At 61.7% G+C, this 56636-nt stretch carries 50 protein-coding genes and 2 pseudogenes; 18 read left to right on the top strand and 34 right to left on the bottom strand.

What is annotated here, in order from left to right:
• Positions 1–148 precede the first annotated feature (148 nt).
• Positions 149–1555: a purine-cytosine permease family protein gene (locus tag R1A29_RS15935; protein WP_438298858.1), complete on the top strand. Its 1407-nt coding sequence runs from the start codon at positions 149–151 to the stop codon at positions 1553–1555.
• Between the two features lie 254 nt (positions 1556–1809).
• Positions 1810–2910 carry a polyamine ABC transporter substrate-binding protein gene (locus tag R1A29_RS15930; RefSeq protein ID WP_432216914.1) on the top strand — a complete coding sequence of 367 codons (1101 nt, stop codon included), beginning with the start codon at positions 1810–1812 and terminating at the stop codon, positions 2908–2910.
• 36 nt (positions 2911–2946) lie between these two features.
• Here R1A29_RS15930 and R1A29_RS15925 read toward each other — a convergent pair whose 3' ends face one another.
• Positions 2947–3924 (bottom strand): TerC family protein, encoded by a 978-nt coding sequence (locus R1A29_RS15925; protein WP_438298857.1) that lies wholly within the window; start codon positions 3922–3924, stop codon positions 2947–2949.
• Between the two features lie 189 nt (positions 3925–4113).
• Between R1A29_RS15925 and R1A29_RS15920 the strand changes: the two genes are divergently transcribed.
• On the top strand, positions 4114–5067 hold the full coding sequence (locus R1A29_RS15920; RefSeq protein WP_438298856.1) for a Dyp-type peroxidase: 954 nt from the start codon (positions 4114–4116) through the stop codon (positions 5065–5067).
• A gap of 37 nt (positions 5068–5104) precedes the next feature.
• On the opposite strand, the gene R1A29_RS15915 is transcribed toward R1A29_RS15920, so the two are convergent.
• On the bottom strand, positions 5105–6817 hold the full coding sequence (locus R1A29_RS15915; RefSeq protein WP_438298855.1) for an amidase: 1713 nt from the start codon (positions 6815–6817) through the stop codon (positions 5105–5107).
• Between the two features lie 138 nt (positions 6818–6955).
• Complete coding sequence (locus R1A29_RS15910) at positions 6956–7744, bottom strand: AraC family transcriptional regulator (RefSeq protein ID WP_085711354.1); 789 nt, start codon at positions 7742–7744, stop codon at positions 6956–6958.
• Positions 7745–7828: 84 nt separating this feature from the next.
• On the opposite strand from R1A29_RS15910, the gene R1A29_RS15905 reads away from it, so the two are divergent.
• A complete protein-coding gene (locus R1A29_RS15905) occupies positions 7829–8827 on the top strand; it encodes a bile acid:sodium symporter family protein (protein WP_438298854.1) in 999 nt (332 codons plus the stop codon).
• 15 nt (positions 8828–8842) lie between these two features.
• Here the strand turns inward: R1A29_RS15905 and R1A29_RS15900 are convergent, their stop codons facing one another.
• Positions 8843–9448 (bottom strand): LuxR C-terminal-related transcriptional regulator, encoded by a 606-nt coding sequence (locus R1A29_RS15900; protein WP_438298853.1) that lies wholly within the window; start codon positions 9446–9448, stop codon positions 8843–8845.
• A 113-nt stretch (positions 9449–9561) separates the two neighbouring features.
• On the opposite strand from R1A29_RS15900, the gene R1A29_RS15895 reads away from it, so the two are divergent.
• The gene (locus tag R1A29_RS15895; protein ID WP_438298852.1) at positions 9562–11199 is read left to right on the top strand and encodes an ATP-binding response regulator; all 1638 of its coding nucleotides are present in this window, start codon (positions 9562–9564) and stop codon (positions 11197–11199) included.
• Here R1A29_RS15895 and yecR read toward each other — a convergent pair.
• The 6 genes from yecR to R1A29_RS15865 form a co-directional block, all read right to left on the bottom strand.
• Positions 11171–11479, bottom strand: a complete 309-nt coding sequence (gene yecR, locus R1A29_RS15890; protein ID WP_438298851.1) for a YecR family lipoprotein — start codon at positions 11477–11479, stop codon at positions 11171–11173. The two genes, R1A29_RS15895 and yecR, sit on opposite strands and share 29 nt — an antisense overlap.
• Before the next feature lie 44 nt (positions 11480–11523).
• Positions 11524–11838: a hypothetical protein gene (locus tag R1A29_RS15885; protein ID WP_085711348.1), complete on the bottom strand. Its 315-nt coding sequence runs from the start codon at positions 11836–11838 to the stop codon at positions 11524–11526.
• A gap of 218 nt (positions 11839–12056) precedes the next feature.
• The gene (locus R1A29_RS15880; RefSeq protein WP_438298850.1) at positions 12057–12674 is read right to left on the bottom strand and encodes a hypothetical protein; all 618 of its coding nucleotides are present in this window, start codon (positions 12672–12674) and stop codon (positions 12057–12059) included.
• A 656-nt stretch (positions 12675–13330) separates the two neighbouring features.
• Positions 13331–14509 carry a cystathionine gamma-synthase gene (locus R1A29_RS15875; protein WP_438298849.1) on the bottom strand — a complete coding sequence of 393 codons (1179 nt, stop codon included), beginning with the start codon at positions 14507–14509 and terminating at the stop codon, positions 13331–13333.
• Positions 14506–15882, bottom strand: a complete 1377-nt coding sequence (locus R1A29_RS15870) for a pyridoxal-phosphate dependent enzyme (protein ID WP_438298848.1) — start codon at positions 15880–15882, stop codon at positions 14506–14508. Before R1A29_RS15870 ends, R1A29_RS15875 begins: the two co-directional genes overlap by 4 nt.
• A 260-nt stretch (positions 15883–16142) precedes the next feature.
• Positions 16143–17078, bottom strand: a complete 936-nt coding sequence (locus R1A29_RS15865; RefSeq protein ID WP_085711345.1) for a Ppx/GppA family phosphatase — start codon at positions 17076–17078, stop codon at positions 16143–16145.
• A 296-nt stretch (positions 17079–17374) separates the two neighbouring features.
• Between R1A29_RS15865 and R1A29_RS15860 the strand changes: the two genes are divergently transcribed.
• The gene (locus R1A29_RS15860) at positions 17375–17635 is read left to right on the top strand and encodes a ParD-like family protein (RefSeq protein WP_085711344.1); all 261 of its coding nucleotides are present in this window, start codon (positions 17375–17377) and stop codon (positions 17633–17635) included.
• On the top strand, positions 17632–18423 hold the full coding sequence (gene map / locus R1A29_RS15855) for a type I methionyl aminopeptidase (protein ID WP_438298847.1): 792 nt from the start codon (positions 17632–17634) through the stop codon (positions 18421–18423). The genes R1A29_RS15860 and map overlap by 4 nt, the downstream gene beginning before the upstream one ends.
• A 257-nt stretch (positions 18424–18680) precedes the next feature.
• Here the strand turns inward: map and R1A29_RS15850 are convergent, their stop codons facing one another.
• The 5 genes from R1A29_RS15850 to ribBA all read right to left on the bottom strand — a co-directional run bounded on the left by R1A29_RS15850 (position 18681) and on the right by ribBA (position 24136).
• Positions 18681–19835, bottom strand: coding sequence for an ABC transporter ATP-binding protein (locus tag R1A29_RS15850; RefSeq protein WP_438298846.1), 1155 nt, complete (start codon positions 19833–19835; stop codon positions 18681–18683).
• Positions 19836–19851: 16 nt separating this feature from the next.
• Positions 19852–20661, bottom strand: coding sequence for an ABC transporter permease (locus R1A29_RS15845; RefSeq protein WP_085711341.1), 810 nt, complete (start codon positions 20659–20661; stop codon positions 19852–19854).
• A 6-nt stretch (positions 20662–20667) separates the two neighbouring features.
• Complete coding sequence (locus R1A29_RS15840; RefSeq protein ID WP_438302054.1) at positions 20668–21615, bottom strand: ABC transporter permease; 948 nt, start codon at positions 21613–21615, stop codon at positions 20668–20670.
• The gene (locus R1A29_RS15835) at positions 21612–22637 is read right to left on the bottom strand and encodes an ABC transporter substrate-binding protein (protein ID WP_119426278.1); all 1026 of its coding nucleotides are present in this window, start codon (positions 22635–22637) and stop codon (positions 21612–21614) included. The genes R1A29_RS15840 and R1A29_RS15835 overlap by 4 nt, the downstream gene beginning before the upstream one ends.
• A 389-nt stretch (positions 22638–23026) precedes the next feature.
• Entirely contained in the window at positions 23027–24136 is a 1110-nt protein-coding gene (gene ribBA, locus R1A29_RS15830) for a bifunctional 3,4-dihydroxy-2-butanone-4-phosphate synthase/GTP cyclohydrolase II (protein ID WP_085711338.1), read from the bottom strand.
• Between the two features lie 65 nt (positions 24137–24201).
• Between ribBA and R1A29_RS15825 the strand changes: the two genes are divergently transcribed.
• On the top strand, positions 24202–24495 hold the full coding sequence (locus R1A29_RS15825) for a DUF1330 domain-containing protein (protein WP_438298845.1): 294 nt from the start codon (positions 24202–24204) through the stop codon (positions 24493–24495).
• Between the two features lie 9 nt (positions 24496–24504).
• Here R1A29_RS15825 and R1A29_RS15820 read toward each other — a convergent pair.
• From R1A29_RS15820 to R1A29_RS15790, 7 genes and pseudogenes are all read right to left on the bottom strand, one after another.
• A pseudogene (locus tag R1A29_RS15820) lies at positions 24505–25067 on the bottom strand (NUDIX hydrolase).
• Position 25068: 1 nt separating this feature from the next.
• Entirely contained in the window at positions 25069–25821 is a 753-nt protein-coding gene (locus R1A29_RS15815) for a GntR family transcriptional regulator (protein ID WP_074688591.1), read from the bottom strand.
• Positions 25822–25879: 58 nt separating this feature from the next.
• A complete protein-coding gene (locus R1A29_RS15810; RefSeq protein ID WP_007957404.1) occupies positions 25880–26269 on the bottom strand; it encodes a carboxymuconolactone decarboxylase family protein in 390 nt (129 codons plus the stop codon).
• Positions 26270–26280: 11 nt separating this feature from the next.
• Positions 26281–26766, bottom strand: a complete 486-nt coding sequence (locus R1A29_RS15805) for a flavin reductase family protein (RefSeq protein ID WP_085711335.1) — start codon at positions 26764–26766, stop codon at positions 26281–26283.
• 12 nt (positions 26767–26778) lie between these two features.
• Complete coding sequence (locus tag R1A29_RS15800; protein ID WP_085603065.1) at positions 26779–28260, bottom strand: aldehyde dehydrogenase; 1482 nt, start codon at positions 28258–28260, stop codon at positions 26779–26781.
• Positions 28257–29090 (bottom strand): alpha/beta fold hydrolase, encoded by an 834-nt coding sequence (locus tag R1A29_RS15795; protein WP_114883599.1) that lies wholly within the window; start codon positions 29088–29090, stop codon positions 28257–28259. The genes R1A29_RS15800 and R1A29_RS15795 overlap by 4 nt, the downstream gene beginning before the upstream one ends.
• A gap of 33 nt (positions 29091–29123) precedes the next feature.
• The gene (locus tag R1A29_RS15790) at positions 29124–29714 is read right to left on the bottom strand and encodes an amino acid synthesis family protein (RefSeq protein ID WP_007957412.1); all 591 of its coding nucleotides are present in this window, start codon (positions 29712–29714) and stop codon (positions 29124–29126) included.
• A gap of 325 nt (positions 29715–30039) precedes the next feature.
• Here R1A29_RS15790 and R1A29_RS15785 point away from each other — a divergent pair, with 325 nt between their 5' ends.
• Positions 30040–31068, top strand: a complete 1029-nt coding sequence (locus R1A29_RS15785; RefSeq protein WP_438298843.1) for a WD40/YVTN/BNR-like repeat-containing protein — start codon at positions 30040–30042, stop codon at positions 31066–31068.
• A 28-nt stretch (positions 31069–31096) separates the two neighbouring features.
• Entirely contained in the window at positions 31097–33481 is a 2385-nt protein-coding gene (locus R1A29_RS15780) for an efflux RND transporter permease subunit (RefSeq protein WP_085711332.1), read from the top strand.
• A 263-nt stretch (positions 33482–33744) separates the two neighbouring features.
• Here the strand turns inward: R1A29_RS15780 and R1A29_RS15775 are convergent, their stop codons facing one another.
• Positions 33745–34464: a FadR/GntR family transcriptional regulator gene (locus R1A29_RS15775; RefSeq protein WP_248741915.1), complete on the bottom strand. Its 720-nt coding sequence runs from the start codon at positions 34462–34464 to the stop codon at positions 33745–33747.
• 118 nt (positions 34465–34582) lie between these two features.
• Positions 34583–36319, bottom strand: a complete 1737-nt coding sequence (locus R1A29_RS15770) for an IlvD/Edd family dehydratase (RefSeq protein ID WP_114883595.1) — start codon at positions 36317–36319, stop codon at positions 34583–34585.
• A gap of 193 nt (positions 36320–36512) precedes the next feature.
• On the opposite strand from R1A29_RS15770, the gene R1A29_RS15765 reads away from it, so the two are divergent.
• The 8 genes from R1A29_RS15765 (at position 36513) to R1A29_RS15730 (ending at position 43086) form a co-directional block, all read left to right on the top strand.
• Complete coding sequence (locus R1A29_RS15765; RefSeq protein WP_438298842.1) at positions 36513–37835, top strand: MFS transporter; 1323 nt, start codon at positions 36513–36515, stop codon at positions 37833–37835.
• A 35-nt stretch (positions 37836–37870) separates the two neighbouring features.
• Complete coding sequence (gene araD1, locus R1A29_RS15760) at positions 37871–38863, top strand: AraD1 family protein (protein WP_438298841.1); 993 nt, start codon at positions 37871–37873, stop codon at positions 38861–38863.
• Positions 38864–38872: 9 nt separating this feature from the next.
• Complete coding sequence (locus R1A29_RS15755) at positions 38873–40453, top strand: aldehyde dehydrogenase (NADP(+)) (RefSeq protein ID WP_438298840.1); 1581 nt, start codon at positions 38873–38875, stop codon at positions 40451–40453.
• Between the two features lie 95 nt (positions 40454–40548).
• Positions 40549–40857: a DUF5629 family protein gene (locus tag R1A29_RS15750; protein ID WP_085711602.1), complete on the top strand. Its 309-nt coding sequence runs from the start codon at positions 40549–40551 to the stop codon at positions 40855–40857.
• On the top strand, positions 40854–42029 hold the full coding sequence (locus R1A29_RS15745; protein ID WP_438298839.1) for a lactonase family protein: 1176 nt from the start codon (positions 40854–40856) through the stop codon (positions 42027–42029). Before R1A29_RS15750 ends, R1A29_RS15745 begins: the two co-directional genes overlap by 4 nt.
• 156 nt (positions 42030–42185) lie before the next feature.
• Complete coding sequence (locus tag R1A29_RS15740; protein WP_085703571.1) at positions 42186–42365, top strand: hypothetical protein; 180 nt, start codon at positions 42186–42188, stop codon at positions 42363–42365.
• Between the two features lie 254 nt (positions 42366–42619).
• Positions 42620–42832, top strand: a complete 213-nt coding sequence (locus tag R1A29_RS15735; RefSeq protein ID WP_438298838.1) for a hypothetical protein — start codon at positions 42620–42622, stop codon at positions 42830–42832.
• The gene (locus R1A29_RS15730) at positions 42829–43086 is read left to right on the top strand and encodes a hypothetical protein (protein WP_438298837.1); all 258 of its coding nucleotides are present in this window, start codon (positions 42829–42831) and stop codon (positions 43084–43086) included. Before R1A29_RS15735 ends, R1A29_RS15730 begins: the two co-directional genes overlap by 4 nt.
• A 5-nt stretch (positions 43087–43091) precedes the next feature.
• Here R1A29_RS15730 and R1A29_RS15725 read toward each other — a convergent pair whose 3' ends face one another.
• From R1A29_RS15725 to R1A29_RS15680, 10 genes and pseudogenes are all read right to left on the bottom strand, one after another.
• Entirely contained in the window at positions 43092–43676 is a 585-nt protein-coding gene (locus R1A29_RS15725; RefSeq protein ID WP_438298836.1) for a glutathione S-transferase, read from the bottom strand.
• The gene (locus tag R1A29_RS15720; RefSeq protein ID WP_438298835.1) at positions 43673–47314 is read right to left on the bottom strand and encodes an AAA family ATPase; all 3642 of its coding nucleotides are present in this window, start codon (positions 47312–47314) and stop codon (positions 43673–43675) included. Before R1A29_RS15720 ends, R1A29_RS15725 begins: the two co-directional genes overlap by 4 nt.
• Positions 47311–48554, bottom strand: a pseudogene (locus R1A29_RS15715) (exonuclease SbcCD subunit D C-terminal domain-containing protein). The gene R1A29_RS15720 and the pseudogene R1A29_RS15715 overlap by 4 nt, the downstream one beginning before the upstream one ends.
• A 511-nt stretch (positions 48555–49065) precedes the next feature.
• Positions 49066–50706 carry a BatD family protein gene (locus tag R1A29_RS15710; protein ID WP_438298834.1) on the bottom strand — a complete coding sequence of 547 codons (1641 nt, stop codon included), beginning with the start codon at positions 50704–50706 and terminating at the stop codon, positions 49066–49068.
• Positions 50703–52439: a tetratricopeptide repeat protein gene (locus R1A29_RS15705; RefSeq protein WP_438298833.1), complete on the bottom strand. Its 1737-nt coding sequence runs from the start codon at positions 52437–52439 to the stop codon at positions 50703–50705. The genes R1A29_RS15710 and R1A29_RS15705 overlap by 4 nt, the downstream gene beginning before the upstream one ends.
• Positions 52436–53515: a vWA domain-containing protein gene (locus tag R1A29_RS15700; protein ID WP_438298832.1), complete on the bottom strand. Its 1080-nt coding sequence runs from the start codon at positions 53513–53515 to the stop codon at positions 52436–52438. Before R1A29_RS15700 ends, R1A29_RS15705 begins: the two co-directional genes overlap by 4 nt.
• Complete coding sequence (locus tag R1A29_RS15695; RefSeq protein WP_085734027.1) at positions 53508–54005, bottom strand: DUF4381 domain-containing protein; 498 nt, start codon at positions 54003–54005, stop codon at positions 53508–53510. The genes R1A29_RS15700 and R1A29_RS15695 overlap by 8 nt, the downstream gene beginning before the upstream one ends.
• On the bottom strand, positions 54002–54946 hold the full coding sequence (locus R1A29_RS15690; protein WP_085711312.1) for a DUF58 domain-containing protein: 945 nt from the start codon (positions 54944–54946) through the stop codon (positions 54002–54004). Before R1A29_RS15690 ends, R1A29_RS15695 begins: the two co-directional genes overlap by 4 nt.
• A gap of 5 nt (positions 54947–54951) precedes the next feature.
• Positions 54952–55911, bottom strand: a complete 960-nt coding sequence (locus tag R1A29_RS15685) for an AAA family ATPase (RefSeq protein WP_007913915.1) — start codon at positions 55909–55911, stop codon at positions 54952–54954.
• Between the two features lie 269 nt (positions 55912–56180).
• Positions 56181–56534 (bottom strand): hypothetical protein, encoded by a 354-nt coding sequence (locus tag R1A29_RS15680; protein ID WP_085711311.1) that lies wholly within the window; start codon positions 56532–56534, stop codon positions 56181–56183.
• Between the last annotated feature and the right edge of the window lie 102 nt (positions 56535–56636).

Raw genomic sequence — 56636 nt, 5'->3', positions numbered from 1 at the left:
GATGCCGGATCAGTTACCGCCGCAAACAGCGGATCAGTCTTGTGAAAATGTTGGAATACCATAATATGGTGTTCATCTGAGGGGCGGCCAAGAACGTCCCCGGTTTGGCTTCATACAACGATAAGAACAGACCCAATCGAGTTCATATATGTCCCAGATGTCCCGGCAAGATCCGTTGATCGAGAATCACACGGTCGACTACGTCCCACTCGCGGAACGCCACGGGAAGGCCCGCGACCTATTCACCCTTTGGTTCAGCACCAACATTGCGCCACTGCCCATCGTCACCGGCGCCATGGTGGTTCAGGTGTTTCATCTCGACCTGTTCTGGGGGCTGCTGGCGATTGCGCTGGGGCACATGATCGGCGGGGTGGTGATTGCACTGGCGTCGGCGCAAGGTCCGCGCATGGGCATTCCGCAAATGGTGCAGAGTCGTGGCCAGTTCGGGCGCTACGGTGCGCTGTTGATCGTGTTTTTCGCCGCAATCATCTACATCGGTTTCTTCATTTCCAACATCGTGCTCGCGGGCAAATCCATCGTCGGCATAGCGCCGTCGGTACCGGCACCGTTGAGCATCCTCATCGGTGCCCTCAGCGCCACGGCCATCGGCGTGATCGGCTACAACTTCATACATACGCTCAATCGCATCGGCACATGGGTGATGGGCAGTGCGTTGCTGGCCGGGTTCATCTACATCTTTGCCCACGACTTGCCGGCAGACTTCTTCACCCGTGGCAGCTTCAATCTGTCCGGGTGGCTGGCGACGGTGTCGCTGGGCATCATCTGGCAGATCAGTTTCTCGCCGTATGTGTCTGACTATTCCCGCTACCTGCCGGCGGACATCGGCATCGGCAAGCCATTTATCGCGACTTATCTGGGCGCTACGCTGGGCACGATTCTGTCGTTCACCTTCGGTGCGGTAGCGGTGTTGGCGACGCCCGAAGGCACCGAGGCGATGGCGGCGGTCAAGCAGTCCACCGGTTGGCTGGGGCCGATTCTGATGGTGCTGTTCCTGCTCAACATCATCAGCCACAACGCGCTGAATCTGTATGGCGCGGTGTTGTCGATCATCACCTCGATCCAGACCTTCGCCAGCCAGTGGACGCCGAGCATCAAGGTGCGAGTGATCCTGTCGAGCGTCGTGCTGGCGGGTTGTTGCGTGGTGGCGCTGGGGGCTTCGGCGGATTTCATTTCCGAGTTCATCGGCCTGATTCTGGCGCTGCTGCTGGTACTGGTGCCGTGGGCGTCGATCAACCTGATCGACTTCTACCTGATCAAGCGCGGCAGTTACGACATCGCCTCGATTTTCCGCGCCGATGGCGGGATCTACGGGCGCTTCAATCTGCACGCGATCATTGCCTATTTCATCGGCATCATCGTGCAGTTGCCGTTTGCCAACACTTCGTTGTACGTCGGCCCCTACGCCAACCTGGTGGACGGTGCGGACCTGTCGTGGCTGGTCGGCCTGATCGTGACCTGCCCGTTGTATTACTGCCTGGCGACGCGTGGGCAAACCCAAAAGAGCAGGGCGACGAGGTTGGGCTATACCGACTGATCGCTCGCCGTCTGTTCAAACAATGCCCGGCCACTCGCCGGGCATTGTCGTTTCAGTATTCTGACGGTCACGCAAATTGGCCATATCGATCCCCTTTTTGGCCAATCGGCTACTGTGCGCCTTGTGCGCTTGTCGGCAAGAATCGAAGCCACAACAAGACGCTGCACCTTCCTTGCCCTTGGCTGACCTGACAGCCGCTGCCGTGTACAGAACATAAAAACCATCGACTCACGCTGCATTCGGGGAAACACAACATGGTCACGATGAAACGCATTCTGGGCGCTACTGTTTGCGGGCTGACGCTGCTGGCCGGCGCCGTCCAGGCCGAACAGCGCGAACTGCGGGTATACAACTGGGCGGATTACATCCTGCCGTCGGTGCCCAAGGATTTCGCCGCCAAAAGCAACATCAAAGTGACCTGGGACACCTTCGACACCAACGAATCCCTCGAAGCCAAACTGCTGACCGGCAACTCCGGCTACGACCTGGTGGTGCCGTCGAACCAGTTCCTCGATACCCAGATCAAGGCCGGCGTGTTCCAGAAACTCGACAAGTCCAAACTGCCGAACTGGAGTCACCAGGATCCGGCGCTGCTCAAGTTGCTCGATTCCAACGACCCCGGCAATCAGTACGGCGTGCCGTACATGGTCGGCACGGTGCTGATCGGTTTCAACCCGGCCAAGGTCAAGGCTGCGCTGGGCGAGAATGCGCCGGTGGACAGCTGGGATCTGGTGTTCAAACCCGAGAACATGGAAAAGCTCAAATCCTGCGGCGTGGCGATGCTCGATTCGCCGTCGGAAATCCTCCCGCTGGCCCTGCATTATCTGGGCCTGGACCCGAACAGCCAGAACCCGGCCGACTATGAAAAAGCCAAGGACCTGATGCTCAAGGTTCGCCCCTATGTCACCTATTTCAACTCAGCGAAGTACATGACCGACATCGCCAACGGCGACATCTGCGTGGCCATCGGTTATTCCGGCAGCTTCTACCAGTTCGGCAACCGTGCCAAAGAAGCGAAAAACGGTGTGGTGGTCGATTGGCGTCTGCCGAAGGAAGGCGCGCCGATCTGGTTTGATACCTTCGCCATTCCGAAGAGCGCGAAGAACGTTGAGGAGGCCCACGAGTTCCTCAACAACCTGCTCGATCCGAAGGTCATTGCCTCGATCAGCGACTTCCTCGGCTACCCGAATGCCAACAAGGATTCGCTGCCGCTGATCAACAAGGAAATCACCGGCAACCCGAACCTGACACCGACCAGTGAAGCGCTTAAGACGCTGTACGTGGTGCAGCCATTGCCGCAGAAACTGGAGCGGGTGCGGACGCGGGTGTGGACCAGCATCAAGTCCGATAAATAGGTTCAAAGCCGTGGGAGCCGTTTGCTCCCACGGATGTCATTTCGCCTGACTTTCTTCGGGCGACTTGTCCTTCGTCAGCACCAGACTGAGCAACACCGACGCCAGAATCAGCCCGCCGACAATCGCCAGCGACCACTCCACCGGCATGTGAAACCACGGCATCGCCGTCATCTTCCCGCCGATGAACACCAGCACCAGCGCCAGTCCGTACTTGAGCAGATGAAAGCGGTCGGCCATGTCCGCCAGCAGAAAATACAGCGCCCGCAGCCCCATGATCGCGAAGATGTTCGAGGTGAAAATGATGAACGGATCGGTCGTCACCGCGAAGATTGCCGGGATGCTGTCGACCGCAAACATCAGGTCGCTGGCCTCGATCAGCACCAGCACCAGAAACATCGGAGTGGCCCAACGCACGCCGTTCTGCAGCACGAAAAAGCGCTCGCCATGAAAGCCGTTGGTGATCCGCAAATGCCCGCGCACCCAGCGCAGGAGCGGGTTGTTATCGAGGTCGGGCTGCTGGTCGGCGAACACCAGCATCTTGATCCCGGTGATGATCAGGAACACACCGAACACATACAGCAACCAGGTGAACTGCGACACCAGCCACACCCCGGCAAAAATCATCGCCGCGCGCATCACGATCGCCCCCAGCACGCCGTACAGCAGCACCCGGCGCTGTAACTCCGGCGGCACGGCGAAGTAGCCGAAAATCATCACGAAGACGAACATGTTGTCGATCGACAGCGACTGCTCGATCAGGTAACCGGTGAGGAATTCCAGGGTCTTGACCTTGGCGATTTCGGGACCGAATTCGCCGTTGAGATACCACCAGAGCAACCCGGCGAAAGCCATCGCCAACATGCACCAGGCAATGACCCAAGATGAGGCTTCGCGCACCGAGACCCGATGGGCCTTGCGCCCGCCGAAGACAAACAGGTCAACGGCCAGCATGGCGAGGACAAAAACGATGAAGGCGGCCCACATCCAGGGTTCGCCGATGTTGATGGGGTGCATGTCGTTCTCCCTGTCCTTATGTTTTTCGGGGTAGACGGGGCCATGCTAGTAGGAGAATTCCGACGAAGAAAAATCGTTTATTTCGTGGGTATTGTTCGTGAATAACGAAGTGTCGAGCGCCACGGGTAGCGCACGGGTAATACTTCATTCGACACTTCTTTGCTAACCTCGCTGTCGAGCCAGCCCACCATGCCAGGAGCGACGATCATCGACACGCCAGATCCTCAAGCCGTCTGCAGCCCGATCACCAGCGCTGCGATCTTCATCGTGGCGACCCTTAACGCCGAAGCCGAGGCGGCCGAAACCGTCCGCAGTTGGTGCGCCGATATCGCGGGCCTGACACGCTCGGTCGGCAAGCGCGTGCCCTCGGGCAACCTGTCCTGTGTCTGCGGGTTTTCTTCCAGCGCGTGGGATCGTCTGTTCGGCAGCCCGCGACCGGCGTCGCTGCATGACTTTCGCGAATTCGGTGTAGAAGGGCGGCGCGCCGTCTCCACGCCCGGCGACCTGTTGCTGCACATTCGTGCCGATCAGATGGACCTGTGTTTCGAGCTGGCGACGCAACTGATGTCGGCACTGGACGGTGCCGTTACGGTCACCGACGAGGTGCAAGGTTTCCGCTATTTCGACATGCGCAGCATCATCGGTTTCGTCGACGGCACGGAGAATCCGGTCGGCCGCAAAGCCGAGCATTTCACCCTCGTAGGCGATGAAGATCAGACGTTCAGCGGCGGCAGTTATGTGCTGGTGCAGAAGTATCTGCACAACATGAAGGCGTGGAACGAATTGCCGGTCGAAGCGCAGGAACGGGTGATCGGGCGGACCAAGCTGTCCGATATCGAGCTGGATGATTCGGTCAAACCGAGCAATTCCCACAGCGCGTTGACCACCATCACCAAGGATGGTGAAGAGGTGAAAATCCTGCGCGACAACATGCCGTTTGGTCGGCCCGGCGCAGGTGAGTTCGGCACTTATTTCATCGGTTACGCACGTTCGCCCGAGCCGCTGGAGCAGATGCTGGAGAACATGTTCGTCGGCAAGCCGCCCGGCAATTACGACCGGTTGCTGGACTTCAGTACGGCGGTGACCGGCAGTCTGTTCTTCGTGCCTTCGGCGGATTTGCTGGAAGAGCTGGCAGAGCGATAAAAAAACGGCGGGATCAATCGATCCCGCCGTTTTGCATTTACTTGCCTGCGGCCAGGGCTGGCGTACGCGGCGGCACCAGTCGTTTCGACCCGGTCGCTTCGAACGCTGCTGCCAGACGCAGCAACGTCGAATCGTCATAGGCGCGACCGGCAAACGTCAGCCCCACCGGCATACCAATGTCGGCCATCACGCCCATCGGCACGGTGACGGTCGGCACGCCGAGGTGGCGGATCGCGAGGTTGCCGTTGGCGACCCAGATGCCGTTGCTCCAGGCGATGTCCGCCGAGGCCGGGTTGACGTCGGCATCCGCTGGGCCGACGTCGGCGTTGGTCGGGAACAGCACGGCGTCGAGGCCGAGGCGATCCATCCAGTCTTCGAGGTCGAGCTTGCGGGTCTTCTCCAGACCGCGCAGGCCGTCCGGCAGCGTCGGGATCTGATCCCACGGCGTGATGCCGCGTTCGGCCATGCGCACGTACTCATCCATGCCGGCGGCGAGGTCGCCTTCACGGTTGGGCAGGGTGCCCGGGTCGTGCGGGAAGATTTTCGGGCCGTCGACGTCCGCCAGTCGATTGAGTTTCGGGTCACCGTTAGCGCGCAGGAAGTCATCGAAGGCCCAGGCCGACAGGTCCCACAGTTCGTGGTGCATGAACTCTTTGGAAACGATGCCGCGATTGAACACGGTCGGTGCGCCCGGACGATCGCCTTCGCAATTGGAGACCAGCGGGAAATCCACTTCGATGACTTCCGCGCCGGCGGCTTCGAGGGCCTGGCGAGCCTGTTTCCACAGGTCGATCACCGAGGCGCGGGTGTTGATGCGTTGCCCGGTCGGACCGCCAATGCCCGGCGCTTCGCTGGTGCCGGCCTCAGGGTCGGCGTTGATGTACATGCGTGGCACGCCGAGGCGTTTGCCAGCCAGAGCATCACTTTTCACTGCCAGATCAAGGTAGGAAGCAGGGCGCACCGAGGCGACGCTCGGGATCGGCACCCAGGGTTGCAGGCGCCACAGGTCTCCACGGGTGTCGGTGTCTTCGGCGACCACCACGTCGAGGACTTCCAGCAGGTCAGCCATGGTGCGCGCGTAGGGCACCACCACGTCCATGGTCGGCGTCAACGGCCAGTTGCCGCGCACCGAGATCACCCCGCGCGATGGCGTGTACGCGCACAGGCCGTTGTTCGACGCCGGGCCGCGACCGCTCGACCAGGTTTCTTCCGCCAGACCGAATGCCGAGAAGCTTGCAGCGGTGGCGGTGCCGGCACCGTTCGACGAGCCGGAAGCAAACGGTGCAGTCAGATAAGCGGCGTTGTACGGGCTTTCAGCGCGGCCGTAGACTCCGCGCTGCATCCCGCCATTGGCCATCGGCGGCATGTTGGTCTTGCCCAGGCAGATCGCGCCGCCCGCGCGCAGGCGCTCGATGGTGAACGCATCACGCTGGGCCACCAGATCGGCGAACGCCGGGCTGCCGGACGCAGCGGTCAGGCCTTTGACCAGATAGCTGTCCTTGGCGGTGTAGGGGATGCCGTCCAGCGGACCGAGGGTTTCGCCCTTGGCGCGGCGGGCATCGGACGCCTCGGCTTCCTTCAAGGCCTCGGGGTTGCGCACGATCACCGCGTTCAGGGCGGTGGCGGTGTCCGGGCCGTCAAAGGCATCGATACGTGCCAGATAGGCCTGAACCAGTTCAACCGCGGTGGTCTGGCCGGATTCGAGCGCCGAGCGCAGTTGAGCAATGGAAACTTCAGTGACTTCGATCATGCTGTTACCGCCGACAGGTTCGCTAAAGGGTGGTTGATCATTGTTATCGTCGAAACGTGTCAATCATTCTTGATGGGCGAAACTCTACCCTGAAGTTTGTCGATTGGCATGTCTTAATTCGATAAATATCGACAAAAATCAGCGAAAAAATTCTCCAGGCGTCTCGCCGAACTGTTGGCGAAAGGCTGCGATGAACGCCGATGTCGAATCATAACCGCAGGCCAGAGCCACTTCGGTGACCCGTTCGCCACGCTCTAGTGGCGTCAGCGCGCCCAGTAAGCGCAAGCGCTGGCGCCATGCACGGAAGGTCAGGCCGGTATCGCGCAAGAACAGCCGGCTCAAGGTTTTTTCGGTCACACCGAACTTTTCGCTCCAGTGACTGAGTGTGGTCTGCTGTTCCGGATGTTGCTCGAGACTTTGATAAATCTGCCGCAAACGGATGTCCTGGGGCAGTGGCAGCATCAGGTCGATTTGCGGGGCTTCGGCCAATTGATCGAGGATCACCTGTGCCAGGCGTCCATGAGGGCCGCTCTGGTCATACTCGACAGGAATCTGACTGAAGGCCCGGATCAGCTCCCGCAAAAGATCGCTGACGCCGAGCACATGACAACGCTCCAGCGCCCAACCCGCCACGCTGCAATCGATGTACAGGCTGCGCATTTCCGTGTGCGGCGAACTGAATACCCGATGCGGCACACCCGCCGGAATCCACACAGCGCGTTCCGGCGGCGCAACGAAACGGCCGGCGGCAGTCTGCACTTCAAGTACACCCTGAATCGCGTAGGACAATTGCACCCACGGATGACTGTGGCGACGGGTCAGGGCGCGATTGGGCAGCGATTCGGTGCGCCCGTACAACGGACGCGGCAGGCTCGGCAGCCCGGGAATGCTGCGTCTGACGCTCTTGTCGTGTCCTTTTGGCGGCATCTTGCGGCTCTTCGGCGTTAGTCGGTAATTTCCAGTCACGTTAGAGTCGCTTCCACGTACTGGCAACCCCCGGATGAACAAACCATGACGCGCCCAAGATTCTTGCCCGACAACTTCACCCTGACCCTGATCGGCGTGGTGCTGCTCGCCAGCTTCCTGCCCGCCAGTGGTCAGGTCGCGGTCGGCTTCGGCTGGCTGACCAACATTGCGATTGCGCTGCTGTTTTTCCTGCACGGCGCCAAGCTGTCCCGCGAATCGATCATTGCCGGCGCCGGTCACTGGCGCCTGCATCTGCTGGTGTTCAGCCTGACTTTTGTCCTGTTCCCGTTGCTGGGGCTGGCGCTCAAACCGCTGCTGTCGCCGATGATCGGTGACAACCTGTACATGGGCATGCTTTACCTCTGCGCATTGCCGGCCACGGTGCAATCGGCGATTGCCTTCACCTCGCTGGCCCGGGGCAATATTCCGGCGGCAATCTGCAGTGCGGCGGCGTCCAGCCTGTTTGGGATCTTTCTCACGCCGTTGCTGGTGACGTTGTTGCTGAACGTGCATGGCGACGGCGGTTCGACCGTCGACGCGATCCTGAAAATCAGTGTGCAACTGCTGCTGCCATTCATCGCCGGGCAGATCGCCCGCCGCTGGATCGGCGCCTGGGTCGGACGCAACAAAAACTGGCTGAAATTCGTCGATCAGGGTTCGATTCTGCTGGTGGTCTATGGCGCGTTCAGTGAAGCCGTCAACGAAGGCATCTGGCACCAGATTCCGGTGATCGATCTGCTCGGTCTGGTGGTGGCCTGCTGCATCCTGTTGGGGCTGGTGCTGCTGGCATCGACGCTGCTGGGCAAGTTGTTCGGCTTCAACCTGGAAGATCGCATCACCATCCTGTTCTGCGGCTCGAAAAAGAGCCTGGCCACCGGAGTGCCGATGGCCCAGGTGTTGTTTGCCGGCAGTACCATCGGTGTGCTGATTCTGCCGCTGATGCTGTTTCACCAGATCCAGTTGATGGTCTGCGCAGTGCTGGCGCAGCGTTATGCGAAACGACAGGAGTCGGTGCAGGAGCTGATGGCGCAGGTTGATCCGTAATCACGGCTGCGGAAGCTAACCCGCACCGGAATACTTGACTGCCGCCGCTGCCCGCGACGGCACGTTGAGCACCCGCAACAACGACGACACATGAATCCGCACCGTGAACGGCGAAATATCCAGTTCACGGGCGATTTCCTTGTTGGTCTTGCCTTGGGCAATCAGCCGCAGAACATCCTGCTGGCGCGGAGTGAGGGCGGCGCCGGTTTCAAGTGGCAGCAGACCCGACGGGGCGAACTTCACCAGCACTTCGCCTTCGCGGATCGCCAGGATGGCCTCGCCGATCTCGTCGGGGGCGATGTTCTTGCCGATGAAACCGTCGATGCCCGCCGCCATGACTTCGCCGATCAACGCCTCGTCATCGACCATCGACACTACGATCAGTGTGGTGCGCGGCAGGCGCCGACGCAGTTCGCCGAGCTGACTGACGCAAGTCAGGCCGGGGAAGCGCAGGTCCAGAATCAGCGTGTCCGGCTCATCGCCGGAAGGCAGCAGGGCGAGCACCGCCTCCAGATCGCCGGCTTCTTCGATCTGCGCCTCAGGCAACAGACGACTTACCGTGCGCACCATCGCTTCGCGAAACAGCGGATGATCGTCGGCTATGATGATTCGGCATGTCATGGCACAACCCTCCCTGGGTCGACATTTCTCACGGCGTGCACCTTAGCACCAGGCGAAGGCGTTGCCTGTCGGTTCGTGCTGATTCTGACGATTGCCGCACAAGGACGTTCCCCATGAAGTTCGAAAAGAACACCGAGCTCGATCAGGCCAATCTGCGCATCATCATCGCGAGTATCGCGCTGGTGTACATGGCCGTGCTTGGGTTCCTGCCGGGCCAGCGCTTCGATACCTATCTGCCGGTAGTCACTTACATTGCCCTGTTTTTGCTGGCCTCCGTCGGGCTGCGTCAGGCCATCGTGCGTTGGCCGGGGCATTACCCGGCGCGGCGGATATTCGGTATGGTCCACGATTACACCGGCACCTGCTTCGGTCTGGTAGTCGGTGGCGAGGCGGCGCTGCCCATCTATGCCGTGATGGTCTGGGTCAACCTCGGTAACGGCATGCGCTATGGCTCGCGCTATCTGGCGATCGCCACGGTATTGGCATTGCTTGCGCTGCTGGCGGTCTATCGGTTGACGCCGTACTGGCAGGCGCAACCGTTCATGGTGTTGATGCTGATGATCACCAGCACGGTGATTCCGGTGTATGCGCACCTTCTGTTGGAACGTACGCGCAAGGCTTCCGAAGAGGCGGTCGCGGCCAACCTGGAGAAATCGCGATTCCTGGCCCAGGCCAGTCATGACCTGCGCCAGCCGATCCACTCCATCGGCCTGTTTACCGCGTGTCTTCGCGAGTCGCGGCTGGGCGAGGATGAGCGGCGGCTGGTGGACAACATCGACCGTTCGCTGCTCAACGTGTCGCAGCTTTTCCGCTCAATCCTCGATCTGTACACCCTCGATAACGGCCGGGTTCAACCGAGGATGCAAACGCTGGAACTGGGGCAGTGGCTGACGGAACTGATTCGCCAGAATGTCGAAGCCGCGCGCTGGGCCGGGGTGGATCTGCGTCTGCACCGTTACGAGCATTGGGTGCACACCGACCCGGCCCTGCTGGCGACCATGGTGCAGAACGTGCTGTCCAACTGCTTCAAATATGGCGCGCAGCGGCCGGTGCTGGTGGGGGTGCGCAGAAAAGGGGCGGGGTTGGCCATCGTGGTGTATGACCGTGGCAGCGGCATTGCCGAGGAGCATCTGTCCAGGGTTTTCGAGGAGTTTTATCGGGTCCGTCAATTGCGTGACAAGGACGTTGAAGGCGTTGGGCTGGGCCTGTCGATCGTCAAGCGGCTGGGGCAGATGATCGGTGTCGATGTGTTGATTCGTTCTCGGCTGGGGCACGGCACGGCTGTGACGCTGCAGGGCTTGTCACGGGCGGCGCCGCAGTTGCCGGTCAACCGGGAGGAGGCTCGTCAGGTCGGATTGCTGACGGGGTTGAAGGTGTGTCTGGTGGAGGATGACCATAACGTTCTGCTGGCGACCTCGGCGTTGCTGGAGCGCTGGGGTTGCGTCGTGCAGGCCGAACTGACGGGGCAGGGGCTGGTCACCGATTGCGACATCATCGTCGCCGACTATGACCTCGGCTCGCACAGTACCGGTATCGAGTGCATCGACGAAGTTCGCCGTCAGCGGGGTTTTGCGGTGCCGGCCATGATCATCACCGGGCATGACATCGAAAAAATCCAGGCGGCCCTGCATGACCGCCAGATAGCCATTCTGTCCAAACCGGTGCGCCCGGCCGAGCTGCGCGCGACCTTGCGTGCGCTGCGCGACCGGCAGACCGAAGCGGTCAGCGCTTACACAGATAGTCCTGCGTAATGGTGGTTTGCAGGCAGTTGTACTGGCCCATGGTGCGGCAGATGTTTTTCTCCGAGCCGGAGACTTCGGCGCTCTTGTAGCCCCAGACCTTGCAGCGTCCTTCAGCGGTGGCCAATCCCTGGGCGGCAGAGGTTTGCCCGCTTTCGAACTGGCCCAGTTCATAGGAAACCTGGACGACACCATCGGTTTTGCTGCCGCCGGTGGCTTCCCATTGTTTCGGTGTGGCGCAGCCGCTGAGCACGACGGCGGCGAGGCTGAGGGTGGCGATGAGTGTTTTCATGATCGAACGGAATCCTTTACCGGATGAGAAGGCGGTGTAACGGTTTACTGGACCGGAATCGGCGACGCGCCTTTGGGCAGGCAGGACAGCGGAGGCGTCATGATGCCCATGCTGGCGACCGCGATGATCGCGCCACTGGGCAGTTCGCAGTTGTATTCGCCGGCGGCGGTGTAGGCGGTGTAGTAGGTCAGGGTGCTGTCGTTGCGGATGTTGCCGATTTTGGAGACGGGCTTGCCGATGACGGTCTGGGCCCGTTCGCGCATGCTGTCTTCGGTGGGCTTGGCGGTCTGGCAACCGGTGGCGCCGATAAGCAGGGCACCGAGCACCGTGATTCTGGCGACGTTGAGGTACAGGTTCATGGTGTTGCTTCCTTGGTGTTGTTGTTTTTCCAGGCACAACGATCCCGCGCACTGCGCAGCGGCAATGTTGGGGAGTGTCGGGGGTTGCGAGGGAATATAACGCCAGGGAACGGGGTGGTCGATTAGCACAAATGTGCTAGTGCGGCGCAACCGGCAGGCCGCCGGTCGCGCCGAACAGCATTACTGAGGGCTGTTGAACTGGTCTGAATAACTGCCGGTCATGAGAGCGGATGCAACCTGGTCGGAGCCCACGCCACGGCGAGAGTAGGCGAGCCTTCTGGCGTCCACCTTGTCGGCGCCATCGGAAGCGACTGCGCCAGCGCCCACGTGATCGGCACCATCGGAAGCGACTGCGCCAGCGCCCACGTGATCTGCGCCATCGGAAGCGACTGCGCCAGCGCCCACGTGATCTGCGCCATCGGAAGCGACTGCGCCAGCGCCCACGTGATCTGCGCCATCGGAAGCGACTGCGCCAGCGCCCACGTGATCTGCGCCATCGGAAGCGACTGCGCCAGCGCCCACGTGATCTGCGCCATCGGAAGCGACTGCGCCAGCGCCCACGTGATCTGCGCCATCGGAAGCGACTGCGCCAGCGCCCACGTGATCTGCGCCATCGGAAGCGACTGCGCCAGCGCCCACGTGATCTGCGCCATCGGAAGCGACTGCGCCAGCGCCCACGTGATCTGCGCCGTCGGAAGCGACTGCGCCAGCGCCCACGTGATCTGCGCCATCGGAAGCGACTGCGCCAGCACCCACATGATCGGCACCGTCAGAAGCGACGGCCTTGGCGCCCACGTGATCCGAACCATCCGAGGCAACCGAACCTGCGCCGACATGATCCGCCCCGTCAGACGCCACAGCCTGCGCCTGCGCCGCCCAGACTTCGGGCATCACCACCACTGTTGCAGCGACCGCCAGGACCATGCCTGACCAAAGCTTGTGTTTCATGATTTTCTCCACGACCCATCAGCCACCCAGCATCCGAGCATTCCCCGTCGGTTGACGGTGTGGCTCGTTGGCCCCGGGGTTAACCAGATTGGCGATTGGCACGGGCGCACCGCAAGGCGCACGGGTGTCGACGTTTTGCATGAAACCTGAACAGCGAACTCGAAAAGTATAGTTCGCCCCGATCGGGTGGCAGGTCCGGGGAGCGCGAAGGCGATAGTCGGTTAACTTCCTTGCAGGCAGGCGCTAGAAGAAAATCAATCTAAAAGCCGCGTAGCGCAAAGCAGCGTGTTTGCTAGGCTCAAGAATGTAGGCGAAGACGCAGACTGATGCGCAAGCGGATAGCGAGGAAGCGTTGGGCGCGTTCCGAAGGGTACACGGTTAGAAAGAACCCCGCGCTGGGTTCCAGCCCTTATGCCGTGTGAAGCAGCAGAGCACATTGCCTGTACTGTGGGAGTCCTGAGAAACCTCGTAAGCCAGAGACCAGCACTGGCCGCCTACTCGAACACCAAAGCCCGCTTCGTGCGGGCTTTGACGTTTCTGCGGGTTAGATGCTGGCCAGCGCTTGCGCCAGATCCGCACGCAGGTCCTCGATATCCTCGACGCCCACCGACAGGCGCACCAGGCTGTCACCGATGCCGAGCTTGGCGCGGGTTTCGGCCGGGATGGTGGCGTGAGTCATGATCGCCGGGTGCTCGATCAGGCTTTCCACACCTCCGAGGCTTTCGGCCAGGGCGAAGATCTGTACGTTTTCCAGGAAGCGCCGGGCGCCCGCCAGATCACTGTTCAGATCCAGGGAAATCATCCCGCCGAAACCGCGCATCTGACGCTTGGCCAACTCATGCTGCGGATGGGACTCCAGGCCCGGGTAATAGACGCGTTTGACCTGCGGCTGTTGCTCCAGCCAGCGCGCCAGCTCCAGCGCATTGCTGCAATGACGCTCCATGCGCAGCGCCAGTGTCTTCACGCCGCGCAGGGTGAGGAACGCGTCGAACGGGCCGGAGATGGCACCGACGGCGTTCTGCAGGAAGCCCAGGCGCTCGGCCAGCGCTGGATTGTCACCGACGACCGCGATCCCGCCGATCACGTCGGAGTGACCGTTCAGGTACTTGGTGGTCGAGTGCAGCACGATGTCGAAACCCAGTTCCAGCGGACGCTGGATCCACGGGCTGGCGAAGGTGTTGTCAGCCACGCAGATGATCCCGCGGGCCTTGCAGATGCGCGCGATGGCGGCGAGATCGGACAGGCTCAGCAGCGGGTTGGTCGGAGTTTCCACCATGACCATCCGCGTGTCGTCCTGCAGCGACGCTTCGAATGCCGACAGGTCGGCCAGATCGACGTAGCTGAAACGATGCCCGGCGCTGCGCTGGCGCACCTTGTCGAACAAACGGAAAGTCCCGCCGTACAGATCATTGCCGGACACGATGTGCGAGCCGGCGTCGATCAGTTCGAGCACGGTGGAAATCGTCGCCAGCCCGGAAGCGAAGGCGAACGCCTGGGTGCCGGCTTCCAGATCCGCCACGCAACGCTCCAGGGCAAAACGCGTCGGGTTGTGCGAGCGGCCGTAGTCGAAGCCCTTGTGCACACCGGGGCTGTCTTGCAGATACGTGGAGTTGGCGTAGATCGGCGGCATCAGCGCGCCGGTGGTCGGGTCCGGCGTTTGTCCGGCGTGGATCACGCGGGTGGCGAAACCCTGCGGGCGGGCGTTCTTGTCGTGCTGACTCATGCAAGGGATCTCCGTAGTTGGTTGAGCATGTCGACGCGGGTGATCAGGCCATGGAAGCCCGAGGCGTCGGCAATGATCGCCACTAGGCCGCTGCTGAGCACGGTTTCGAGTTCAGCCAGGGTCGCGGCGGGGGCGAGGGTTTGCAGTTTGTCTGTCATCGCGCTGGCGACGGGTTTGCTGAAGAGCGTGGCATTTTCGTGTACGCGCACCAGGATGTCCGATTCGTCGATCACGCCGACCAGTTGTTTGCCTTCCACCAGCACCGGCAGTTGTGAAACATCCGCCAGGCGCATGCGCTGGAACGCGGTCATCAGAGTGTCGTCCGGGCCGACGCTGACCACTTTGCCGTCTTCGAAGCGACGGGCAATCAGATCGCGCAGATCGCCATAGCGTTTGCGCTGCAACAGGCCCTGATCGGTCATCCACTGGTCGTTGTAGACCTTCGACAGGTAGCGAGTGCCCGTGTCGCAGACGAAGCTGACCACGCGTTTCGGCACGGTCTGCTCGCGGCAGTAACGCAGCGCGGCGGCGAGCAGGGTGCCGGTGGACGAACCACCGAGAATGCCTTCGGAGCGCAGCAATTGACGTGCATGATCAAAGCTTTCTTCGTCGCTGATCGAGTAGGCGCTGCGCACGCTCGACAGGTCGGTGATCGACGGAATGAAGTCTTCGCCGATGCCTTCCACCGCCCACGAACCGGCAGTGCCGAGGTGCTTGCTGCGGCTGTATTCAGCCATGACCGAACCGACCGGGTCGGCCAGAACCATCTCGAGGTCCGGTTGTACGCGTTTGAAGAAACGGGTCAGGCCGGTCAGCGTACCGGCGGAACCGACGCCGACCACGATGGCGTCCAGATCGTGCTCGGTCTGCGCCCAGATTTCCGGCGCGGTGCTGCATTCGTGGGCCAGCGGGTTGGCGGGGTTGTTGAACTGGTCGGCGAAGAACGCGCCGGGGATGTCTTTCGCCAGACGGGCGGCGACGTCCTGGTAATACTCGGGGTGACCCTTGCCGACATCGGAGCGGGTGATGTGCACTTCGGCACCCATGGCCTTGAGGTGCAGGACTTTTTCCGTGGACATCTTGTCCGGCACCACCAGCACGACGCGGTAGCCCTTGGCGCGGCCAACCAGTGCCAGGCCCAGGCCGGTGTTGCCGGCGGTGGCTTCAACGATCGTGCCACCGGGTTGCAGGCGACCGTCGCGCTCGGCGGCGTCAATCATCGCCAGGCCGATGCGATCCTTGATCGAGCCGCCGGGGTTCTGGGATTCGAGCTTGAGAAACAGGGTGCACAGGCCGGTATCGAAGCGGGTGACTTGTACCAGCGGAGTATTGCCGATCAGCCCAAGTACGGCAGGGCGTGATTCCTTTGACATTTCTTCACCTCTTTGTGGTGTTGATCGCGTTCCATTCGCGGGGGAAAAGCTCGCGTGCAACATAGGCGCAGACATCAACTGTCGCAACCATTAGTCAGCGTGCAATTCAGCCATTTCGATCTAACCATAGAAACGAAATCAGAGAAGGGAAGGGCGCGATTTACCGAGGTTTATACGAAGGCGTCATCGAGTATTCAAAGGGCGTCTTCAGCGTCATGAACGGCTTGATCTGACGATGAATATCCGGCAGCGAAAACCGATCAGTGGTTGCTCATCAGGCCGTGCAGGACACCCAGCCGCAAACCGGGTTCCGACGGCTCCATTTGCGCGATGCCGAACACCTTGAAGGCTGCGAGCATGACCACCAGACCGCCGGGCAGGATGCTCTGACGATGGGATTGCAGGCCGGCGAGTTTCAAATGCCGCACATTGCTGACTTCCAGCAGGCGAAGCGACAGCCGCAGCAGGCCGCCGTAGGTGATGCCGCCCTGACCGTAGTCGTTCAGGCGATTGGCCTTGAGCACTTTGGCCAGCATCCGCGCCGTGCCCGAGGAACCGATGGTCTGCTGCCAGCCTTGGGCGCGATAGCGGCGGGCGACCTTTTCGAATTGCAGGATGGCCACCCGTTCAGCCTCTTGCAGGGCGCCGGGGGAAATCTCGCCATTGCGAAAGTAGCGTGCGCTCAGGGTGCCGCTGCCGATGGCGATGCTTTCGGTCAGCAACGGTTGCGAACCCTGGCCGAGGATCAATTCGGTAGAGCCGCCGCCAATATCCACCACCAGACGCATATCATCGGCGACCGGCAAGGTATGGGCTACGCCGGCATAGACCAGACGCGCTTCTTCGTGCCCGGAAATTACATCGATGCGAAAGCCCAGATGCCGCTCCGCACTGCCGAGAAACAACTGCGCATTGTCGGCCTCGCGCACGGCGCTGGTGGCCACCGCCCGCACACGACCCGGCTCGAAACCGCGCAGCTTTTTGCCGAACCGCGCCAGGGCCTGCCAGCCGCGATCCAGCGCCATTTCGTCGAGCGCCCGGCCATCGAATCCTTCCGCCAGGCGCACCGGTTCACGCAAGGTTTTCACTTCCTGAATCATGAAGCCCTTTCTGCTGCGGACCGACTGACCGATCATCATGCGAAACGCATTCGAACCGAGGTCGATGGCAGCAAACAGCGAGGCGTCTTCTTTCATGGGAGTCCTTGCAAAATCCACCGCCCCAGGCCCGGGCGGTTTGCGAGGATTCTGCAATGGCTTCGATGACAACCTGATGACGCGGGGAGGGCGGTTCAATGAATTTAGTGCTGTCATGACACTGTCATTATCGGGTGCCCATACTTGCCCTCAATACATCGCGTGCTTTTCATGATTTTGGCTGCCAACTTTGGCAGCTTTTTTTTGCCTGCGATTTGACTGGTCAGCGAAATTTGCAATTCGAAGGAATGCCCGATTAATATACGTTCCATATATATTCCATATCGGATTTTGCTATGGGCATCGTAAAGATTTCAGAGGACATGCACGAGAATCTGCGCATCTCCAGCAATGCACTGAGCCGCTCGATCAACGCGCAGGCCGAGCACTGGATGCGCATCGGCATGCTCGCCGAGCTGTATCCCGACCTCGATCACCACGCCATTTGCCGGTTGCTGATTCGCGCCGAGCAAGCGGGTGGTCTGGATCTGCAACAAATCTGTGCCCTGGCCGATGCCGCGCAGAACATCCCGGTTCAAGAGGCAGCCAAGGCATGAGAAACCCGATCAAGATCAACACCCGGGCCGAAATCGCCCAATCCCGTGTGGCTGCGCAATTGGCCGCCGAGGTGCTGGCGATGCTGGTGCCGCACGTCAAGGCTGGCGTCACCACCGATCAACTCGACCAGTTGTGCAACGATTACATCGTCAATGTGCAGAAGGCGATTCCGGCCAACGTCGGTTATCACGGCTTCCCGAAAACCGTCTGCGCGTCGGTCAACGACGTGGTCTGTCACGGCATTCCATCGGGCACGCCGTTGAAGGATGGCGACATCCTCAACCTCGACATCGCCGTGATCAAGGACGGCTGGTTCGGCGACACCAGCCGCATGTACGTTGTCGGCCAGGCCTCGCCCGAGGCACAGCATCTGATCAAGACTACCTACGAGGCCATGTGCGCCGGTATTCGCGTGGTGCGTCCGGGCGCCACCCTGGGTGATATCGGCCATGCGATCCAGAGCCTGGCGGAAAGGGAAGGCTTCAGCGTGGTGCGCGAGTACTGCGGGCACGGAATCGGCAAGGTCTATCACGATGAGCCGCAAGTGCTGCATTACGGTTATCCGAATCAGGGCCTGAAGCTGAAAGCGGGGATGATCTTCACCATCGAACCGATGCTCAATGCCGGCAAGCGCCATGTGAAGAACATGCCGGATGGCTGGACCGTGCTGACCAAGGACGGCTCGCTGTCGGCGCAGTGGGAACACATGGTGGCAGTGACGGAGGACGGGTTTGAGGTGTTGACGGTTTGGCCTGATGAGATTGAGGGGTTTGCGCCGATCAGTTGATACCGAGTCGCCTGTTTCCCCTCACCCTAACCCTCTCCCAGAGGGAGAGGGGACTGACCGAGTTGTCTTGCGCTCTACATCGACCTGGAAAACCGAGTTGATTATGGATTCGGCACAGGAATTTCAGGTCGGCGGCGATTATGGATTCACTTTAAAGCTTTCAGGTCGGCGTACTTCTCCAATATTCCCCAATCGGCCCCCTCTCCCTCCGGGAGAGGGCTGGGGTGAGGGACCAGGATTCAACAGGTGTCGCGTTCTTAATGAGCACCTGCCGCTTTGTTCAAATCACTCTCCGCCCACTCGGTATAGACGCAGGCATCCGCCGTCGCCCAGCGCACCTGCACCGGATCGCCAGCCTTCAACGGCATCCCCGCCGCCGACAATGCCTTCACCGTCATCGAAGTCCCGCCGGAAGTGACCACACTGCAAGTCTGGCTCTCACCCAGAAACAGCACCTCGACCACCTTCGCCGAAACCTCATTCCAACCCGCCGCCAATGCCTCACTCGCCGCCTGCTGCACACTCAACGCCAAAGCTTTTTCCGGGCGCACCATCAGCAAAACATCCTGCCCGGTCTGCAATCCGGCAGTCAGGCGAATCGACAGCGATTGCCCTTCAAAATTCGCCGCGCCATTACCCTGAGCCTTGAGCTTGAGGAAGTTCGAGTTGCCGAGGAACGACGCCACAAATGCATTCGGCGGATTCTGATAAAGGTCATAACCGCTGCCGAGCCCGACAATCTTGCCGTGACTGAAAATCGCGATGCGCTGGGACAGGCGCATGGCTTCTTCCTGATCGTGGGTCACGTAGACGATGGTGATGCCGAGGCGACGGTGCAGTTGGCGCAACTCGTCCTGCAAGTCTTCGCGCAGTTTCTTGTCCAGCGCGCCGAGGGGTTCGTCCATCAGCAGGATGCGTGGCTCGTAGACCAGCGCCCGGGCGATGGCGACCCGTTGCTGCTGGCCGCCGGACAGCTGGGAAGGGCGGCGATGGGCGAATTGCTCGAGCTGCACCAGTTTCAGCATCGCATCGACGCGTTTGTCACGTTCGGCCGCTTCGAGTTTGCGGATCGCCAGCGGGAACGCGATGTTGTCGCGCACCGACAGATGCGGGAACAGCGAATAGCGCTGGAACACCATGCCGATGTCGCGCTTGTGCGGCGGCACGTTGACCAGCGACTGGCCGTTGACCAGGATTTCGCCGCTGCTTGGAGTTTCGAACCCGGCGAGCATCGACAGCGTAGTGCTTTTGCCCGAGCCGCTGGAGCCGAGGAAGGTCAGGAACTCGCCGTCCTTGATGTCCAGCGAGATGTTGTCCACGGCGGCGAAATCGCCGTAGTGCTTGTTCAGATTGCGCAGGCTGACCAGGGGTTTGTCGTTCTGCTGGGATGCGTCTTTGATCACGGCACTCATGTCGTACTCCTGGCGCTCAGGCGCTGATTTCGTTGCGCCGGCGCAGAGCGGCGGCGATCACCATGACCAGTACCGACAGACCGATCAGCAGCGTCGAAGCGACGGCGATCACGGGCGTCAGGTCCTGGCGCAGGGTGGTCCACATTTTCACGGGAAGGGTTTGCAGGGTCGGGCTGGCCATCATCACGCTGAGCACCACTTCGTCCCACGAAACCAGGAAGGCGAAGAGGGCGCCGGCCACCATCCCCGGACGAATCGCCGGAAAGGTTACCTTGAACACCGCTTGCAGACGTGACGCCCCGCAGATCACCGCCGCGTCTTCAATCGACTGATCGAACAGCTTCAGCGAGTTGATGATCGAGATGATGGTGAACGGCAGCGCGACGATCACATGGCTGACCACGAAAGCGAACATCGTCCCGGTGTAGCCGAGCTTGAGGAACAGCGCGTACACCGCCACGGCGATGATCACCAGCGGCACGATCATCGGCAGGGTGAACAGGCCGTAGAGCATTTCCCGGCCGGGAAAGCGCCCGCGCACCAGCGCAAAGGCAGTCGGCAAACCGAGGGCCACGGCGCAGATCGTGGTCAGCACCGCGACCTTGAGGCTGGCCGCCGCGGCGTTCATCCAGTCGGCGTTGGAGAAGAACTGGCCGTACCATTTCAGCGTCCAGCCCGGTGGCGGGAACACCAGCCACTGGGACGAACCGAACGACAGCAGCACGATGAACACGATCGGCAGCAGCAGAAACAGCGCGATCAGCCCGGTGGTGGCGTACAGGCCGAAGCGCATCCGGCGGCTCATGGCGTTGGGAGTCAGGAGCATGTCGGCTTACCTCGCGTTACTGGCGCCAACCGGGGATTCCGGCTGAAGCTTCAGGTAGAAGTAGAACAGCACCAAAGTGATGACGATCAGCAACGCGGCGCCGGCGCTGGCCAGGCCCCAGTTGAGGAACGATTGCACCTGCTGGATGATGAACTCCGGCAGCATCATGTTCTGCGCCCCGCCCAGCAGCGCCGGGGTGACGTAGTAACCGAGCGACATCACGAACACCATCAACCCGCCGGACGCCAGACCCGGCCGGCACAGCGGCAGGAACACCCGGAAGAAGTTGGTCCACGGACTGGCGCCGCAGATCGAACCGGCCTGCAGGATCATCGGGTCGATGGCCTGCATGGTCGCCTGCAACGGAAGCACGATGAACGGGATCATGATGTAGCTCATGCCGATCACCACTCCGGTCAGGTTATGCACCATTTCCAGCGGCTGATCGATGATGCCCATGGCCATCAAGGCTTTATTGATGACACCCGAAGCCTGCAACAGCACCAGCCACGAATAGGTGCGGGCGAGGAGGCTGGTCCACATCGACAGCAGCACGATGTTGAGGATCCAGCGGCCCCAGCCTCGTGGCACCAGAGTGATTGCCCAGGCCAGCGGGAAGCCCAGCAACAGGCTGAACACCGTCACCAGACCCGCCACCGAGAAGGTGTTGAACAACACCCGTGCGTAAGCCGAGTTGGCGAACAGTTGTTCGTAGTTGCCAAGGCCCGGCACCGGTTCCAGCACGCCGCGCAACAGCAGGCCAATCAACGGCGCGAGAAAGAACAGGCCGAGGAACAGCAGCGCCGGCGCGAGGTTGCCGGCGCCGCGCCAGCGTTGCTTGAGGGACGGGGCTGGCGCCATGGCACTGGCCTTTTTTCCGGCGGCCGACCCGGCAGCGCTGGCGGCGCTCCCGGCGGCAGTGGAGGGACGGGACGCGGTGGCCGCCATTTTCATTTGACCAGCCATTCGTTCCACCGTGTCGCGATGGCCTGGCCGTTCTTGGCCCAGTACGCGAAATCAAGAGTGATCTGATCCTTAGCGTAGGCAGTCGGCAGGTTCGGGGCCAGCGTCGAGTCCAGACGCTGCACGCTGTCGACGTTGACCGGGGCGTAGGCAGTCAGGTTGGAGAAGTCCGCCTGGCCCTTGGCACTGCTGGCGCTGGCCAGGAACTTCATCGCCGCGTCCTTGTTTTTCGAGCCCTTCGGCACGACCAGGATGTCAGCCATTACGAGGTTCTGTTTCCAGCTCACGCCCACCGGTGCGCCGTCTTCTTGCAGGGCATGAATCCGGCCGTTCCAGAACTGGCCCATGCTCGCTTCACCGGAGGCCAGCAGTTGCTGCGACTGGGCGCCGCCGCCCCACCAGACGATGTCTTTCTTGATGGTGTCGAGTTTCTTGAAGGCGCGATCCAGGTCCAGCGGGTAGAGCTTGTCGGCCGGCACGCCGTCGGCGAGCAGGGCCAGTTCGAGCACGCCGGGGCTCGGCCATTTGTACAGGGCGCGTTTGCCGGGATAGGTCTTGGTGTCGAACAGCGCGCTCCAGTCCTGCGGCTTGCTGGCGCCGAGTTTGCCCTCGTTGTAGCCGAGGACGAAGGAGAAGAAGAACGAACCGACGCCGTAGTCGCTGACGAAACGCGGGTCGATCTTGTCGCGCTGGATCTGTTTGAAATCGAGGGGTTCGAGCAGGCCTTCGGAGGCGGCGCGCAGGGCGAAGTCGGCTTCGACGTCGACCACGTCCCATTGCACGTTGCCGCTTTCGACCATGGCCTTGAGTTTGCCGTAGTCGGTCGGGCCGTCCTGGACGACGGTGATGCCGCTGGCCTTGCTGAACGGATCAGCCCAGGCCTGTTTCTGCGCATCCTGGGTGCTACCGCCCCAGCTGACAAAGTTCACACTCTCGGCGGCCATCGCGGCCTGACCGGTCACGCTCAGCAGTCCCGCAAGAAAGATCGCGGTTGCAGCTTTGTTCAACACCATTTTTACGCCCTCATTGTTGTGTTTTTGAGCGGGCTTGCGTTGTTGCCCGCCTGTCGGGAGCAGTAGCTGGACGTTTTTTCAGGTCGTCCGGTCTATGGAATATCATATTATGGTATTCCAAACTTTGTGCAAGCACTTTGCCTTACCGGCTATCTGTTGATTTTGGTTTTTTGGCTGTGCTCGGCGCGAGATTTTGGGCGCACTTTAGATCCAGCCCCTCACCCCAACCCTCTCCCAATGGGAGAGGGGAAAGGAGCCGATCTCTACGCTGTTCAAAACTCGCGTTCGACTCGGAGTTTCAGGTCGATGTATAGCGGCCAATCAACTCGGTCGGCTCCCTCTCCCTCCGGGCGGTCCGACGTTTCGGGAGGGCTGGGGTGAGGGCTGCTTTACTCGGTGAACGGAATACTCTCGACCACCTCAAGATCGTAGCCGGTCAACCCGGCATATTTCAGCGGCGGGCCCAGGTGGCGCAGCTTGCCGACGCCCAGGTTCTGCAGAATCTGCGCCCCGGTGCCGACCTCCGAATAGATCCGCGATTGCGATCGGCTGAACTGACGTGGCGGCTGAGTCAGTTGCGGCACCCGCTCCAGCAACGCCTGCGACGACTCATGATTGGCCAGTACCACGACCACGCCATGGCCTTCGGCCGCGACCCGTTGCAGCGCCGCCCACAACGTCCAGTTCGTCGGCCCGCTGTACTCGGCACCCACCAGATCCCGCAGCGGATCGATCACATGCACGCGCACCAGCGTCGGTTCCTCACGGCGTAATTCACCCATGACCATCGCCATGTGCACGCCGCCCTCGATGCGATCTTCGAAAGTGATCAAACGGAAGGTGCCATGCACCGTCGGCAATTCCCGCTCGCCGATGCGCTCGATGGTGTGTTCGGTGCTCAGGCGATAGTGAATCAGGTCGGCGATGGTGCCGATCTTGATCCCGTGCTTGCGGGCGAAGACTTCCAGATCCGGACGGCGGGCCATGGTGCCGTCGTCGTTCATCACCTCGACGATCACCGAGGCCGGCGTGAAACCCGCCAGACGCGCCAGATCACAACCGGCCTCGGTGTGACCGGCCCGGGTCAGCACGCCACCTTCCTTGGCGCGCAGCGGGAAGATATGGCCGGGCTGCACCAGGTCTTCTGCGCGAGCATTGGGCGCCACCGCAGCAGCCACCGTGCAAGCGCGGTCAGCAGCAGAAATGCCGGTGGTCACGCCGACCGCCGCTTCGATGGAAACCGTGAACGCCGTGCTGAACACGCTGCCATTGCTCGGCACCATCTGCTCCAGCCCCAGGCGCTGGCAATGATCGTCAGTCAACGTCAGACAAATCAGCCCTCGGGCCTCACGGGCCATGAAACTGATCGCCTCGGGTGTGCAACGGTCGGCGGCCAGCAGCAGGTCGCCTTCGTTTTCCCGGTCTTCGTCATCGACCAGCAACACCATTTTGCCGAGGCGATAATCTTCGATGATTTCTTCGATGCTGTTGAAGGCCATGCTGGACTCTCGATAGGGATGTAATTCGTGGTATACCATAATACAAATTCAACCAAGAGGTCACTATGAAGGCGTACTGGATTGCTCACGTGGACATCACCGATCCCGATCACTACAGCCAATACACCCAGCGCGCGCCGAAAGCGTTCACCGAGTTCGGCGCGAAGTTCTTGGCCAGAGGCGGGCGCAGCGAAGCGATGGAAGGCCGGACGACGCCACAGCGCAGCGTGGTAATTGAGTTCGACAGCTACGAGCAGGCGGTGGCGTGCTACCGCTCGGCGGCGTATCAGGAAGCGAAAAGCTACCGCGAGGAATGGGCGAGGGCGGAAATCATCATCGTAGAAGGAATGGCGCCGTAAGCAGCACGATCAACGCATGAAATGAATCTTGCCGCTGTCGTCATTGCCCATGTACATGCCATAGACCCCGGCCTGGCGTTCCTCGATGTAGCGTTCGAGGATCTGCCGGATTGCCGGGTAGTAGATCTGCTCCCACGGGATGTCTTCGGGGGCGAAGAATTTGCAGGCGAGGGTTTCCGGGCCATATTGGTCGGTGATTTCCAGCGCGAGGGCGCGGAAGATGATGTAGACCTCGCTGATCTTCGGCACGCTGAAGATCGAGTACGGCGAGACGATTTCCGCGCGCACGCCGCTTTCTTCCCAGACTTCGCGCAGGGCGGCCTGTTCGGTGGTTTCGCCGCTTTCCATGAAGCCGGCGGGCAGGGTCCAGGTGCCCGGGCGCGGGGGATCGCCCGTTGGCACAAGAGGTATTTGCCGTCCTGCTCGATGATGCAGCCGGCGATGATCTTCGGGTTCACATAGTGGATGTAGCCGCAGCCGCGGCACATCAGGCGCTCGTGCGTATCGCCCGGCGGCACCTGCTGACCGAGGTCGGCGCCACCGCATTTCGGGCAAAAGCTCGGGCTGAACATGTCAGTGACCTATGCGCGGTTCTTTCAGCGCGATGGGCAGGGTGATCGCCGGTGTGGCGCCGGTCTCTTCCTGTTTGCGCTTCAGATAATCGAGGGCCACGGCAGCCGCAGCGCGGACGTGATCGACGCAGGCCTGATGCGCTGCGAGTGCGTCGCCGCTCTTGATCGCCTCGACCATTTTTTCCATTTCCTGGTTGCTCGCGCCGCGACGGTTTTCCTGGGACACCGAGGTCGCCCGCAGGTAGCTGATGCGCGCCTGCAGCTGACGCAACTGGGTGGCCGCGACATGGTTGCCCGAGCCTTCGAGCAGCACGTCGTAGAAACCCTGCACCGAGTCGATCACCTGTTGCAGTTCGCCGTCCTTGAGCGCCTTGCGGTTCTCGTCGAGGGCTTTTTCCAGGGCCTTGATGTCCTTGGCCTTGGCGCGCAGGGTGAACAACTGGACGATCAGGCCTTCGAGCACGCAGCGCAGCTCATAGATGTCGACCGCATCGGCGAGGGTGATGATCGCCACGCGCGGGCCCTTGGCGTCGGCGAACTCCACCAGACCTTCGGATTCCAGGTGACGCAAGGCTTCACGCACCGACGTACGGCTCACGCCCAGGCGATCGCACAGATCGCGCTCCACCAGGCGATCGCCCGGCAGCAGCTGGAAGTTCATGATGGCGCTTCGCAGTTTATCCAGCACGATTTCGCGCAGGGTGACGGGGTTGCGATTGACCTTGAAGCTGTCGTCGAGTGGCAGGCGTTTCATGGGGTCCGCTCTTTAAGTTGGCTGTCCATGCCAGACGGGCATTCAAACAGCCGAGGGGTTAACTGGAGGCCTCGGCGTCGGCTTCGGCGAAGGCTTCACGGGCGAGCCGGAAACTGTCCACGGCTGCCGGGACGCCGCAATAAATACCGACCTGAAGCAGAATTTCGCGTATTTGCTCACGACTCAGGCCGTTACGCAAGGCGCCGCGCACATGCAGCTTGAGTTCGTGCGGGCGGTTCAGCGCCGAGATCATCGCCAGGTTGATCATGCTGCGCTCCTTGAGCGACAGACCCTCGCGTCCCCAGACATGGCCCCAGCAGTATTCGGTGACCATTTCCTGCAGCGGGCGGGTGAAGTCGTCGGCGTTCTCGATCGAGCGCTGCACATAGGCTTCGCCGAGCACCTGGGTGCGGATCTTCAGGCCTTGCTCATACTTTTCGTTGCTCATGTGTTCTCCGCTCAGCCCAGTGTCGGCAACGCGCCGAGCTTGCCCTTGTGATAGATCATCGGCGTCACCGGTTGCGCCGGCAGGATCAGGTTCTTCACTGCGCCGACGATGATCGCGTGATCGCCGCCGTCGTACTCGCGCCACAACTCGCACTCGATGATCGCCGTAGCCTTGGCGAGGATCGGGTTGCCGAGTTCGCTCAAATGCCAGTCGATGCCGTTGGCCTTGTCCTTGCCTTTGCCGGCGAAAGCGTAGGCCTCGGCGGTCTGGTCGGCGGACAGTAAGTGGATCGCGAAACGCTTGCTGTCGCGCAGCACCGGGTAGGTGTCGGAAGCGTAGTTGGGGCAGAACAGCACCAGCGCCGGATCAATCGACAGCGCACTGAAGGCGCTGGCGGTGATGCCGACGATGCCCCCGTCCGGGTCGAGGGTGGTGACCACCGTGACCCCGGACGGAAACGAGCTCATGACGTCTTTGTAAATGCCGGGTTCGATCATGTCGCAGGACTCCTAGCGCATCACAAACGGATCAGGCATCGGTGCCTGAGAGAGGTTGATCCACACCGTTTTCAGTTCGGTGTAGGCCAGCACCGAATCGATGCCGCTTTCGCGTCCGTAGCCACTGTTCTTGAAGCCGCCGATCGGTGCCATTGCCGACACCGCGCGGTAGGTGTTGACCCAGATGATCCCCGAGCGCACGTCCCGGGCCAGGCGATGGGCGCGGCCCAGGTCGCGGGTCCAGATGCCGGCGGCAAGGCCGAACTGTGAGTCGTTGGCAATCGCCAGCGCTTCGGCTTCGTCCTTGAAGCGGATGACCGAAGCTACCGGACCGAAGACTTCTTCCTGCATGATTTTCATCGAATTGCGGTCGCATTCGAACAGCGTCGGCTCATAGAACCAGCCGTCACCCACGCCACTCGGCCGCTTGCCGCCCAGACGCAGGCGTGCACCTTCAGCGATGGCGTCGGCCACCAGACCTTCGACCACGGCCAGTTGCTGCGCGGTGGCCATCGGGCCCATTTCGCTGCTGTCGTCCTGCGGGTTGCCGATGCGGATGCGCTGGGCGCGTTCCACCAGTCGGCTGACGAACTCGTCGTAGATTTCGTCCTGCACCAGCAGCCGCGATCCGGATACGCAGCTCTGGCCGGACGCCGCGTAGATCCCGGCGATGGCGCCGTTGATCGCGCTGTCGAGATCAGCGTCGGCGAAGATGATGTTCGGCGACTTGCCGCCCAGTTCCAGCGACAGCTTGGCGAAGTTCTCGGCGCTGCTGCGCACCACATGCCGGGCCGTGGCCGCACCGCCGGTGAAGGCAATCTTGCGGATCAGCGGATGGCGGGTGAGGGCGGCGCCCGTGCTCGGGCCGTAGCCAGTGACGACGTTGACCACCCCCGGCGGAATTCCGGCTTCGAGGGCCAGGCGCGCCAGTTCCAGAATGGTCGCCGAGGCGTGTTCGGACGGTTTGATCACGATGGTGTTGCCCGCTGCCAGCGCCGGCGCCAGTTTGATCGCGGTCAGATAAAGCGGGCTGTTCCACGGAATGATCGCGGCGACCACACCCATGGCTTCGTGCACGGTGTAGGCAAACAGGTCGGGCTTGTCCAGCGGCAGGGTGCCGCCTTCAAGCTTGTCGGCCAGCCCTGCGGTGTAGTGGAAAAACTCCGGCAGATAACCGACCTGACCCCGGGTTTCGCGGATCAGTTTGCCGTTGTCGCGGCTTTCCAGCTGCGCCAGTTGTTCCTTGTTTTCGGCGATCAGGTCACCGAGACGACGCAGCAGTTTGCCGCGCGCGGTGGCAGTCAGGCCGCGCCATGCCGGGCTGTCGAAGGCGGTCTGTGCGGCTTGCACGGCGCGTTCGACATCGGCTTCATCGGCGTCGGGCAGTTCGGCCCAAGGCTCGGCCAGTGCCGGGTTGAGGCTTTCGAAAGTCTTGCCGGAGAGGGCGTCGACCCATTCTCCGCCGATGCACATCTGGAAGCGTGCGAGTGTCATGCAACGATCCCCTTTATATGGTTTTGTCGGGCGTGTGCGGTTTCGAGAAATTCCAGCAGCGTCTGATTCACCAGCCGAGGCGACTCTACCGGCATCATATGCCGTTGCTCGGGCAGCACGGCAACCTTCGCGCCGGGAATGCGCGCGGCCAGTTGCTCGGCCATTTCCGGGGTCGATCCGGGGTCCAGCTCGCCGGTGGCGATCAGCGTCGGCGCCTGGATGCTGCCCAGATCGTCGGCGCGGTACATGTCCTGAGTGGCGAACAATTCGTAGGTGGTCAGGTAACCCTGCGGGTCATTGCCGGCGAGGGTCTGGCGGATCGCGGCGATCTGCGCCGGGTTGGCCGCCTGGTATTCACGGCTGAACCAGCGCGACAGCGCCGCTTCGGCATTCGCGTCAGGCCCGTGCTCGGCGGCTTGGGCGGTGCGGGCGATAACCCCGGCGCGCTGTTCTTCGCTGCGGTTGAACACACTGTTGAGCACCACCAGGCTTTTCAGGCGCTCCGGGTAATGCAGGGCAAACGCCCGCGCCACCAGACCGCCCATGGAAAAGCCGATCACCGATGCCAGCGGCAATTGCAGGTGGTCGAGCAGCTCCAGCAACTGATCGGCATAACCGAGCAGGGCGGTGCCGCTGGCCGGTCGCGGGCTGGCGCCATGGCCGAGCATGTCGTAGGCGATCACCCGGTATTGCGTGGCCAGGCCAACGATCTGGCCGCCCCACATTTCTTTGTTCAGGCCCACGCCGTGGATCAACACCACGGGGTGGCCCTGGCCGGTCGCCAGATAACTGGTGCCGGCCGGGGTGAGTTCAGCGGTAGGCCGAATCATGGAGCGCTCCTGCAATGCCTTTTTTTATTGTGATTACTGGGCTTTTTCGGCGGCCAGTTCTTCCAGATCGATGTAGCGGTTGCCGATGCGCGGGTGCAGGCGACCACCGTCGGCGCAACCGAGCACCACGACGATTTCGTCGGCACGCGGGGCGTCTTCGATCTGCATTTCCAGGGTGATGTAGTGCGAGCGCAGGCCTTCGTCGTCCTTGTGCATCATCGGGATCTGGATCGAAGTGCCCGGACCGCCGCGCTTGTTGGTGAAGCTCAGGTAGCTCTTGGCCTTGACCGCTTCGCGGTAGTGGTTGCCGAAGCGCAGGGTGTGGATCACTGCCGAGGCGTGCTCGATTTCGCCATCGGCGCCGACCACCGCAGCCTTGCCGTAAGCCTCGATCTTCTCGGCGCCGCCGATGATGCCCACCAGACGCTCGACCATCATCGCGCCGAGGTCGGAGCAGTTGGCGCGGATCTGCGGCTTGAGGTCTTCGACAAAGCCGTTGCCGACCCATGGGTTCTTCATCACGACGGCCAGGCCAACCATGGTCACCGGGGTGTCGGACGCCTTGCCGCCTTCAATGAAGGTCTCTTCGACATAGCTGACGATCTTGCGAATTTCGAAACTCATGAGCTGCTCCGTAGGGGATAAAGAGTGTCTGTGCGTCTGATGGTATACCATAATACCGATCGTGCAAGTCCCCCACGCAAGATTCCCTTCCATCAGTCGGACGAATGCCCGCGCATTCAGCCGCCGCCGTAATCCCTTTCGGTTAACAAAAGATAACGTTGCGCCGATTGTCAGACGTTTCGAATGCCCGATAGGATGAGCCAGCTTCCGAAGTGGCTCTGGATTGCGGGTTTCAGGACTATGCTTCTGACCAGCCGTCGCCGGAGCACACTTGCGGCGCCCTTGAAGGCCGAATGGCCTAACAATAATAAATAGGGGAAGGTCTATGAGTCGTTGCCGCCCGCCGGCGTTACGCAACACCGCGTTGCTGGCCACAGCACTCTCTCTGCTGGGCTTTGCCACCTTGTCGGCGCCTGTCCTGGCTGCCGAAGCGCCCGCCGACGTGGTCTACGCCATCGAATCGGCCAAGGCCCCGAAAAGCCTGATGCTCGATGTCGTTCACGCCGGTTCACGGCTGGTGGCGGTCGGGGATCGCGGGCACATTCTCTACTCCGACGACCAGGGCAAGTCCTGGACTCAGGCCAAGGTGCCGAGCCGCCAGTTGCTGACGGCCGTGTATTTCGTCGACGACAAGCACGGCTGGGCCGTCGGCCATGACGCGCAGATCCTCGCCAGCGAAGACGGCGGCCAGACCTGGACCAAACAGTTCGAAGACCTCAAGCGTGAATCGCCGTTGCTCGACCTCTGGTTCAAGGACGTCAACAACGGCCTGGCCGTGGGGGCCTACGGTGCCTTGCTGGAAACCACCGACGGTGGCAAAAACTGGCAAGACGTCAGTGACCGCCTCGACAACCAGGACCAGTTCCACCTCAACGCGATTGCCGCCGTCAAGGACGCCGGGCTGTTCATCGTGGGCGAGCAGGGCGCGATGTTCCGCTCCGCCGACTGGGGCCAGACCTGGGAAAAAATCGAAGGCCCGTATCAGGGCTCGCTGTTCGGTGTGATCGGCACCGCCCAGCCTTCCACGCTGCTGGCCTACGGGCTGCGCGGCAACCTCTACCGCTCCACCGATTTCGGCAGCACCTGGCAGCAGGTTGAACTCAAGGCTGCACGCGGTGCGCTGGAGTTCGGCCTCTCCGGAGCGACGCGGCTCGACGACGGCTCCATCGTCATTGTCGGCAACGGCGGCACGGTGATCAGCAGCAGCGACAACGGTGAAACCTTCAGCGTGTTCAACCGCCCGGATCGCATCTCGCTGTCGTCGGTCACCGCCGCCGGCAACGGCAACCTGATCCTGAGCGGGCAGGGTGGCGTCCACACCACCACGCCCAACGGCACCGAGCTGGGCAAATGAGCCGAATCAATAATAAGAAGGCGGGGCTATGACTTCCTTGAGCACTCATCATCAGGACAAGGCGACGTTCCTCGAACGCCTGATCTTCAACAACCGCCCGGCAGTGATCGTGATCTGCCTGCTGGTCAGCATTTTCCTGTTCTGGCAGGCCACGCTGATCCGCCCGTCCACCAGCTTCGAAAAAATGATCCCGCTCAAGCATCCTTTCATCGAGAAGATGATGGAGCACCGCAACGATCTGACGAACCTGGGCAACACCGTGCGCATTTCGGTGGAAGCCAAGGACGGTGACATCTTCTCCAAGGAGTACATGGAGACCCTGCGTCAGATCAACGACGAGGTGTTCTACATCTCCGGCGTCGACCGTTCCGGCCTGAAGTCGCTGTGGAGCCCGAGCGTGCGCTGGACCGAAGTGACCGAGGAAGGTTTCGCCGGCGGTGAAGTGATCCCGCAGAGCTACGACGGCTCCCAGGACAGCCTCGACATGCTGCGCAACAACGTGCTCAAGTCGGGTCAGGTCGGGCGTCTGGTGGCCAACGACTTCAAGTCGAGCATCGTCGACATCCCGCTGCTGGAGTCCTACCCGGACCCGCAGGACCAGGGCAAGTTGCTGGCGCTCGACTACCGCCAGTTCTCCCATGAACTGGAAGACAAGATCCGCAACAAGTTCGAAGCGCAGAACCCCAACGTCAAGATCCACATCGTCGGTTTCGCCAAGAAGGTCGGTGACCTGATCGACGGCCTGGTGATGGTGGTGATGTTCTTCGGCATCGCGTTCGTCATCACCCTGATCCTGCTGCTGTGGTTCACCAACTGCCTGCGCAGCACCGTGGCGGTATTGAGCACCACGCTGGTGGCGGTGGTCTGGCAACTGGGGTTGATGCACTTCTTCGGTTTCGGCCTCGACCCGTATTCGATGCTGGTGCCGTTCCTGATCTTTGCCATCGGGATTTCCCACGGCGTGCAGAAGATCAACGGTATCGCCCTGCAATCGAGCGAGGCGGACAACGCCCTGACCGCTGCGCGGCGCACGTTCCGGCAATTGTTCCTGCCGGGGATGATCGCGATTCTCGCGGATGCGGTGGGCTTCATCACGCTGCTGATCATCGACATCGGCGTGATCCGTGAGCTGGCCATCGGCGCGTCCATCGGCGTGGCGGTGATCGTGTTCACCAACCTGATCCTGCTGCCGGTGGCGATTTCCTATGTCGGCATCAGTAAACGTGCGATCGCAAAGAGCAAGAAGGATGCGAACCGCGAACATCCGTTCTGGCGCCTGCTGTCGAATTTCGCCAGCCCGAAAGTCGCACCGGTGTCCATCGCCCTGGCGCTGATCGCCTTCGGTGGCGGCCTCTGGTACAGCCAGAACCTGAAGATCGGCGACCTCGACCAGGGCGCGCCGGAACTGCGTCCGGACTCGCGCTACAACAAGGACAACAACTTCATCATCAACAACTACTCCACCAGCTCCGACGTACTGGTGGTGATGGTCAAGACCAAGTCCGAAGGCTGCTCGCGCTACGAAGCCATGGCGCCGATCGATGAGCTGATGTGGAAGATGCAGAACACCGAGGGCGTGCAGTCGGCGATCTCGCTGGTGACCGTGTCCAAGCAGATGATCAAGGGTATGAACGAGGGCAACCTGAAATGGGAAACCCTGTCGCGCAACCCGGACGTGCTGAACAATTCCATCGCCCGTGCCGACGGCCTGTACAACAACAGTTGCTCGCTGGCGCCGGTGCTGGTGTTCCTCAACGACCACAAGGCTGAAACCCTGGATCGTGCGGTGAAAGCCGTGCAGGAATTCGCCAAGGACAACAACAAGGACGGTCTGGAATTCATCCTTGCGGCCGGTAACGCCGGGATCGAAGCGGCCACCAACGAAGTCATCAAACAGGCTGAACTGACCATCCTGATTCTGGTGTACATCTGCGTGGCGGTGATGTGCATGATCACCTTCCGCTCGTGGGCGGCGACCCTGTGCATCGTGCTGCCGTTGGTGCTGACCTCGGTACTGGGCAACGCGCTGATGGCGTTCATGGGCATCGGCGTCAAGGTCGCAACCCTGCCGGTGGTGGCGCTGGGCGTGGGGATCGGCGTGGACTACGGCATCTACATCTACAGCCGTCTGGAAAGTTTCCTGCGTGCCGGCCTGCCGTTGCAGGAAGCCTATTACCAGACCCTGAAATCCACCGGTAAGGCGGTGCTGTTCACCGGTCTTTGCCTGGCCATCGGCGTGTGCACCTGGATCTTCTCGGCGATCAAGTTCCAGGCCGACATGGGCCTGATGCTGACCTTCATGCTGCTGTGGAACATGTTCGGTGCGCTGTGGCTGCTGCCGGCGCTGGCCAAGTTCCTGATCAAGCCCGAGAAGCTGGCGGGGCAGAAGGGGAATTCTTTGTTTGCTCACTGATCCATTTGGCTGAAATGAAAAAAGCCGCAACCTTAGGGTTGCGGCTTTTTTTATGGGGCAAGATCAAAAGCCCCTCACCGTAGCCCTCTCCCAGGGGGAGAGGGAACTGACCGAGTGGTGCTTCGTGATACATCGACCTGAAAAACCGAGTCGATTATGGATTCAAAGCAGATCGTTCACGTCGGTGTAGATCGTCAATATTCCCGGATCGGTCCCCTCTACCTCTGGGAGAGGGCTAGGGTGAGGGCAGGCGGACTATCGACCTACGAAAGATCCGCCCCAAGCACAACACTCAAAGCACTGCGCGCATCATCCAGCTGCACCAACGTCGCATGCCGAGCCCCTAACGCATCCCGATTCTCGATTGCCGTCAAAATCGCCTTGTGCCGAGGCAACGCCAGTTCATGCAGATTCGGCCGCTGGTTCGAATGCTTCAACGCCTCGGCAATCGCCACCGACAGCATGTTGCACAGGTTCGCCAGCAAGTCGTTGTGGGTCGCATCGGCAATGCGGCTGTGGAAGTCCAGATCCGGTTGCAGCAAGGCTTCCGGGGTCGGCGCGGCTTCCATGCGTTGGTAGGCTTCGCCGATGGCGGCGATGTCGGCATCCGTGGCGTGCTGGGCGGCGAGGGCGGCGGCGGCCGGTTCGATGATGCTGCGCACGCTGGTCAGCACGTTGAAGAATTCATTCTGCGGGCTGCTTTGCATCAGCCAGTGCAGCACGTCCGGGTCGAGCATGTGCCATTCGCGGCGCGGCTTGACCACGGTGCCAACGCGAGGCTTCGAGTACACCAGCCCCTTGGCCACCAACACCCGCGTGGCTTCGCGCAACACCGGTCGACTGACCGCGTACTCCTCGCAGAGCAAGGCTTCGGCGGGCAGTTTGTCGTCAGGCAGAAAACGGCCGGAGACGATCTGCATGCCCAGTTCCTGGACGATGCGCGAGTGCATGCTTTTACGGTCGGAAGGTTTGCGGTAATCCATGGGGAACGGCACGATCCTGAGCGATGGAGATGCCGCGCATCATAGCAGGCACGACGGAATCTGGAGCTAGGCAATGATCGTTCCCACGCTCTGCGTGGGAACGATCAGGGTGGCGATGTTAGTGGGAATGGCGGGGTACTTCAGCACCTCGACAGCCGACCAGGAAATCAAAATCACACCCCTGATCCGCCTGCAGCACATGGTCGATATACAACTGACGATACCCACCCACCAACAACTGCTGCGGCGGTTGCAGATCCGCCATGCGCGCCGCCAGTTCAGCGTCCGGAATGTCCAGGTGCAAACGCCCGCTGGCGCAGTCCAGCTCGATCCAGTCGCCTTCCTTCACCACTGCCAACGGCCCACCGGCCGCCGCTTCCGGGGCGACGTGCAACACGACGGTGCCGTACGCCGTGCCGCTCATCCGCGCGTCGGAGATGCGCACCATGTCCGTCACGCCCTGGGCCAGCAGCTTGGCCGGCAACCCCATGTTGCCCACTTCGGCCATGCCCGGATAACCCTTCGGCCCGCAGTTTTTCATCACCAGAATCGAGTTTGCATCGACGTCCAGTTCCGGGTCGTTGATCCGCGCCTTGTACATGTCGAAGTTCTCGAACACCACGGCGCGGCCACGGTGTTGCATCAGTTCCGGCGTGGCGGCGGACGGCTTGAGCACCGCGCCCAGTGGCGCCAGGTTGCCGCGCAACACGCAGATGCCGCCGTCAGCACGGATCGGGTTGTCGAGAGTGCGGATCACTTGGTCTTCGCCGTAGATCGGCGCGTCCTTGGTGTTCTCGCCGATGGATTTGCCGTTGACGGTCAGCGCGTCAGGATTCGGAATCAGATTGGCTTCGCCGAGGCGGCGCAGTACAGCCGGCAAGCCGCCGGCGTAGTAGAACTCTTCCATCAGGAAGCGCCCGGACGGTTGCAGGTCGACAATGGTCGGCATGCCGCGACCGATGCGCGTCCAGTCGTCCAGATCCAGCTCGACACCAATGCGTCCGGCGATGGCTTTGAGGTGAATCACCGCGTTGGTCGAACCGCCAATCGCCGCGTTGACCCGGATGGCGTTTTCGAAGGCTTCCTTGGTCAGGATTTTCGACAGTTTCAGATCCTCACGAACCATCTCCACCGCACGCATGCCGGACATATGCGCCAGCACATAACGCCGAGCATCCACCGCCGGAATCGCCGCGTTGTGGGGCAGGGACGTGCCCAGTGCTTCGGCCATGCAGGCCATGGTCGAGGCGGTGCCCATGGTGTTGCAGGTACCGGCCGAGCGGGACATGCCGCCCTCGGCCGCGAGGAAATCGTCAATCGTGATGGTGCCGGCCTTGACCTGCTCGCTGAGCTGCCAGACCACGGTGCCGGAACCAATGTCCTTGCCCTTGTGCTTGCCATTAAGCATCGGCCCGCCAGTGACGACGATGGCCGGTACGTCGCAACTGGCCGCGCCCATCAGCAGGGCCGGGGTGGTCTTGTCGCAACCGGTCAGCAACACCACGCCGTCAATCGGGTTGCCGCGAATCGCTTCCTCGACATCCATGCTCGCCAGGTTGCGGGTGAGCATGGCGGTCGGGCGCAGGTTCGATTCGCCGTTGGAGAACACCGGGAATTCCACCGGAAAGCCGCCAGCCTCGATCACGCCGCGTTTGACGTGCTCCGCAATCTGGCGGAAATGCGCGTTGCACGGCGTCAGCTCCGACCAAGTGTTGCAGATGCCGATGATCGGCTTGCCATGGAACTGATGGTCGGCGATGCCCTGATTCTTCATCCAGCTGCGGTACATGAAGCCGTTCTTGTCGGCCGTGCCGAACCATTGGGCGGAGCGCAGGGTGGGTTGCTTATCAGACATGATCGATTCTCTTATTGTAAGACTATTGTTTGCGAGCTTCGGCTAAACATAAGCGCAAAATCGACGGTTTGGAAGTGTTGTTGGGTAATTAGTATTACTATATAGTCGTTTTCGATTGAGGGATGGCCCTGGCGATTTTTCGCGAGAGGCGTCCCCGCAGGTTCCATAAAAACAACAATCGGAGACCGATCCCATGAGCCAGGAACTGCGGCTTGTCCGGCGCATCACGCTGAAACTGATTCCCTTCCTGATCCTGCTGTACCTGATCGCCTATGTGGATCGCTCCGCCGTCGGCTTCGCCAAGCTGCACATGGGCGCCGACATCGGCATCGGCGATGCCGCCTACGGCCTCGGCGCCGGGCTGTTTTTCATTGGCTACTTTCTGCTGGAAATCCCCAGCAACCTGATGCTCGAACGCTTCGGTGCGCGGCGCTGGTTCGCGCGGATCATGATCACCTGGGGCGCGATCACCATCGGCATGGCCTTCGTCCAGGGCCCGCACAGTTTCTACGTGATGCGCTTTCTGCTCGGCGCGGCGGAGGCGGGGTTCTTTCCCGGCGTTCTGTACTACATCACCCAATGGTTCCCGGTGCGCCATCGCGGCAAGATCCTCGGGCTGTTCATCCTGTCCCAACCCATCGCGATGATGATCACCGGCCCCGTGTCCGGCGGCCTGCTGGGCCTGGACGGCATCCTCGGTCTGCACGGCTGGCAGTGGCTGTTCATCGTCATCGGCACCCCGGCGATCCTGCTGACCTGGCCGGTACTGCGCTGGCTGCCGGATGGCCCGCAGCAAGTGAAATGGATGGATCAGGCGGAGAAAGACTGGCTGACCGGTGAGCTGAAAAAAGATCTGCAGGAATACGGCCAGACCCGCCACGGCAATCCGCTGCATGCGCTCAAGGACAAACGTGTGTTGCTGCTGGCGCTGTTTTATCTGCCGGTGACCCTGAGCATCTATGGCCTTGGCCTGTGGCTGCCGACCCTGATCAAACAGTTCGGCGGCAGCGATCTGGTGACGGGTTTCGTGTCATCGGTGCCGTACATCTTCGGCATCGTCGGGTTGCTGATCGTGCCGCGCAGTTCCGACCGCATGAATGATCGCTACGGGCATCTGGCGGTGCTCTACGTGCTGGGCGCCCTCGGCCTGTTCCTTAGCGCCTGGCTGTCGTTGCCGGTGGCGCAACTGGCGGCGTTGTGTCTGGTGGCGTTCGCGCTGTTTTCCTGCACGGCGGTGTTCTGGACGTTGCCGGGGCGGTTCTTTGCCGGCGCCAGTGCGGCGGCGGGCATTGCCCTGATCAACTCGGTCGGCAACCTCGGCGGCTACATCGGTCCGTTCGTGATCGGCGCGCTGAAGGAATACACCGGCAACCTCGCTTCGGGCCTGTACTTCCTGTCCGGAGTGATGGTGTTCGGGCTGATTTTGACGGGCGTCGTCTATCGCTTGCTGGAGCGCAAGCATGTGCTGCCGGTTGAGCAATTTGCCGCGAGTGCACGCGGTGCAACGCGGACTTGATATCGATCCAGGATTTGTTTTAACAGGAGAACATCATGCATCTGGTTCAATTCGAATTGAGTAACGGCGAACGCCGTGTCGGGGTGGTCGAGGGCGGTCTGGTGCGCGAAGTGCAGGATGCGCGCACGGTTCGTGATCTCGCCCTGGCCGCGATTGAAGCCGGCAGCACCCTCGCGCAGCAAGTGCAAACCCTCGGTCTGGGCATCAGCCACGACTACGCGCAGTTGCTCAAAGACCTGCGCATCCTGCCGCCGCTGGACCACCCGGACCCGGCGCACCTGCTGGTCAGCGGCACCGGCCTCACGCACCTCGGCAGCGCATCGGCCCGGGACAAGATGCACCAACAGGCCGGCGACGAAGCGGCGATGACCGACACCATGCGCATCTTCAAGTGGGGCGTGGAGGGCGGCAAACCGGCGGCGGGGCAGGCCGGGGTGCAGCCGGAGTGGTTCTACAAGGGCGACGGCAGCATTGTCGTGCGTCCCGGTCAGCCGTTCCCGCTGCCGCCGTTTGCCGAAGACGCCGGCGAAGAACCGGAGATGGCCGGTCTCTACGTTATCGGCCAGGACGGCAAGCCGTATCGTCTCGGTTTCGCGGTGGGCAACGAATTCTCCGATCACGTCATGGAGCGCAAGAATTACCTGTACCTGGCCCATTCGAAACTGCGCAGTTGCAGCTACGGCCCGGAACTGCGCGTGGGTGAATTGCCACAACATCTGGCCGGCACCAGCCGCATCCTGCGTGACGGTGAAGTGCTGTGGCAGAACGAGTTCCTTAGCGGCGAGGCCAACATGTGCCACAGCCTGGCGAACCTCGAATACCACCACTTCAAGTACAGCCAGTTCCTGCGTCCGGGCGACGTACACATTCATTTCTTCGGCACCGCGACCCTGTCGTTCGCCGACGGCGTTCGCACACAGCCCGGCGACGTGTTCGAGATCAGCCAGGCCGAATTCGGTGCGCCGCTGGTCAACGGCATCGCCCCGGTTGCAGCCGTTTTCCAACCGGACAGCATCGGCACCCTTTAAGGAGATCCCATGACTCAGATTCTCGGTCACAACTACATTGGCGGGCGTCGCAGCGCGGCGGGTAGCGTCAAACTGCACAGCATCGATGCCACGACGGGTGAGGCGCTACCTCACGATTTCATTCAGGCGACGCAGGAGGAAGTGGATGCCGCCGCCAAAGCGGCCGCTTCTGCTTACCCGGCCTATCGCAGCTTGAGTGCCGAACGACGCGCGCAATTTCTCGATGCCATCGCCGATGAGCTGGATGCGCTGGGCGATGATTTTGTCGCGGTGGTTTGCCGTGAAACCGCGCTGCCTGCCGGGCGGATTCAGGGTGAGCGTGGCCGCACCAGTGGCCAGATGCGGCTGTTCGCCAAAGTTCTTCGGCGTGGTGATTTCTATGGCGCGCGCATCGACCTGCCGCTGCCGGACCGCCAGCCGCTGCCGCGTCCCGATCTGCGCCAATACCGCATTGGCCTCGGCCCGGTGGCGGTGTTCGGCGCGAGCAACTTTCCGCTGGCATTTTCCACCGCTGGCGGCGACACCGCGTCGGCGCTGGCCGCCGGGTGCCCGGTGGTGTTCAAGGCCCACAGCGGCCATATGGCCACGGCCGAACTCGTGGCTGACGCGGTGATTCGCGCGGCGGAAAAAACCGCGATGCCGGCCGGTGTGTTCAACATGATCTATGGCGGTGGCGTCGGCGAGTGGCTGGTCAAGCATCCGGCTATTCAAGCCGTCGGCTTTACCGGTTCGCTGAAGGGCGGACGGGCGTTGTGCGACATGGCCGCCGCGCGTCCGCAGCCGATCCCGGTGTTCGCCGAGATGTCCAGCATCAACCCGGTGATCGTGTTGCCCCAGGCCCTGGCCGTGCGTTCGGAAACCGTCGCCCGTGATCTGACCGCCTCGGTGGTGCAGGGCTGCGGTCAGTTCTGTACCAACCCGGGCCTGGTGATCGGCATTCGTTCGCCGCAGTTCACGGCGTTCGTCGAGCAAGTCGCTGCGCTGATCGGCGATCAACCGGCGCAAACCATGCTCAATGCCGGGACCCTTGGCAGCTACGACAAAGGTCTGGAAAAACTTTTGGCGCATACCGGCATCGAGCATCTGGCCGGCAACCCGCAGCAGGGCAATCAGGCGCAGCCACAGCTGTTCAAGGCTGATGTCGGTTTGTTGATCAATGGCGATGAAGTGTTGCAGGAAGAAGTGTTCGGCCCGACCACGGTGATCGTCGAGGTGGCCGATCAGGCGCAACTGAGTGCGGCGCTGCTGGGGCTGCATGGGCAACTCACCGCGACGATCATCGGCGAGCCGGCAGACTTCGTGCAGTTCCCGGAACTGACGCCGTTGCTGGAACAGAAGGTCGGGCGGATCCTGCTCAACGGTTATCCGACCGGTGTCGAGGTGTGTGATTCGATGGTCCACGGCGGGCCGTATCCGGCGACGTCCGACGCCCGAGGCACCTCGGTCGGCACCCTGGCCATCGATCGTTTCCTGCGCCCGGTGTGCTTCCAGAACTACCCCGATAGCCTGCTGCCGGAACCGCTGAAAAACGCCAATCCGCTGCGGATTCAGCGACTGGTCGACGGCAAGCCTTCACGCGAAGCGCTCTAAGCCGGATCGCCGGGTCTTGTGTGGGCAAGCTCCCTGAGGCCCGGCGGCCACATTGAGCTATCATTGCCACTTTCCCCCTGAAAGACATGATCGACATGACTGCCGTACCAGACACCCTTCTCAACGCCCTCGAACACTGCGGTATGGTCGAAATCGACGGCCTGCACGCCTTCGAATTCGCCCTCGATGAAGACGACAATCTGCATATCGAGTGCATCGATGGCCGAACGGCCAAGCATTGGGAGTTCACACCGGCCCAGGTTGAAGCGGCGACGTTCGACCAGGACCTGCAGAGCTGGTTGATCATCGGTTTTGCCAGCGACACCAAAACCGTCGGCGAACACCGTCTGGTCTGCCTCGGTGATGTACTCAGCAGCGCCGACGACGAGGATGAAACCGAATGAACATGCGTAAATTCTGGCCGTTGCTGATGGCCGGCAGCGTCGGTGCAATGGGCCTGTCCAGTGCCTCGGCCGAAAGCTTCCAGTTGCTGGTCGGCTCCTACACCGCCGGCACCAGCCAGGGCATCTACCGGATGAACTTCGACAGCGCCACCGGCCAGATCGACGCCAAACCGCTGCAGGTGATCAAGAGCGAAAATCCGTCGTGGCTGACCCTGTCCAGGGATCAGCACCGGGTGTTCGTGGTCAACGAAAATGGCCCTGGCCAGAAAGACCCGGTCGGTCGCGTCAGCAGTTATTCGATCGATCCGAAGACCCACGCCCTGACCCTGATCAATCAGGTCCAGAGCCTGGGCAACGAGCCGACCCATTCGAGTCTCAGCGGCGACGCCAGTCATCTGTTCGTCAGCAACTATTCCGTGGTTGAAGATCCGGGCGGCACCCTCGCGGTGTTGCCGGTGGGCAGCGACGGCAAGCTCAAACCGGTGGTGCAGATGAGCGCGCACCCGGCGAGCCGGGTCAATCCTGAGCGTCAGGCCTCGAACCACGTGCACTCGACGATTTCCTCGCCGGATGGCCGTTATGTGTTCTCCAACGATCTGGGCGCCGACAAGGTCTTCGTTTACCAATTCGACCCGAAAGCCAACCCGGACCTGCCGCTGACCCCGGCGAAAACCGCTTCGGTGCAACTGCCACCGGGCAGCGGGCCGCGTCATCTGCTGTTCAGCGCTGACGGCAAACATGCCTGGCTGACCATGGAAATGAGCGCCCAGGTTGCGGTGTTCGACTACAAGGACGGCGTGCTGACCCAGACGCAAATGGTTGATCTGGCGGCCGGCCAGCCGACTTCGGACAAGGCCGCTGCGGCGCTGCATGCGTCCGCCGATGGCAAGTTCCTCTACGTCAGCAACCGTGGCACCGCCAACCAGTTGCTGGTGTTCGCCATCGATCCGGCCAACGGCCAGCTCAAGGAACTGCAACGGCGTTCGGTTGAAGGCGATCACCCGCGTGAGTTCAGCCTCGATCCAAGCGGCAAATTCCTGCTGATCGCCAACCAGAAGAGCAACCAGATTGTCGTGGTCGAACGCGACGGCAAGACCGGTCTGCTCGGCAAAACCGTGCAAAAACTGCCGATGGACGCCCCGAGCGACCTCAAGTTTCTTGTGCGTCAATAAGCCGCAGGCCCCGGTCTGCGGGGCCTGACGCTTTGTATTAATCCTGCTGATAACAGGTAATGGTGCAAAGCATTTCAAGCGAGCAACCCTCGAGCGTTAAGTTTGCTTCACAGCCCAACCGGGCAAGCAAGCCAACCGAACTCGAGGGTTACCGCCATGAACTTCAATCTCTTCTCCGTTATCGCCGCTTCTGCCATCTCCGCCACCGTTGCTCTGCCAGCCAGCGCCAACGTTGAAATCAGCAGCAAAAAATCCCACACCCAGAGCTACACCCAGAAATACTTGCAACAGAGCGCCAACTTCTACGCCGCGCTGGATCACAAAGCCCAGCACTGAAATTTCCGTCACGCCCTGGAACTGCCCAAGGCTGCGATCCTTTGATCTTGTTTATCAAAAGCAAAATCAGAAGATCGCAGCCTTGGGCAGTTTTTTACGTGCGCGGTATCAGTCGATAGGCATTTTCAAACAGCGGGATAGATCGGCTAAATAATCAACGAAGCTGATGGTTACTATGGCGAACGCTGAGTGGTTACCCCGGCTTTTTTGATTGATTCTGTGGGCGTCGAAACATTGTCCACGGAGCACACATCATGGCCAGTTCAATCATCACTTCCGCCAAACGCGGCGCCTACCTGGCCATCGGTCTGTACCTGGTCATGGTGCTGTTCGTCAGCCTTTCGTCCCAGTCGCAACACAGCTTCGATGCGCCGATCCAGGTCGCGCATCCCGGCGTCCAGTTCGAACTCCGCTCGCAAAACGCAGCGGTAGATTCAGTGGAACTCGCGGGAGCCGTCGGAGCATGAAAGGCTACAGATTCTGGGTCATCGCCGGTCTGGCGATCATGACCAATGGCGCGTCCCTGTTGGGATTCGGTCAGGGCTCGGTCGGTGGGCTGGCCCGTGCCATAGAGGCCAACCACACCATCGCCCACAACATCGAACGGGCCAATGCGCTGGGGCTCTTGGCCGGCAATCCACCGGTGAAAACCGAAGCCAGTTTTCTCGGGCCGTTCCAAGTGGATTGCTCGGCCATCGGCATGTGCCAGGTGCTGGCGTAAGGCGCTTACTTTTTCATGATGGCGGTAAACAGATCCGACTCAAGAAAGCGTTGTAACCACGCCTGCAATCTTTCATAAGGTGTCGTCGCAAACCAGTCACGATCAACATGGGCGAACTGGCGGACAAAGGGCAGCAGCGCGATATCGGACAGGCAGGGATGATCAGTCAGCAAATAGTCACGGCCTTCCAGCAACTCATCCAGCTTTTGCAGGAACCGCGCACCTTCCGCGCGATAAACCTCCATCGGCTGTTCCGGGTAACGCTCGGCGTACTTGTAGCGATTCAAATGCACCTTGAACACTTGATCGTTGGCTTCGATCAACTCGGCAATCCTTGAATCGCCACCCAGTAACCAGTCATCCGGATCATTCTGTGCCAGCGCCCAACGCATGATTTCCAGGCTCTCATCGATCACCTGACCCTCCGCATCCAGCACCGGCACCGTACCTTTGGGCGAGATCGCCAGCATCTCCGCCGGTTTGGCCTTGAGGCTGACTTCGATGATCTCCACCGGCACGCCCGAATAACGCAGGGCCATCCGCGCCCGCATCGCGTACGGGCAGCGGCGGAACGAATACAGCGTGTTCATTTCACCTCCAGTGTGCTCAAACCATTGCCCTGGCGCTGCACCTGAATCTGCACCGGAATCCGCTCGTGCATTTCCTGCACGTGAGAAATCACCGCGACCTTGCGGCCCTGTGCCTGCAAACCGTCGAGGGCGTCCATGGCCAGTTGCAGGGATTCCGGATCGAGACTGCCGAAGCCTTCGTCGATGAACAGCGATTCAATCTTCAGCGTGCTCGACGCCATCGAGGCCAGACCCAATGCAAGGGCCAGCGACACCAGGAAGGTTTCGCCGCCGGACAGCGAATGCACCGAGCGCAGTTCGTCGCCCATTTCGGTGTCCATCACCAGCAGGCCGAGCATGCTGCCGCCGCGTTTGAGGCGATAGCGTTTGACCAGTTGCCGCAGTTGCGCGTTGGCGTGATGCACCAGCAGGTCGAGGTTGTAGGCCTGGGCGATCTTGCGGAAGGTGTCGCCGGTAGCCGAACCGATCAAGGCATTGAGCCGCGCCCAGCGCTGATACTCGGCATAGGCGTCGGCGATCTGCTGCGCCAGCGCGGAGTTGGCGTTCTGCCGGCGCTGATCTTCGACTTGCTCGGCACGCAGCTCGGCGCAGAGCTGTTCACTGGCGCCGGACTGGTTCTGCAAGTCGGCGAGGGCGGCTGCGAGTTGTTCGGCTTCGAGGTTGCCGTTGTGTTGCGCCTGATGTTCGAGCAACTGGCGATCGCGTTCCTGCAACAGCACTTTGGCGTGTTCCAGGGCTTTTTCGTTGCGCTGCAAACGCTCGCGCAGCTCGCCGACCTGCGCGTCATCGACCCGCAACAGATCTTCGAGGCCGCCGTCATCCAGTTCCGGATGACGGGCGCGCCAGTCGGCAATCTTGCTGGCCAGATCGCGGTCTTCGGTTTCCAGCGCCTGCAAACGCTCTTGCTGAGCTTTGAGTTCGGCGGCGATTTGCACGAGTTGCGTGCGCACGCCTTGCAGTGCTTGAGTCGTGGTGGATTCGGCGTTGCGCGCCTGTTCTACCGCGAGTTCAAGCTGCTGCTGCCAGTGCTCGGCACAATTGTGGTCGCCCAGCAGTTGCGCCAGTTTCTCCTGGCTGGCCTGTTGTTGAGCGGTCAGCGCGTTGAGCTGTTGCTCAGCGGTTTGCAGCTGCTGTACGCGGCTCTGTTGGCGATCCTGTTCCTTCTCGAGCGTCTGCTGGCGTTGTTGCTGTTCGGCCAGCTCTTCCTTCTGTTGATCGACTTGCGCCAGACGCTCGGCAATCTGCCGGTCAAGCTGCATGAAGGTCGCGGCCGGTTCGGCGCGCAGGGCTTCGTGAGTCTCGGAGGGCAGCAGTGTGGCGAAGGCCGCCAGTTCTTCGTCCAGACGCTGGCGGTCGGCGTTCAGCTCGCGTTGCTGATTGCTCAGATGCTGGGCTGCTTGCTGGTGAGCGGTTTCAGCGTGACGCAATTGCTGGGTCAGGCGCGCCGCATCCTGTTGCAAGGTGAGCAGGGCGGTCTGGCGCTGTTCGTCCTGGGTGATGCTCTGGTTCAGTTGATCGTTCTGGCGCGTCAGCCAGGCAGCGCGCTTGTCGCTGTCCTGATTCAATAATTGCGCGGCCAGCGGATGACCCTCGATGCTCGGCGTCAGCGCCTGCTGTTGTACCGCCAGTTGTTCCTGCTGTTGCAGCAATTCTTTCTGTTGGGCAATCACGCCACCGACGCTGGTACGCAGTTCGGTGAGTTTCTCCTTCAGTTGATCGACCGCTTGCTGCGCGCTGGCCTGCTCGCTTTCATCGTGGCGGCCAAGGCTCTGCAGCAGGGCTTCCGGCTGATGATAAGGATGCTCGTTGCTGCCGCAGACCGGGCACGGCTGGTCATCCTGCAACTGCGCACGCAGTTCTTCGACACTGGCGCTGCGGGCCAGACGCTGGCGTTCGAGCAGTTCACGGGTGACGTTGAGGGTCTGTTCGGCGACGGTCAGCTCGGACTTGGTTTTCACTCCGTCCTGGGTCAGGCGCTCACGCTCCTGCTGCGCATCGAGCTGGCGCTGTTGCAGCTCGGCACTGCGTTTGTCCAGTTCCTGCTGACTGGCCCAAAGGCGCGTCAGGTCCTCGACGGCGCGCAGTTGTTTGCGGTTGTCCTGCAGCAGAGTGCCGAGGATGCCGATCTGTTCGGCGACCGCGTCCGGCTCGGCGCCAGCTTCTTTGAACAGCACTTCAAGCTGCTGCTTTTGCGTGGCGAGTTCTTCGGTGGCGCGGGTGGCGTTCTGTTCGAGATTCGCCAGCTCGCTTTCGCCCTTGTTCAACCGGTTGCCGATCAGCATCAGTTGCTGCAAACGGTCGCGGTAAGCATTCCAGGCTTCGCTCAGCGGTGCCAGATGAGTGCTTTGCTCCAGATCGGCGGCGATACGTTGCAGGCGTTCCGCGACCTGCTTTTGCTGATCGAGAAGGGTCTGGATCGCGCTCTGGCCCTGAGTGCAGGCCTGTTCGGCTGCTTGCTTCGTTTCGGCACCGGACGCGACCTCTTTGGCGAGGCGGGCGAGGGTGCTTTGCTCATCGAAGGCCTGACGCAACAGCGGTGCGCTTTCGCTCTGTTGCTTCTGCGCTTCGGTAACGGCGATTTGTGCTGACCCGAGGTTTTGTTCAAGTTGAGCCTGACGTTCGGTCAGCTCGCCTTGTTGCTGGGTATGCGCATGGATTTGCGCCGCCAGCGGCGTCAGCAACGCATCGATTTCAGCCTTGCGGGCGAATTGGTGCCGTTGTGGGGCGAGCTGTTCCAGGCGCGTCAGGCGCAAGCGTTCGCCGGCCAGCGTTTCGCGCTCATGTTCGGCGCTCTGCAATTGCTCGGCAGCTGCCTGCTGCGCGTCCTGCAACAGGTGCAGATCCTTGAGCCAGGTGTGTTGTTGCTCAAGCTGTTTGAGCTGCGCCTGCTGCAACTTCAATTGCTGCTGGGCAGCGTTGAAGCGTTCGTCGAGTTCGGCGCGGGCCTCGGGCGGCAGCGGGGTCACGCCGGTGGCCTGATCCTGCAACTGCTTGTGGGCTTCGCGGGCTTCTTTGGTCTTGTCGAACGCGCGCCGGCCGAGGCGAGTGTAGAGCGCCGTGTCGGTGAGTTTTTCCAGCAGTTCGCTGCGGTCGTTGTCGTCGGCCTTGAGGAACGCACTGAACTCGCTCTGGGCCAGCAGCACGGCGCGGGTGAACTGTTCGAAGTTCAGGCCCAGCGCGGCTTCGAGTTGAACCTTGTACTCGCCTTTCTGGCTGGCGAGCAGTTGATCCTGATCGATGTCGCGCAGGCTCTGACGGCTGGCCTGCAACTTGCCGCCGGCCTTTTCCCGGGCGCGGTTGGCTTCCCAGCGCGCGCGATAACGGCGGCCATCGACGCCGACAAAATCCACTTCGGCGAACCCTTCGCCCGTACCACGACGCAGCAGGGTGCGCGGGTCGCCGGTGGCGATTTCGCCGTCGGCGTCCGGCACCTTGGCGTCACGCCCGGTGTTGTTCAGACGCGGCACGGCGCCGAAAAGCGCCAGACACAAGGCATCGAGCAAGGTACTTTTGCCGGCGCCGGTGGGGCCGGTGATCGCGAAGAGACCGGCACTGGCCAGCGGTTCGGCGGTGAAATCGATCTCGAACGGGCCGGCCAGCGAGGCAAGGTTCTTCAACCGAATGGCGAGGATTTTCATGGCTGCTCGCCCTCCATTTGTACGTCTTGCAGCAACTCGGCGAAGTCCTTGAGGGTTTGCTCGTCGACCTCGTTGCCGTAATTGTCGAGCCAGGCGCGGCTGAACAATTCCTGCGGGGTGAGCTGGTCCAGCTCGATCAGAGCGCTGCCGTCCTCGACGCCGTCAGCGCCACGATTGCCGGCGTATTCGGCGGCGATTCGCACCAGTCGCACAGCTTTGCCTTGCAGGGCACTTTCGACCTGATGACGCAGATCCGGTTGCGGCTCGTCGAGGGTCACGCGCACCTCCAGCCACGGCTGGCGCTGGGTTTCGGCCAGCAGGTCTATGTTCGGCAGGTCGGCCAGTTGCAACAGGATTTCCGCCAGCGGCGCAGGGCCGAGACGCTGCAGGTTGACGGAGCGGGGATCAGTATCGGCTCGACGCTGACCAGGGTTTCGCCGTCGAGCACGACGTCGAGAATCTGGTGCTGATAACTGATTTCCGAAAACGACAACGGAATCGGCGAGCCGCTGTAGCGAATCCGCTCTTCGCCATTGACCTTTTGCGGTTTGTGCAAATGGCCAAGGGCGACATAGCTGATGCTCGGCCCGAACAGACTGGCCGGCAAGGCTTCGGCGTTGCCGATGATCAGGCTGCGTTCGGAGTCTTCCGACACCGACCCGCCGGCCATGTGCGCATGGCTGATGGCGATCAGCGCCTGGCCCGGCTGACGCTTGGCGTTGGCCGCTTCGATCAGCCACTCATGTACCTGACCGATGCCGCGCAGGTAGTTGTCGCCCAGATGCGTGCCGGTTACTTCGGCGGGCCGCAGGAACGGCAGCGCCAGGCACCACGCAGCGATCTCGCCGGACGCATTCGGCAACGGCAACAACAGGCGTTCCGAATCGAGTTGGCCGTCGTCCAGCCACAACACCCGGCCCAAAGCATGGGTACGCAAACGCCGCATCAACGGTGCGGGCAGCTCGATCCGTGAACCGGAGTCGTGGTTGCCGGCAATCATCACAATGGTCAGCAACGGCTGCTGTTCGTGGGCACTGACGATGAAATCGTAGAGGCGTTCCTGGGCTTTGACCGGTGGGTTCACCGTGTCGAAGATGTCGCCGGCGATCAGCAGCACGTCCGGCTGCGCCAGCTTCAATTGGCGCAGCAGCCATTCGAGAAAACAGCTGTGTTCGAAATCGCGCTCCTGGCCGTGCAGGTTCTGCCCAAGGTGCCAGTCGGAGGTGTGAAACAGACGCAAGGCTGACTCCGCAATATAAAGGGGTGATGGCCGCGGGGATAAGAGGGCGGCGAAAGAGGGGGAGTTTACAGATTATTGCGGCAGGCAGGCTTGTCCGGGAGGCGGGGGTACGATCTCGATGATTCCTTGATTGACGGTCCTGCACCCGATATCTACCATCGCGCCACTATATTGATATCAATCAGGATCGGAGCGGCCCTTGCGACTGAGTCGGGAGCCGGGCATGAGATTTCGGGATCTGGAACAAGGTCCGGAACGCTTCAGCCTTGAGCCGGGTGTTTGCAGGCGTGCCGTGATGATCGTGATGAATATAAATCTGTCCCCGTTTTTACTATTGAGCGATTGTTTGACACCATCAAGAAGAAGGGCGTTCTTGTGGTGGAAAGCAAGGGGATGATCAACCCGCCTGCGCCCCCGGCACCGATGATTATTCCTGTCATTATTCCGAGATAAGGCTATTGAAAATAGGGGCAGGTTTATTTGATTAAATAGATCTGTCCCCATTTTTAAACTACTTCGGATAAAGCGGCGGCAACCCACTATCGCCCACCGGATCCTGCACCCGCTCCGCCGTCGGAATCGTGCGGATCGCGCGCCACAAATCTTCACCCTGCCAATGCTGCCCGGTTTCGCTGTACAGCGCGCCGTTCAGCCCATCAAGCGCATCCGACAGCGGCACAAAACGCGCCGCCATATCTGCCAGGGTTTCCGGCTGCTGGCGGGCCCAGGCGTCGAGGGCCTGGCGGGTGGCTTGCGGGTCGTTGGCCTGGCTGGCGCGTTTGATGTCGTCAAGCAGGGTGCGCGGGCTCGGGCCGGTTTGGGCGGCGCGCAGGATTGCCGGTTGCCAGCGGGCGCGCCACCAGAGGCCGAAGCCGAGGAGGGTAGTGCAGGCGAGGATCAGCGTGCTGAGTTTCCACCACCACAGGGCTTCGCTGTCGGCGGCGTTGAAGGATTGCGCGCTGCCGGCCGGGGTGTCGACCTGCAGGCTCGGGTTGTTCACCACTTGCAGGGTGCGGGCCGGCAGGCTGGTGTGTTCCAGATGATCTTCGAAGGTGTTCCACCACACCACGTCCACGGTTGGTAGATCGATCGAACCGCTGCGGCTTGGCACCAAAGCTTCGCGCTCTTCACGGCTGCCGATCAAACCACGCTCACTGCTCTGATTGTTGAGCACCGGTTGGTCCGGGTAGCGACGCAGGCCGTTGGCCTCGGTGGCCGGCAGGGCGGGCAGTTGCGAGCTGGCGAGGCCTTCGACCTTGAGGGTCAGGCTGCGGGTCAGGGAGTCACCGACCTGGGTGTGATCCGGTTCCGGGTTCCAGCTTTCGCTGAGGCTCAGGCTGCGGGCCGGCAGCCACGGCGCGTCGGCCGGATAAGTGATGGGTTTGGGTTTGACCGTCAGCGGGATTTCCGTAGACGTCACTCGCAACACTTTGCCCGGCTTCGGACCCTGTGCGTTGGCGTCTTTGGCAGGCTGGGTGTCCACTCGTGTGGCGCTGAAGGTTTGCGGGGTGATGGTCAGCAAACCGCTGTGCTGCGGGAAGATCGCGTAGCGCATTTCGATCACGCCGTGACGCACGCCGTTGATGTCTTTTTCGTAGGTGCGTGTATCGCCCAGCTGTTCAACCCGTGCGTCGGTTATCTGCAACGGCGTGACGCTGCTGTCGTCGTACAGCGACACCGAATGGTAGATGCGCAGGGTCAGGACGGCCTGGGCCTGCACATAGACGCTGCTCTGATCGAGGCTGGACTCGATGAACACCGGGTCGAGCACATTCTTTTCTTCGGTTACGTCGCTTTCCACCACCTGCACGGTGATCGGCTGGCTTTGGGTTTCACCCAGTTTCAATGACGGAATTTCAACGCTGCCGTTCTGTTTTGGCAGCAGGGTGATGATCCAGCGGGTGGTGGCGCGGTTCTCGTTGTTGAGGGTATTCAGCTGGTTGACCTGACGCGTGCCGCGCACTTCGAACAGCGGTTCCAGCGGGGTCAGATCAGGCTTGCCGAACTGCGTGACATCATTGGACTCGAGGGTGAGTTCCACCGTCTCGCCGGAGTTCAGGCGACTGCGATCCACACTGGCCGTCAGCTCGGCCGCCTGAGCGGTGGCCGTGCAGATCAGCAGGGGTAGCAAGAGAGCGGTGAAACGGGTCATCGAGTGTTTTCCTGATCCTGATGTTGTTGCTGTTCGTACCAGAATTTGCGTCGCAGCAATTCGCCCGGATCGTCCGGGATCTTGCCCAGCCATTGCTCCAGTGCCTGACGTTGCTCGCCTTTGAGGTCGTCCTCTCCAGGGCTCAGCGTCGGGGCCGTATTCTGTTCCGCGTCCGGCGCGCTGTCCGGTAATTCATTGGGGCCTGGCTGTGGCGGCGTGGTCGGCGGCGGTTCGCTCGCTGACTCCGCAGGCTGGGTCTCACTTTGCGCGTCATTCTTGATCGCCGGTGGCGGCGCGGTGGCGGGCGGTGGTTCGTCGCCCGGCACGTTTTGCTGCGTCGGTTGCTTCTCGGGCTCGGTCGGCGGCGGAGTGTTTTTCTGCTTGAGCAGGTTTTCCACCAGTGCCTTGTTGGTCAGCGCCGGGCGCAAGTCCGGCTGCAATTCCAGCGCCTGTTCATAGGCGTCGATCGCCGCTTCCAGCTCACCGCTTTTCGCCAGTGCGTTGCCACGATTGTAGTGGGCGCGGGCATCGCTGCCCTCGGCGAAACGCTCGGCGGCGCCACTGTAATCGCCGGCCTCGTACAACGCCAGTCCCTGCCATTGATGGTCTTCGAAGTGTTGCGCGGCCTCGGCCGGGCGCTTCTGTTTCAACAGATGCAAACCCTGCTGATCGGGGCGCAGCCAAAGGTCTTCGAAACTGAAAGCGTAGCTCGGTTGCGGCAGACAGAAGAGCAGCGGCAGACAGAACAACCAGCCACGGCGCCCGGCACAGGCGGCAAGCAGCAACAGCGGCAACAGCAGCCAGTAACCCTGATCGGCCCAGGTATCGAGGCGCAGGGTCTGGCCATCGTTGCGCAGGCTGCGCGGGCCGTCGAGCAGGCCGAGGCTGCGCAGATCCGATTCATCCAGCCGTGCGCTGTGGTACTCGCCACCCACCGAGTTGAGGAAGGCGCCGAGACTGGGGCTGTCGAGTTGCGGCACGCGGATCGCACCCTGGGCGTCCTTGAGGAAACTGCCGTCCTCCTGAGCAATCGGCGCGCCCTCCGCGGTACCGATGCCGAGCATCAGCAGCTGCGCCGATTGCCCGCTCAGTGCGCGGCGAATGCCTTGGCGTTCCTCTTCCGAAAGCGAAGAGCCAATCAGCAGAATGCGTCCCTGACCCAGCGCCCCTTGTTCCAGCAAGGTCAGCGCCTTGCTCACGGCGAGGTCAGCGCGATGGCCGCTTTCCGGCATCAGCGACGGCTTGAGGGCATCGAGCAGGTTGCGATTGGTCGCCAGGTCATCCGACAGCGGGACCAGCGTGTGGGCACTGCCCGCGTAAACCACGATGGCGGTCTGCGCATCGCTGCGTGCTTTTAGCAGATCGAACAGTTTGCGCCGGGCCTGTTCCAGACGCGTCGGCGGCGAGTCGGTGGCGAGCATTTCCGGGGTCAGTTCCAGCACCACCACCAACGGATCCGCCGGTTTCTGGCTGGTCTGTTCGACCCGCTCCCAGCTCGGTCCAAGCAGCGCCAGGATCGTCAGCAACCACGCAACGCCCAACGCAACCCACGGCAACTTGCTGTCGCGACCGCTGCCGCCACTGAGCAACGCAGCATGGAACGCCGGCGGCAGAATCATCTGCCAGCGCCCGGCGCGTTTCTGCCGGTGCCAGAGCTGCCAGATCAACCAGCCGAGCAGCGGCAACAGCAGCAACCACCAAGGACGGAACCAGTGCGGCCAGAGGGCGATCATCGGCGCCTCCGCAGACGCAGGCGCTTGAGGCGCTCGCGCCAGTCAGGCAGGGGGCTTTGCAGATACAACTCCTTGGTGAACAGGCGTTGCAGCGGGTTGTCCGGCCACAACTCACGGGCCACCAGCAACATGCTCAACAGCAACGCCAATGCCAACGGCCACTGATACAACGCTTGGGCCGGGCGCGCCTGAGTCGGTTGCTGGGCCACCGGCTCCATTTGGTCGAGGGTGTCCTTGATCGCTTGCAGTTCCTTGCCGTCGCGGGCGCGGAAGTAGCGTCCTCCGGTAGCGTCGGCAATGGCCTTGAGTGCCGGTTCGTCGAGGTCGAGGGTCGGGTTACCGCCGAGCAGTGCCGTGGCGCCGCTCTCTTCGGGATCGGCACCGATGCCGATCGGATAGATTTTCACACCTTCATTGGCCGCCAGTTTTGCGGCGGTCAGCGGCTCGATCTCTCCGCCGTTGTTGGCACCGTCAGTCACCAGAATCAGCACGCGGCTCTGCGCTGGGCGCATGCGCAGGCGTTTCAGGGCCAGACCGATGGCGTCGCCGATGGCGGTGTTCTTGCCGGCGATGCCGATCCGCGCTTCGTCGAGCCACACACGCACAGTGCGCCGGTCAAAGGTCAGCGGTGCTTGCAGGTAAGCCTGGCTGCCGAACAGGATCAAACCGACCCGGTCGCCGTCGCGGCCTTCCAGGAAGTCACCGAGCAAATGCTGGACCAGCGACAGACGACTGACGTCTTCGTCGTTCCATTGCATGTCGGGGAAGTCCATCGAACCGGACACGTCCACCGCCACCAGCAGATCGCGACCGCTGGCGGCAATCGGCAACGGCTCGCCCAGCCATTGCGGGCGGGCGGCGGCGATCAGCAGAAGCAACCACAGCAGCATGAACGGTGCCTGCTGGCGCCAGGCCGGCAGATTGGCCCGGGCGCGGCGGCGGGCGAGGCCTTCCAGATCACCGAGGAAGCTCACTTTCAGCGCCGGCTCGCCGCTGTCGGCCACCGGCAGCACGAGGCGCATCAGCCACGGCAGCGGCAACAGCACAAAGATCCACGGCCAGGCGAATTCAAACATGCTTGCGGATCCACGTATCGACGGCTTGCGTCAGGCCGGCGATGGCCTTGTCGTCGAGTTTGCACTCGGGCTTGTAGGCGCCTTCCACCAGCACCATCCAGCGAGTCAGGCCGGCGGCGGGGCAGCGGTTGTCGAGGAACGCCAGCCACTTGCGCCCGTTGAGGGTGTGGCTCTGGCTGTAAGGGTAGTGGTTGCGACACAGGCGCTTTAGCAGGCCGTTCAGTTGTTGCAGCCATGCGCCGGCTGGTGCGCCGTCGTAGGGTTTGACCATTTGCGCCAGTTCGGCGAGTGCAGCGATGCGCACCGGATCAAGCGGGATTTCGGCGCGCACGACCGGTTTTTTCTTGATCGGAATGAAGCGGCGCAGACGCCACAACGCGTAGCCGATCAGCGGCAGCAACAGAAGCAGCAGCCACCAGCCCGGCGCCGGCGGCCAGAAGGCGATCGGTGGCGGGGAAATCAGTGGTTGCAGTTGTTCGAGGCCGTTCATCGAACGTTCCCCGGGCGCTGCGGGTTGAGGAACTCGCGCATCTGCTCGACCATTTCGCTCTGGGTGCTCAACGGCATTAGCAAGACCCGCAGTTTCTGCGCGAGCAATTCCCAGCGGGCGATGCGCGCTTCGGCCTGGGCGCGATAGGTCTGGCGCAGGTCAAAGTTCAGCGTGTCGAGTTCCAGTTGCGCGCCGCGCTCGGCGAATCGCAGCAGACCGGCGGCGGGCAGGGCGTGGTCCAGCGGATCGGACAGCGGCAGCATCAGCAGATCGCAATGGCGCGACAGCAGGCTCAGTTGCTGCTCGGCGCTGTCGCTCAAGGCGCGCTCGTCACAGATCACAATGACCAGACTGCCCGGACGCAATACTTCGCGGGCCCGGCGCAGGGCGACGCCAAACGCATCGCGATCCGGCTCCCGCTCGCTGTGCAGTGATTGATTGACCTTCACCAAGCGGTTGAGCAGTTGCAGCAGGCTTTGCTTGCTGCGGCGCGGCTTGATCTCGTAATGCTCGTTGTCGCCGAACACCAGTCCGCCGACCCGGTCGTTGTGGCCCAGCGCGGCCCAGCCGATCAGCGCTGCAGCCTGTGCCGCGAGCACCGATTTGAACATCAGCCCGGAGCCGAAGAACAGCCGCGTGCTTTGCTCGACCATGATGAAAATCGGCCGCTCGCGTTCTTCATGGAACAGCTTGGTGTGTGGCTCCTGAGTGCGTGCGGTCACGCGCCAGTCTATGGTGCGCACGTCGTCGCCGGCCTGATAGACCCGCACCTGATCGAAGTCGACGCCACGGCCACGGAATTTCGAGTGATGCAGGCCAATCAGCGGGCTGCGCTGGCTCGGTGTGGAAAACAGCTGCACTTCGCGCACGCGGTGGCGCATCTCGATCAATTCGGCGAGGGAGATGCGGATACCGGGTTCGGACGGCAGGGAGGCGTTCATGGGGGTCAAGCGACGGCTACGACGTCGAGAATCCGTTGCACCACCCGATCCTGGTCGATGCCGGCGGCCTCGGCCTCGAACGACAGAATGATGCGGTGACGCAATACGTCGAACAGCACCGCCTGGATGTCTTCCGGGCTGACGAAGTCGCGACCGGCCAGCCAGGCGTGGGCGCGGGCGCAGCGGTCGAGGGCGATAGAGCCACGCGGGCTGGCGCCGTAGGCAATCCATTCGGCCATTTCCGGGTCGAACTTGGCCGGGTTGCGCGTGGCCATGACCAGTTGCACCAGGTATTCCTCCACGGCGTCCGCCATGTACAGACCGAGGATTTCCTTGCGGGCGGCGAAAATCGCCTGCTGGCTGACCCGACGTTCAGGCTTGGTTTCGCCGTTCAGGGCTTCGCCCCGGGCCTGTTGCAGGATCCGGCGTTCGACAGCCGCGTCGGGGAAGCCGATCTTCACGTGCATCAGGAAGCGGTCGAGCTGCGCTTCGGGCAGCGGATAGGTGCCTTCCTGCTCGATCGGGTTCTGAGTGGCCATCACCAGAAACAGCGGCGACAGCTCATAGGTGCTGCGTCCGACACTGACCTGCCGCTCGGCCATCGCCTCAAGCAAGGCCGATTGCACTTTGGCCGGCGCCCGGTTGATTTCGTCCGCCAGCACCAGGTTGTGGAAGATCGGGCCTTGCTGGAACACGAAACTGCCGGTTTCCGGGCGATAGATCTCGGTGCCGGTGATGTCGGCCGGCAACAGGTCCGGGGTGAACTGGATGCGATGGAACTGGGCTTCGATGCCCTCGGCGAGCTCTTTGATCGCTTTGGTCTTGGCCAGACCCGGAGCGCCCTCGACCAGCATGTGGCCGTCGGCGAGCAGGGCGATGAGCAAGCGCTCGATGAGTTTTTCCTGGCCGAGAATCTGCGTTGAAAGAAATGTTCGCAGCGCCAGCAGCGCTTCACGATGTTCCATCGATGACTGTTCCTGGAAAGGGTGGCCACAGGCGTTCGGATAACGCCGGGGCTGGGGGCGTTACTTTAATCCATCGCAGGGGGTGGCGACTAACGGCATTTTGCGCAAAGTGCGGGAAATGACCGGGGCAATTGTTGGAAATTTGTAGGGCGGGGGAGGTGCGGTGTCCTTTCGGGCCTCATCGCGATGAGGCTCGCTCCCACATTTGAACGGCGTACACCCGTCAGTGTGGGAGCGAGCCTGCTCGCGAAAGGGCCGTCAAGCCAACATCAAATCTGGCTGATGAAGGTGCCGGTACCATCAAGAATGTTCTTCAGGGTTTCCTCGACTTCGGCCAGATCCACCATGTCCGGGTTGTAGGTGATTTCCAGCACATCGTCGCCATTCAGCGCATCGGCATCCGCCGCCGCGATTTCGATCTTCAGCAGGGTTTTGGTCAGGGTGACCTTCACGCCGTCGAGGGTGGACGGCTCGCCATCCAGGGTGATCTCCAGCTCATCCTCGTCCGGATAGCGGCTCATCAGAAACATTTCGCCCTTGTCGCTGTGGCAGCAGAGCATGGCCATGTTGTCTTCTTCGTCGTCGCACGGGTTGACGATCAAAAGGGCGGTGGTCATTTGCATGGGGAATTCCTGCCTCGACGGGCTTGTTGGTCGCAATTGGGCGCGATTCTGCCAGCCCCCGGGAATTTCTGCATGTGAGAGTGTCAGAGGATGTGTCGTGAA

Origin of the sequence: Pseudomonas sp. NMS19W, from assembly GCF_051554255.1 — a bacterium.
Classification (GTDB): domain Bacteria; phylum Pseudomonadota; class Gammaproteobacteria; order Pseudomonadales; family Pseudomonadaceae; genus Aquipseudomonas; species Aquipseudomonas kribbensis.
This window is presented reverse-complemented; position numbering and strand designations above follow the sequence as displayed.

What these genes read in the sequence shown, in the direction of transcription:
- R1A29_RS15750 (WP_085711602.1), top strand. Translation starts at nt 40,549, where the DNA reads ATGACTGCCGTACCAGACACCCTTCTCAACGCCCTCGAACACTGCGGT.
- R1A29_RS15895 (WP_438298852.1), top strand. Translation starts at nt 9,562, where the DNA reads ATGAAGTTCGAAAAGAACACCGAGCTCGATCAGGCCAATCTGCGCATC.
- R1A29_RS15910 (WP_085711354.1), bottom strand. Translation starts at nt 7,744, where the DNA reads ATGCCGCCAAAAGGACACGACAAGAGCGTCAGACGCAGCATTCCCGGG.
- araD1 (WP_438298841.1), top strand. Translation starts at nt 37,871, where the DNA reads ATGCATCTGGTTCAATTCGAATTGAGTAACGGCGAACGCCGTGTCGGG.
- R1A29_RS15815 (WP_074688591.1), bottom strand. Translation starts at nt 25,821, where the DNA reads ATGAAACGCCTGCCACTCGACGACAGCTTCAAGGTCAATCGCAACCCC.
- R1A29_RS15735 (WP_438298838.1), top strand. Translation starts at nt 42,620, where the DNA reads ATGGCCAGTTCAATCATCACTTCCGCCAAACGCGGCGCCTACCTGGCC.
- R1A29_RS15740 (WP_085703571.1), top strand. Translation starts at nt 42,186, where the DNA reads ATGAACTTCAATCTCTTCTCCGTTATCGCCGCTTCTGCCATCTCCGCC.
- R1A29_RS15730 (WP_438298837.1), top strand. Translation starts at nt 42,829, where the DNA reads ATGAAAGGCTACAGATTCTGGGTCATCGCCGGTCTGGCGATCATGACC.
- R1A29_RS15795 (WP_114883599.1), bottom strand. Translation starts at nt 29,090, where the DNA reads ATGATTCGGCCTACCGCTGAACTCACCCCGGCCGGCACCAGTTATCTG.
- R1A29_RS15775 (WP_248741915.1), bottom strand. Translation starts at nt 34,464, where the DNA reads ATGGATTACCGCAAACCTTCCGACCGTAAAAGCATGCACTCGCGCATC.
- R1A29_RS15780 (WP_085711332.1), top strand. Translation starts at nt 31,097, where the DNA reads ATGACTTCCTTGAGCACTCATCATCAGGACAAGGCGACGTTCCTCGAA.
- R1A29_RS15850 (WP_438298846.1), bottom strand. Translation starts at nt 19,835, where the DNA reads ATGAGTGCCGTGATCAAAGACGCATCCCAGCAGAACGACAAACCCCTG.
- R1A29_RS15765 (WP_438298842.1), top strand. Translation starts at nt 36,513, where the DNA reads ATGAGCCAGGAACTGCGGCTTGTCCGGCGCATCACGCTGAAACTGATT.
- R1A29_RS15680 (WP_085711311.1), bottom strand. Translation starts at nt 56,534, where the DNA reads ATGCAAATGACCACCGCCCTTTTGATCGTCAACCCGTGCGACGACGAA.
- R1A29_RS15755 (WP_438298840.1), top strand. Translation starts at nt 38,873, where the DNA reads ATGACTCAGATTCTCGGTCACAACTACATTGGCGGGCGTCGCAGCGCG.
- R1A29_RS15865 (WP_085711345.1), bottom strand. Translation starts at nt 17,078, where the DNA reads ATGAAAGAAGACGCCTCGCTGTTTGCTGCCATCGACCTCGGTTCGAAT.
- R1A29_RS15845 (WP_085711341.1), bottom strand. Translation starts at nt 20,661, where the DNA reads ATGCTCCTGACTCCCAACGCCATGAGCCGCCGGATGCGCTTCGGCCTG.
- R1A29_RS15835 (WP_119426278.1), bottom strand. Translation starts at nt 22,637, where the DNA reads ATGGTGTTGAACAAAGCTGCAACCGCGATCTTTCTTGCGGGACTGCTG.
- R1A29_RS15695 (WP_085734027.1), bottom strand. Translation starts at nt 54,005, where the DNA reads ATGAACGGCCTCGAACAACTGCAACCACTGATTTCCCCGCCACCGATC.
- map (WP_438298847.1), top strand. Translation starts at nt 17,632, where the DNA reads ATGAGAAACCCGATCAAGATCAACACCCGGGCCGAAATCGCCCAATCC.
- R1A29_RS15810 (WP_007957404.1), bottom strand. Translation starts at nt 26,269, where the DNA reads ATGAGCAACGAAAAGTATGAGCAAGGCCTGAAGATCCGCACCCAGGTG.
- R1A29_RS15925 (WP_438298857.1), bottom strand. Translation starts at nt 3,924, where the DNA reads ATGCACCCCATCAACATCGGCGAACCCTGGATGTGGGCCGCCTTCATC.
- R1A29_RS15785 (WP_438298843.1), top strand. Translation starts at nt 30,040, where the DNA reads ATGAGTCGTTGCCGCCCGCCGGCGTTACGCAACACCGCGTTGCTGGCC.
- R1A29_RS15720 (WP_438298835.1), bottom strand. Translation starts at nt 47,314, where the DNA reads ATGAAAATCCTCGCCATTCGGTTGAAGAACCTTGCCTCGCTGGCCGGC.
- R1A29_RS15935 (WP_438298858.1), top strand. Translation starts at nt 149, where the DNA reads ATGTCCCAGATGTCCCGGCAAGATCCGTTGATCGAGAATCACACGGTC.
- R1A29_RS15930 (WP_432216914.1), top strand. Translation starts at nt 1,810, where the DNA reads ATGGTCACGATGAAACGCATTCTGGGCGCTACTGTTTGCGGGCTGACG.
- R1A29_RS15805 (WP_085711335.1), bottom strand. Translation starts at nt 26,766, where the DNA reads ATGATCGAACCCGGCATTTACAAAGACGTCATGAGCTCGTTTCCGTCC.
- R1A29_RS15860 (WP_085711344.1), top strand. Translation starts at nt 17,375, where the DNA reads ATGGGCATCGTAAAGATTTCAGAGGACATGCACGAGAATCTGCGCATC.
- yecR (WP_438298851.1), bottom strand. Translation starts at nt 11,479, where the DNA reads ATGAAAACACTCATCGCCACCCTCAGCCTCGCCGCCGTCGTGCTCAGC.
- R1A29_RS15885 (WP_085711348.1), bottom strand. Translation starts at nt 11,838, where the DNA reads ATGAACCTGTACCTCAACGTCGCCAGAATCACGGTGCTCGGTGCCCTG.
- R1A29_RS15690 (WP_085711312.1), bottom strand. Translation starts at nt 54,946, where the DNA reads ATGAACGCCTCCCTGCCGTCCGAACCCGGTATCCGCATCTCCCTCGCC.
- R1A29_RS15875 (WP_438298849.1), bottom strand. Translation starts at nt 14,509, where the DNA reads ATGAGTCAGCACGACAAGAACGCCCGCCCGCAGGGTTTCGCCACCCGC.
- ribBA (WP_085711338.1), bottom strand. Translation starts at nt 24,136, where the DNA reads ATGGCCTTCAACAGCATCGAAGAAATCATCGAAGATTATCGCCTCGGC.
- R1A29_RS15770 (WP_114883595.1), bottom strand. Translation starts at nt 36,319, where the DNA reads ATGTCTGATAAGCAACCCACCCTGCGCTCCGCCCAATGGTTCGGCACG.
- R1A29_RS15710 (WP_438298834.1), bottom strand. Translation starts at nt 50,706, where the DNA reads ATGACCCGTTTCACCGCTCTCTTGCTACCCCTGCTGATCTGCACGGCC.
- R1A29_RS15870 (WP_438298848.1), bottom strand. Translation starts at nt 15,882, where the DNA reads ATGTCAAAGGAATCACGCCCTGCCGTACTTGGGCTGATCGGCAATACT.
- R1A29_RS15685 (WP_007913915.1), bottom strand. Translation starts at nt 55,911, where the DNA reads ATGGAACATCGTGAAGCGCTGCTGGCGCTGCGAACATTTCTTTCAACG.
- R1A29_RS15915 (WP_438298855.1), bottom strand. Translation starts at nt 6,817, where the DNA reads ATGATCGAAGTCACTGAAGTTTCCATTGCTCAACTGCGCTCGGCGCTC.
- R1A29_RS15900 (WP_438298853.1), bottom strand. Translation starts at nt 9,448, where the DNA reads ATGACATGCCGAATCATCATAGCCGACGATCATCCGCTGTTTCGCGAA.
- R1A29_RS15840 (WP_438302054.1), bottom strand. Translation starts at nt 21,615, where the DNA reads ATGAAAATGGCGGCCACCGCGTCCCGTCCCTCCACTGCCGCCGGGAGC.
- R1A29_RS15705 (WP_438298833.1), bottom strand. Translation starts at nt 52,439, where the DNA reads ATGATCGCCCTCTGGCCGCACTGGTTCCGTCCTTGGTGGTTGCTGCTG.
- R1A29_RS15790 (WP_007957412.1), bottom strand. Translation starts at nt 29,714, where the DNA reads ATGAGTTTCGAAATTCGCAAGATCGTCAGCTATGTCGAAGAGACCTTC.
- R1A29_RS15905 (WP_438298854.1), top strand. Translation starts at nt 7,829, where the DNA reads ATGACGCGCCCAAGATTCTTGCCCGACAACTTCACCCTGACCCTGATC.
- R1A29_RS15725 (WP_438298836.1), bottom strand. Translation starts at nt 43,676, where the DNA reads ATGAACACGCTGTATTCGTTCCGCCGCTGCCCGTACGCGATGCGGGCG.
- R1A29_RS15800 (WP_085603065.1), bottom strand. Translation starts at nt 28,260, where the DNA reads ATGACACTCGCACGCTTCCAGATGTGCATCGGCGGAGAATGGGTCGAC.
- R1A29_RS15920 (WP_438298856.1), top strand. Translation starts at nt 4,114, where the DNA reads ATGCCAGGAGCGACGATCATCGACACGCCAGATCCTCAAGCCGTCTGC.
- R1A29_RS15825 (WP_438298845.1), top strand. Translation starts at nt 24,202, where the DNA reads ATGAAGGCGTACTGGATTGCTCACGTGGACATCACCGATCCCGATCAC.
- R1A29_RS15745 (WP_438298839.1), top strand. Translation starts at nt 40,854, where the DNA reads ATGAACATGCGTAAATTCTGGCCGTTGCTGATGGCCGGCAGCGTCGGT.
- R1A29_RS15700 (WP_438298832.1), bottom strand. Translation starts at nt 53,515, where the DNA reads ATGTTTGAATTCGCCTGGCCGTGGATCTTTGTGCTGTTGCCGCTGCCG.
- R1A29_RS15880 (WP_438298850.1), bottom strand. Translation starts at nt 12,674, where the DNA reads ATGTCGGCGCAGGTTCGGTTGCCTCGGATGGTTCGGATCACGTGGGCG.